This is a genomic window from Bacillus sp. J14TS2 (assembly GCF_018333015.1).
Taxonomy (GTDB): domain Bacteria; phylum Bacillota; class Bacilli; order Bacillales; family Bacillaceae_C; genus Lederbergia.
Window position 1 is genome coordinate 1 of the sequence record NZ_BORE01000025.1, and the last position, 50,330, is coordinate 50,330.

Here is a 50,330-nt window from a genome sequence, read left to right on the forward strand (position 1 = left end):
GATACACTGCCTCTAGCCGCTTTTTTATGTATCTACTTATAAATGATTTCAAAAAAGATGGATTTCGCATCAAAACTCGATGTGGAATCCATCTTTTTTTATTTTTGGCTAGTTATGTCCCAGCCTCGAACTTTAAAGCAGCTTAATCAACTAAAAAGGCAATTTTTCCGAACTGATTCGCTGATTCGATTCGCTTAAATCCTTGAGCAAACTGTTGCAGTGGATAGACTTGATCGATGACAGGTCTAATTTTATGTTTTTGGATAAATTGCAACATTTCGTTATATTCCTCAGCACTTCCCATTGTGGAACCTAATAGGTTAAATTGTCCATAGAAGAAATCACGGATATTTATTTGCACATCATCCCCTGCAGAGGCACCAAATGTTACGATCGTTCCTCCTGGACGTAGTTGTTTGAGTGACTTATTGAATGTCGCCGCACCAACACTTTCAATAACGAGGTCCACCTTTTCACCAGCAAGTGCTTGCTCCCAATCTTCCTGACTAGCGATTGCTTTGTCCGCCCCTAATTCTATCGCTTTCTCACGCTTTTCTTTTAAGCGTGATGTCACATATACTTCCGCTCCAACCGCTTTTGCAAATTGCAATAAAAACGTCGCCACGCCGCTTCCAATTCCTGGAACAAGAATTTTCATTTTTTGCCGTATCCGACCTCTAGTAAATAGCGCCCGATACGCTGTAAGGGCGGAAAGCGATAACACTCCTGCTTCTTCCCAAGTCAAATATACTGGTTTCTGTGCGACATTAACGGCTGGCACAATAATCTGTTCTGCAAACGTGCCATGGAAAGGAAACCCGACAATTTCAAAATTTTGTGGTGGTACCGCACTATTTTTCTCCCAGCCTAAACCGGGATTGATCATCACTTCGTCGCCAACCTTCACAGTTGAAACACCATCCCCAACAACATCCACAATTCCTGCGCCGTCTGAACCAATAATTAACGGAGGATCATTGGGCTGATGGCGATGAAGGACAAATAAATCACGATGATTAAGCCCAGCCGTTTTTAATTTTACTCTGACTTCTCCAGCCCCTGGCTTCTCCTCTTTCATTTCCTGATATGAAAGGCCTTCAAATCCCGGCTTTCCCTCATGCACAACTGCTTTCACGTATACTCACTCCATTTATACAAATATTTTTATTCCTATACCATCCATTCTTGTATCAGTGATTATAATCCTAACATCCTATTTAATTAGTGACGAATAATACGCCCAATGTATTAGGACCGCAATGAGATGAAATCGTGCATCCAGCCCGTGTCACTAGAATTTCTTTAAATTCCGCTACTTCTTTGATGGTCTCTTTTACCGTAGTAATATGTTCTGGAGAAATGCCAGAGTGAGTGATAAAAACCCGATCAAGCTTTATATCTGATCGCCCATTAAGTCTATCCATTGTGTAGCGTCTTAAGGTTTTTGCCATAGCTCCTCGATATTTTTTCCCTACATCCATGTTTCCGCTTGCAGGATTCACTTCAATACAAGGTTTTATATTTAGGAGATTAGCACTAAAAGCAGTAATAGCGGAGCATCTTCCTCCCTCATGTAAATAGGTAAGTTTATCAATTACAAAACTTGCCTCTACTTTCGACTTTAGATGATTCATCTCTTCAGATATTTCCACAGCAGTCCTCCCTTGAGCAATGCGATCAGCTGCTTCAATCACAAGCAGTCCCATTCCTGTGGAGAGATTGCCTGAATCAACGGGATAGATGCTTCCGAGCTCTTCTGCTGCAATACAAGCATTTTGATAGGATGAAGAAATGTCTGAACCCAAACTAATATGGATTACCTCATATCCTTGGTCTGTCCATTGTTTAAAATAATCGATATATTCCTGGGGATTAGGGGCTGATGTTTTTGGCAAGATACGTTCCCTTTCAAAGGTTTCATAAATATCGTCCGGGCTAATATTCACTCCATCCTCATATTGTTTGCCAGCTAAATTAATGTGAAGGGGTTGGCAATGAACGTCATATCGTTCTTTCAATCTATCATCCAAATCACAAGTACTATCTGCACTTAATATTATCTTCTTCAATATTTTCTACCTCACTTATCATGACAGCATAGTTTTGAAAAAAGAAGGGAGAGTTATCCCTTCTTTCTACTAATCAGTCTAGTTGTAGCAAAAGTAATGGCCAATGCGATTAAAGGAATGACAAGAGGTGAGAGTAAATCTACACTTCCAAACTCAACTTGAGAGTTAACAGGTGTCTGATCCCAAGATAGGTTGGGGGTGTACATAAATGTTAGTAACATACCTGATAATATTTGCAAGATGACCAGGAACAAACAGAAAATCCCTACAAACACTAACGATTTTTTCAAACTCATACCTCCTTTCACGACCATTCACCCCATTCATAAAGTCCTGCTGATTACTAATAAGTTTATCATATATCTGCTCTTAATAAAGCGATACCCCATCCACCACTAATTCAAATAGAATTGCCTACTTAATGAACATTACGCTTTTTAAAGGTTCCACCTTTAACTTCTGCAACATCATATACTGTAACAAAGGCATGTTTGTCAATTTCATAAATAATTTCTTTCATCTTACTATCTTCTAGCCGGTTGATAATACAAGTAATTTCTTTGAATTGCTCATTTGTATATCCACCCTCGACTACGTTATAGGTTGCGGATCGACCTAAACGATCTCGTATGGTTTCAACCATTAACTCAGGTTGGGTCGTGATTATTTTAAAGGTTTTAGACCCACTTAACCCTTCTTCAACAGTATGAATCACCTTAGAAGCAATAAAATAAGCAATCCCTGACATGAAAGCTCCCTTTAGACCAAAAACGGTAGAAACAATTATGAACACAAATAAATTCAAGAACAAGATCAAGTCACTGGTCCCAAATGGCAATTTTCGAGCAAGTAAGACAGCTAACATATCAATGCCATCCAATGCCCCACCATTTCTCAATGCTAACCCCATTCCAAAACCAATGATAATCCCACCAATTACCGTAACTAACAATGTATCCCCTTGAATAATTGTCGGTATATGGTGCATAAGACTAGTGCTAATAGCTAGGGAAGCAATGCCGATCACTGAATAAATTGCAAAGCTCCTACCAATTTGCTTATATCCTAAAAATATGAAGGGAAGATTTAGTATGGCAATAAGAAGCCCCAGTGGTAGTCCAATTAATTGTGAACCAACGATACTCAGACCTGTTACACCGCCGTCTGATACATTATTCGGAATTAAGATTGATTCTAGCCCATACGCTGTTATAAATGCGCCAATCATGACTGCTATTCCTCGCAATACTTTTTTGAGCCTAGTCGTTCCTTTTTTCTTCGCTATTGTATTCATTTCATTCCTCTTTTCAAATCGCTTAATTACATTTTTTTATTTTATTACCAAAAATAACAAAAACGCAAGTATAAAAACTTTGTTAATCTGAATGGTATTTATAGTTTTAGCTTAGAGAAAAGAATGTATTCTGAACAAGACCTTCCACTATTTTATAACTACTTTTGATACAATAGTGGAAAAGAAAGTCAGGGAATAGATTTCCTTTTTCTATACTCTATTTTTGATGGTCGACCCCCGAAATGAAGTTAATTCAAGAAAAAGAGGATGGCTGAACACGTCGCCAACCCTGTTTAGCTGGTTATTCAATTATATTTAGGAGCGGATTCAAATGGATTTAGGCACTCCAATTGCCACAGGCAATACAGCAAAAATCTATCTTTGTGAGAATAAAATTGTGAAAGTTTTTAAAGATTTTTTACCATCTACAGAAGCTTTATATGAAGCAAATAAGCAAAAATATGCTTATTCCTGTGGTCTTTCGGTTCCAAAAATAGTAGATGTCACCAAAATAAATGGTAAACAAGCTATCGTTATGGAATATGTGGAAGGTAAGACACTAGGTGAACGGCTATTTGAAAATGAGGATCGTGCTGAATATTTCATGAACCTCTCCGTTGATGTACAACAAAAAATCCATGCGACTATCACAGAGTCATTGGAACCTATGTCAGAAAAATTAATCCGCCAGATCAAAGCCTGTGATCTGTTGGATACATCTCATAAGTCCATGCTTATTAATAAATTAGCTACAATAAAATATGAGAGAAGACTTTGTCATGGAGATTTCCATTTATATAACTTAATTTACTTAAATGATGATGTAGTAATTATTGACTGGGTTGATTCCAGTGCTGGTGATATACGCGCTGACATCTGTCGGACGTATATCTTATACTCTCAAGCCTATCCAAGATTAGCTGAAATGTACCTGCATCTTTATTGTAGGAAAAGCGGGTTATCAAAAAATGAAATTTTCCAATGGGCCCCTATCATTGCAGGCGCAAGACTCTCAGAGAATGTGCCATCCGAAAATGCCAAACGTCTTTTAAAGATCGTATATCGCTACTGTCTCGTTTAATGTATATAGCTGAAACCTAGATGGCTATTGAATTTTTAATAAATCACTAATTTCCTTAAATGCTTTAGAGGTCTGAGCATGATTTAACCAATCAGAACTAACCATCTCTTCATTTGTTGTGAGTATTTCGACTATATCCATATCCTTGACAGCTGTATTTATAGGCATCCATGCTCCATTAACTCTTGCGGAAGACATTCTTTTTGCTAATTGAGGATTTAATGAAAAGGCAAAATCAATAATGGTAGAGCCTTCCGGTAATGAGATCACATCCATTTTAGGCGTATAAACTGTTATTTCTTTTTGAAAAAGTTCAAAAGAGATTAATCCTTCAAATTCAATCGGAGTAGTTGTGATTGCTTTTACTGTATCAATGGACTCGCCTAATAAATTTTTGCTTAAACCTCTGATCTCTTTCTTTGTTAAACTATTCTCTAACAAAGCAAATACGCCAGCATCACTTATGTTCCGGTCTTTCTCAGATTGAATAATAAAATTCACCTCGACATTATTGATATGCACTTTTGTATTTATTTGCCTTAAAAATGGTGATACCTCGATGGAGATATGATCGATCATTTGATGTATCAAGGGTTTATACAATTTATGAATGACTCCTAAAGCAGCATAACAGTCGATTGTTGAACTGGTCACCACCTTTATAAAAAACAAATTAGATAAATCATGTTCCTCTTGTAATAAGGAGTATGATTCATACAAAGGGACTTTCGTCCATTCGAGATCAACGATGAGTGCTCCTCCTTCTTTCTTTAGTTCTCTTGAGCAATTATTATATATCTTTACAAAAATGTTGGCGTAATTATTGATTAATGTTTGTGTGCTTTGACACATAGGTGGATCTAAATAACCAAAACCAATTTCCTCTAGCTCTTCTTGAAGTTTGTATAATCCCAATCTCTCAGCAAGGGGAGCGAAAAAGATTAAGGTTTCATTCGCATAAGGAACCTTCTTTTCAACCTTTTTTACAGCGAGTGTTCTCATATTATGCAATCGATCTGCAATTTTTACAGCTGCCACTCTGATGTCCTCTATAGAAGCAGAAAGCAATTTCTCTGTGTTGATTGCTTGATACTCCACCTTTTTAAACGTTCCTTTTTCTACCTTAGTCAAGCCATCTACGATGTTTGACACTTGTTTACCGAACTTTCGATCAATTTCAGGGATGGGTACAGGCGTATCTTCCACAACATCATGGAGTAAGGCTGAAATTAAAGTGATGATATCAGCATTATAGTCCAAAAGAATTTCACATACCGCGATCGGATGAGTGATATAAGGTTCACCCGTAGCCCTCTTTTGTCCATCATGTGCTTCTTCAGCAAAATCAAGTGCTACTTTTAAACGTTCCTTTTCTTCCTTTGAAAGATAATGACTCTTTTTCATTAATCCTTCTTTTACATCGTTCACCACGGTTTCCCCACCCTTTTTGAGTATTATAACACTCACGGAGAAATTTCCTATAACTATTTTTTATTTAATCGAAAGCCCTTACACTCAATTCACAAGGAATCATGGAAGAACGTTCAATATCTTTCCAGATGATAAGCAGGATACATTTATATTTAAGAATTATTTAATAAAGGATTTAGATTTTTATAAGATATTGTGTTTAATGTATAAGTTATAAGCATTTCAAATTGAAAAGAAAAGAGGTCAACTTACTATGTCAAATAGTAGTAATATAAAATTAAATTGGAAACTGATTGCTATCCTTTCTCTTATTGCACTTGTAAGACCGATAATGAGTATGACAGGAATATCCGATGCAATTGGGAAGCCTTTTGCAAGTTTAGGCGCGACTATTATTATTTCAATCGTTTGGATCATAACAATTATCATAAAGAGGGACCCCCACCCTATACAAACATTACTTTTTGTAGGAATTGGATACGGCATTTTCGCAATCATTCTTAGTAGTATCTTCTCACCGATTCTAACGGGACACTTACAAGGACCTTTAACTAATCCATTTGCGCTTGTCAGTGTTTTGGTAACAAATGCGATATGGGGCTTAATAGCGGGGGCAATTGCTATCGTCTTCTTAAAAACAGGGATGACAGACCGTTCAAATTGAACCAAGAATAGCAAAGACGAAAGAACCGAAGCTGATTCTTTCGTCTATTATTTTGGCACTACTTTCACATAACTAAAGGCTACGTTCTTGTATTTGCCGAATAACTTTATGCTTAAAATCTTCGAAAAGCTCACTCTTTGATTGCTGTTCTCCGTATTTTCTTACATTTAATGATTCTTCCTCTACTTCATTATCTCCTATCACGACCATGTACGGAATTTTTTGCATCTGCGCTTCTCTTATTTTATAACCTAGCTTTTCATGACGATCGTCGATTTTTACTTTCACGCCTAATTTTTTCAATTCCTTTTGAACTTTTAGGCAATAATCGAGATGAACTTGTGAAACAGGAATGATTTGCACCTGTACCGGAGCCAGCCATACCGGAAAAACCCCAGCAAAATGCTCAATCAAAATGCCAAAGAAGCGATCAATAGAACCAAAAATGGCACGATGTATGACAACAGGACGAACCTTTTCATTCTTCTCATTTATATAAGTAAGATCGAATTTTTCAGGCATTTGGAAATCCAGCTGAATAGTTCCACATTGATGACTACGTTTCAGTGCATCTCGAATATGAAAATCAATCTTTGGCCCATAAAATGCCCCATCCCCTTCATTTAATTGATAATCCACCTGAAGATGGTCGAGTACGTTACTCAATGCTTTTTCTGAAAAATCCCAAAGAGCATCGTCCCCCATTGAATCTTCTGGACGAGTCGAAAGTTCAACGGAATAGTCAAAGCCAAGTGTACGATATACTTGATCAATTAAATAAAAAACCTGCTTTATTTCGTTCTCAATTTGATCTTCCCGAACAAATATATGAGCATCATCTTGACAAAAAGTTCGAACTCTTAACAATCCATTCAATGCACCACTGTATTCATGGCGATGAACTTGCCCGAATTCTGCTAACCTAATGGGCAAATCTCGATAGGAGTATAAATTATTTTTGAAAATGAGCATATGTCCCGGACAATTCATCGGTTTTAAAGCAAAATTTACCTCGTCTACTTCAGAAAAATACATATTTTCATGATAATGATCCCAATGACCGGATTTTTCCCATAGCTGCTGATTCATCATAAAAGGTGTACGGACTTCTTCGTAATCTGCACTTCTTTGTACTTCTCTGGAGAATGTCTCTAATTCATTTCTGATAATTTGTCCTTTTGGTAGATAAAACGGCATTCCAGGAGCTTCCTCTGAAAACATAAACAATTCTAACTGCTTCCCCAATTTACGATGATCTCGTTGTTTCGCTTCTTCTAAAAAGCTCAAATGCTCTTGCAAATCTTTCTTGTTTTTAAAAGCAACGCCGTAGACTCTTTGCAGTACATCATTGTCACGATCCCCTCGCCAATAAGCCCCTGAAACTTTTGTTAATTGGACTGCTTTGATAAAACCTGTAGATGGTAAATGTGGCCCCCTGCATAAATCAATGAATTCTCCCTGTTTGTATAAAGTAATTTTTTCATTGTCGGGAAGGCCTTTTAATATTTCGATCTTATAAGGTTCATCTTTTTCTTCAAATATCCTTTTAGCTTCTTCGTAGGAAACTCCGATTCTTTGGATTGCAAGATTTTCCTTGATAATTTTCTCCATCTCTTTTTCAATGGCCTGTAAGTCATCTTCATTCAAGCTATGCTCGAGTCTCATATCATAGTAAAATCCATTTTCAATCACTGGGCCTATACTCAATTTCACATTGTCATATAATCTTTTGACTGCTTGCGCTAAAACATGTGCAGATGTATGACGTAATACATGTACTCCCTCTTCTGAGTCCAGTGTGATAATTGAAAGACTTGTGTCGTTGTTTAATTCATAGCTCAAATCAACAAGTTGGTGATCTATCTTCCCCACTACTGCTTTCTTTCTTAAACTCAAACTAATCGCTTCTGCAACATTCGCTACAGTTGTTCCTGCCGGAAATTCCTTTACCCTTCCATCTGGAAATTCGATGCTTACCATGCTTTTACTCATTGTTCTAACACTCCTTTATGATTTGTTAAATAAAAAAACACACTCTTCCCTGTAAAAGGGACGAATGTGCGATCCGTGGTTCCACCCAACTTCCCATAAGATCTACTATCGTCTTATGGCTCTGGTGCTGTAACATAGCATATACGGTATTGGATACTTTGGTTCCCCAATACGGCTCAAAGGTGGTAAGCTACTCAAATGCGTTAGGAAGATCTCAGCTTCTCTTCCCTCTCTGTAAACCGTTCTAAGTAACTCATATCCTTATCATTGTCAGTATCGATATTCTTTTTTAATATAAAAAAACACACTCTTCCCTGTAAAAGGGACGAATGTGCGATCCGTGATTCCACCCAATTTCCCATAAGATCGACTATCGACTTATGGCTCTGGTGCTGTAACGTCGCATATACGGTATTGGATACTTAGGTTCCCCAGTACGGCTCAAAGGTGGTAAGCTACTCGACTGCGTTAGGAAGTTTCAGCTTCTCTCCCCTCTCTGTAAACCGTTCTAAGTAACTCATATCCTTATCATTGTCAGTATCAATATTCTTTTTTTAGAGGATGTTCAAAAAGTCCGGTAAAAATGACACTCAAGATAAATGATCTTTGACCAAGTACCAATACGGACTGTGTCGAACGTCGAAGTCACCACAACACGCGCAAACTCGTTGGCTTGTTTCTACGCTCCCCGGAAGAGAAAAACACTTTTCCTTCGCGCAATGGGATGCTTACCTTGTGCTCATGTATGAAGAGCATCCATTCCGCTGCTCGAATACCAAGGGAAGGATCTTCCGTTAAAACCGCCCACGTCCTGTGGGCAACACGGAAGTCATTACATTCTGTACAAGTCCGCCTCGAACCTTCTACGTATAGGATATACTAGTGTCGGCGTTGCAGACAGGGCGTCAGCGCTCTTAGCCGACTTAGTCCTTTTTATCCTCCCTCTTGAACACGAATTTTAAATATAAAAAAACACACTCTTCCCAAAAAAGGGACGAATGTGTGATCCGTGGTTCCACCCAACTTCCCATAAGATCGGCTATCATCTTATGGCTCTGGTGCTGTAACGTCGCATATACGGTATTGGATACTTAAATTCCCCAATACGGCTCAAAGGTGGTAAGCTACTCGACTGCGTTAGGAAGTTTCAGCTTCTCTTCCCTCTCTGTAAACCGTTCTAAGTAACTCATATCCTTATCAAAGCTAATTTCATCATTGGATAAATGTTAATTTCTCCATATGTTACAATACCTTCATTCATTTTGCAATAGTCTGTATTCAGGGACCACTTTTTTTCCTACTTTTTTCATTCACTTAACAGTTTTTCGGTTTATGAATAACGAGTAAATCAGCACGATACTAAGCAACAAAGAAAAAGTGGAAAATACTAAAATAAATATAGAATTGGACAGATTAAATAGAAAACTGAAGAAAAAGAAGAAGGCTGTAATATATACATACCCCCATATAACCTTTTTTATTCTTGGATCTTGCTCCCGATCTTTCAACTGATATAATACTAAAACAATAACTAATACTAAATAACTCAATACACTTAAAATAAGCGTAAACAAGCCGTTCCCCATTAAGCTCCCCTCCTAAAAAATAATAAAGCTTCCTTTATGCCCCAGTGATTAGTAAGGATCAAAGACTAAATTCGCAACATCCTGTTGGCAGACTCAAACGCGACGTCCTGTCGCTTCGTCTGCACTAGTACGTCCTATACTTCGCTACGCCCATTGTGACCTACGTCTTGCAGGCCTGAACAAATCGGGCTTTTACTGACTGTTGATTCCCCAAGGTTTTTCCGCGCATTCTTGAAGTGGGGGGCCTTACAGCCAGTTAATGCGGGATAAACACATGCTTAGCTACGATAAGAGGCTATCGAGTTTTTCATATGCTGAACGAGCGCTAGGACCTCAGATTCCAATCCTTCCCACTTATCAACACACTCTCCACGATAGGCTTTTCTAGCTACGTCAAGTAAGGTCGCATGTTCTTTAGGCAATCGAGGTATTGCCCATTCTGCAGCTATATCTTTTGGAGAAATTTCACCAACATCCATAGTCAGCCACATTCGGGCTAAGGTTAAAATGACATTACGCTCATCACCCTTGATTCCCCCAATTAATTCTGGCAAAGACTCCTTAATCGCTCTACGAATATCTGTTATTGGAACAGGAGCAAGTACATATGAAGCCTCAGGACCAAAAAGGGAAACACTATTCTCTCTGACTTGCGCTAAAACAATCGTTAAATCAGGATCATAAGCCGGTTCCTGGATTTGTCCTTGTTCAAAGTCGTCTCTAAGCCATTCACCATAGATAAATTCATATTTAGGTGGATATTGCCATGGTACCACATCTCCCTGGTTGATCACTGTAAGTTCTAATGGTCTAACTGAATCTGTATTACCAATCCTTCCAGATATAAGCATTAGTCTATCTGTTAGTTTTTTTCGAGCTATGTCAGGCAAACGATGATTGACGATCACTAGGATATCTACATCACTGTTAATGCGCAATCCTCCCATTACTGCAGAACCAAATAAATAGACCGCGACTACCTCACTACCCAACAATTCCTCTACCATTTTTAATGCTTGAATCGCTTCTTTTGGTATTTTTTCGTTATTTAACTTGTTCACTACTTTAAACTCCTTTACTTTATTCTCTAATCAATGTTAGTAAAGAACTTCCTATCTTGAAATGGTCAATCAAAAAATCAGAAGAAGAAACAAAAACCTTCAGGCTGCCGACACTTACAATTCACTATATCTCACCGATCCTCTCAGCTGTTTTTATGGAAAGGAATAAACTTAGTGTCCCAATTAAACATAATATTGTTATGACAATCTCATAATTAAAATGGAAAATGGAGGAAAGATTTGGTATATTCATCGCGACTATTGCACAGATGATGGTTGAAACTGTTGCTCTTTTCCATATTGCAAAGAAAAAGAGAGGGATAAAACTAATGAGCACACTACTAAGTGATCCAGCAATCATACCGCTCAAGTAATTTACAATATTCGCTCCTGTTATCGAAAAATGAATAATCGGCCACACTTGGTTAAACAAATAAGTTGCCACACCTGTCAATAGAAAGGAGGCGATGTTCGTCACAAAGATGAAAAGTGCAATAAACAGTGCTTTTGCCAAAAATAGTTTTCTTCTGCTGATTGGGTATCCGAAGGAAAGTGTAATGGTTTTATTTTTATATTCATCTATGAAAACCTGACTGATTAGCGATGCTCCAAACAGAACTAATCCCCTTTGGATGGATTCGATCAATTGAAATAGAGAAGCAAAGTCCTGACCAAAATCAGCACTGATCATTTTTATAAAAAACACTGGTAAAAACATAAGAATAAACCAATAAATGACAACCTCTCCTAAAATGGATTTTTGCTTTAATTTCCCCCATTCCAGTTTTACTAGTTTACTCAATCGTGCCACCCCCATTAATTTGCTTATAAAAATAGTCTTCCAACGAATTCTTATGTTTTTGGATTTCTTCTATCTCTATCCCCTGTAAGACTAGCATCTTGGAAATAGCCTTTGGCGATTGTGCCCAATCATAGATTCGAATTTTATTATCTTGGATGATTTTCATATTGGAAATTTGTAGTTCACTTTCAAGTAAATAAACGGTTTTTTCGACATCTGTCGTTATAAGCTCAATATAATCGGTTTGTTGTTTTCGAATATCTGCTAAAGCGACCTCATTCAATAACTTACCATTGTTCACAACACCGATCCTGTCGACAACTTGTTCCATTTCACCTAAAATATGACTTGAAAGCAAAAAGGTAATCTCGTAATCTTTATTAAGCATAAGAATTAAATCACGAACATCCTTAATTCCAATAGGATCCAACCCATTGGTTGGTTCATCTAAAACAATGAGTTCAGGCTTCGTAATGATCGCTCTGGCAATGCCTAATCGCTGCTTCATTCCGAGTGAAAAACTCTTCACTTGCTTCTTTTCCATCCCCGTTAAATGAACCAAATCCAAAGCTTCCTTTATGGCTTTATGATCGTAAAATCCTAAATATTCACAATGCAGGTTTAGATTTTCACATGCTGTTAAATGCTCAAAAAATATTGGATATTCAATAATACTTCCGACCCGTTTTAAAACAGATTTTGACTTTTCTGTAAACGTGCTGCCAAATAATTCTATTTCTCCACTTGTGGGAATCATTAATCCAGTAAGCATTTTCATAATAGTTGTTTTTCCTACTCCATTTTGTCCAAGGAAACCATATATTTCTCCCTTTTTAATATGAAGATTGATATCAGAAACGAGTTCTCTACCATTAACTTTTTTTGTTAGCCCCCTCGTTCGAATGATGTCATGCATTTTTTTGCCTCCCTTGCTATCTACATTTATCATAAGGAACAGCTCTCTCATTTTTCTTTCTTATTCCTTACAAATTTCTTACATGCCTATTAATCGTTAAGGGAGGCCGAACTGGATATCTCCTCTTAATACATAATCCGTTTAAACACACAAGTAAAGACCGTCTTTTTATACGGTTTACTTTTTAACTGAATAGAACCCTTCATAGCCTCTGTCAATCGTTTTGTAATACTTAACCCAAGACCACTGCCTAAAAATTGTGGATTTCTCGCATCATCTAACGTATATAACCGATCAAATACTCGATCCTGATGTACCTCGGTTATTCCTTTTCCTTTGTCCCAAATATCGATTGCGATGTATTTTCTATCTTCTCGTAGTGTTAAACCAAACACCCCCCCATCACTCCCATACCGAATAGCGTTGGAGATTAAATTACTGAGTATGCGATTTAGCGCCTCTTCGTTCCCCAAAATATAATAACGTTCTTCAGGAATCTCAAGCTCCACCTGAAGGTCTTTTGCTTGCAACGATTCAAAAAATTCCAAAACATTTTTCCGACAAATTTCATTGATCGCTATTCTACTCAGAGGAATTGCATAATCATCCGCTTCTATTTTCACAAGATCAAAAAATTTATCCATTAAAGCTATTATACTTAGCGTTTTTTTATGAAGACGGACAATGATCTCACTCCGCTCTTTCTCAGTCATCTTATGATTTAGTTTTAATTTTTCTCCATAACCCAAAATAACGGTTAGCGGTGTTTTCATATCATGTGATATATTGGAGAGCATTTTTCGTAAACTCTCTTTTGATTTTGAATAATCTGCCCTTACTTTTTGGTTATAATCTAAAAGACGATTGATTTGAATCAGAAACAGTTGGATATTTTTTTCATCTGTTCGAATAAACACTTTCTCTGCTGACTCTCGACTCACAATATCAGCTAATGTTTCATTTATTTCATGAAGATTTTGATCCAATTTCCTTCGGGAAAGATATTGCCATCCATTAATAGTCACTGATATCACTACAACCATACTAAGAACAAGGACCATATACTATTCACCTAACTTATATCCGATTCCCCAAATCGTCTGAATATAATTTGGATTAGACGGATCGTCTTCAATTTTTTCCCGAAGTCTTCTGATATGTACATTAATCACATTTTCATTTCCATAATAGTCAGCTTCCCAAATAAAATGATAAATTTGTTCCTTTGTAAACACTCTACTTTGATTTTTCATAAAGAGCTTTAACGTATGGAACTCCTTTGATGTAAGCTGAACGGATTTATCCTTGATTTGTGCAGAAAAGGTATTAAGATCGAGCGACAGCTCCTTATATTGAAGGAGCGTAGTTTTTGGTTGAGTCTCTGTTGGAATATATTGCGTTGCCCTCCGAATAGCAGCATGTACCCTTGCGGTCAGTTCTATCATGGAAAAAGGCTTGCTTATATAATCGTCAGCTCCAAATCCGAGCCCTAATGCTTTATCAATGTCACTCCCTTTTGCTGAAATAATCAGAACAGGCATTAAGCTCGTTGTTCTTATCTGTTTTAAAAAGTCGATTCCGCTTAGTTTAGGAAGCATTAAATCGAGCAAGATTAAATCTATTTTATTCTTTCCAAGAAGAGCTAAAGCCTCTTCTCCGTCAAAGGCAGTCAATACTGTAAAATGTTCCTCTTCTAAATGACTGCTAACCAACTTACTTATCTCTAGGTCATCTTCTACAAGTAGAATATTCTGCAAGTTCTCACATCCGATCTTTACTTAATACCACTGGTCACTCTCGCATAATCCCCAAACAAAAGTACCAAAGAAAAAAACGAACTCCTAGGTGCATATCTACCTATTTCCTCCGCTAAGATAATGCATTGTTCTTCCTTGGAGCTTAATATGTCCCAGCCTCTTTCGAGATTCATATTATCAACATCTATATTTGTCCCTCCCCCATTAATCCTACTCCGTATAGGAAAAAAGAGAAGTTTTTGCCCCCATCACTCTTCCTGTGGCTCGATGCTTCTCCATAAGTAAAGAGTGGCATAGCTCAGATACGGTTCCCATTCTCGACTGTACTCCAACATTTCTTCTTTCGTTGGTTTATGCTCAAGAGTAAATAATTTTTTAATCGCATTTTGAATGCCGATATCAGCAATAGGAAAAAGGTTCGGTCTACCTAAAGCTGAAAGCAAAAAAGATTGAGCTGTCCATGGGCCAACACCGCGAATCTTCACCAATTCTTGCTTAATCTCTTCATCCGAAAGCTTGGCTAATTCTGATAAGTTGATTGTTTTGTTTGCCAGTTTCTGGGCCAAACCAATCACATATTCGGCTTTTCTCTGACTGAATTTTAAGGCTCTTAATTGTTCAGGTTCTAGTTGTGCGATCGTCTCGGGGGTTGGATAGAAAGGAACCCCATCAATTTGAAAACCAAATGTTTGCACAAATTCTGTTGTTAAGCGAATGGCAAATTTCATATGTATCTGTTGATGGATCATTGCTTTCACTAATGTTGTATAGGAAGCAAAGTCCAATGTAATCGGAGTTCCATGATGAACAATAAAAACGTCTTTTAAAGAGGTATTTAAAAAATGAGCATGGATATCCTTTAACGAAATATTCCATTGAAAGATCGTAAAAATTCTTTCTAACACTTTTTCTTTTGTTTTTTCTTGAAGTCCGCTTACGAGAAATACAGGTTGATCTGTTGTACCAATCGCTTGCACAGTAGCTACTTCAGGTTTCTCTCCATAAATCGGCACCCGGATCAATCTTTCCAGTCGATTCAATTGGTTCAAAGGATCAATTGCTAATCGGCTTAAAGCTAAATCAAAGTCGTAAGGACCAGTAATCTCAATTTTTTCTTTCCACATGTACAAAACCCCAACTAAAAATATTTTCTTTAGTATACCATATGTGAAAAGTCAATAAACCGCACCGTTAACTACAATGCTAAAAGGCCATCCAAATTATTGGATTGGCCTGTAAAGCTAGTCCTCACATTGTCAGGGCTGGGTTTTTAATTTGTTCTTTCATGACAAAATCGTCTAAGCTTTTGAAAGTGTAACCTTGCTTTTTTAAGTCTTGGATCACTTTTTCAAGAGCTTCTGCATTGTCCTTTGAAACGGTGTGAAGAAGTAGAACTGCTCCAGGATGAACTTGCGCTAAAATCTGGTCATGTGCATACTTCCAACCTTTTTGATGATCTACTTCCCAGTCTTTATAAGCAAGTGACCATAAAACATGGGTGTATCCCGCTTCTTGAGCTACTTTTAATGTACGCTCACTTAAAATCCCTCTTGGTGGACGCAGATATTGCATTCCTTTTTGCCCTGTGATTCGTTCGGTTTCTTTTTTTACTTTAGTTAGTTCTTGCTTAATCTTTGGTACACTCATTTGTGTTAAATCCGGATGGCTCCATGAGTGATTTCCGACTATATGTCCCTCGTTCACCATCCGTTTTGTGAGATCTGGGGCTGATCTTACATAATGACCTGTCACAAAAAAAGCAGCCGGCACTTTTTCTTTTTTCAATACATCGAGAATTTGCTTGGTGTATCCATTTTCATAGCCATTATCAAAGGTTAAATATAAGGTTTTATCATTAGGATTTCCTTTATAAAAAGCACCATACTTTTCAAGTACGGCTTCATATTCTTGCCCAGCATCTGCTTGTTCTCCATTCCTTGCTTTATTAAATCCCCAATGAATAGCTTTATTCGAAATGGCAGCTGCGGAACCCGTAAAGCCAAATAGCAAGAAGAAGATAAAGCAGATCTTTATTATTTTTTTCATCTTTTTCTCCTTTCCACCTTTTTCATAGCTTTTTCAATCTGTCCACATTCATGTATGACAAAAAGAACCATTTGATTAAGGTGTTGTTTGAAAGGTGAAATACAGATGATCTTGGATCGGCAGCCATGCGCCTATTTTTTGGGAGGTGACATTTTTCACAACGATTTCGTGTTTCATTCCACGTATGACCACATACACCTCTCCATATGTGACTTCTCCTTTTTCAACAATCGCGGGAACATAAGCATTTAAATGACCGATCTTTTTCGGATTTACATTATAGACCTGCTGTTGTTTCGTTCCCGCCCCCACCATTGTTTCTAAACTTAAAGGGAGCTTTGTTTTCTTTCTTGCTTTTAATAAGATCATGTTTTGCACATCATCTGCTTGTTCAACTTTCGAGGTTAATCCACCCTTTATTCGCTTTTGAACTTGTTGACCATAACTCATTTGCTGGTTTTCTGTCCCTGAACTATTGTCATACGTATTCGTATTCACTTTTTGATACTGCCAATTTGGAGTCGACTGCTCAGATTGATAATTCAGTGGAAAGGTTCCCATAAAAATAGTTGCTCGCATTCCTACGGCAAATGGAGATTTATTAATAGATGATTCATTCAGAATCTTAATTAAGTATGGATTTTCAATTGGTTCATCTGAGGATTCCAATAATTCTTTAGTGAATTCACTCGGCTTTAATTGAGGTAAATCTTCATTTTGATTTGGATTGGTATTTTCCTGTTCAATATTAATAACAGAAGAAGGTAATTCGATGGCATCTTTTTTGGACTGTTCTTTCGCTAATGTATAAGTGCTTGGGCCACTTAATAATAAGGAAAATGCCATTCCAAAAACTAAAAAGTATTTTAACATAAAGGCAAACCCCTTTCTATTTTAAAAAAGTATCATTGTTTGCCTTTATGTTTTTCAGAAAGTCTTTCATTTATCCATGATTATAATAAATAAAAACCTAAAGCCATGATTAAATAGGCGGCAACAAGGGTTGCCCCTTCGAACCAATTGGATTCTCCGTCATTGGATAATACAATATTAAGAAGAACAGCTGTCACCATGGCCACAATCTCTGGAATGGTAAAAACAAGTGGCATGGTTTCGGAGAAAAACAACGAAATCAATACCAAAATTGGTGCAACAAACATGGCAACTTGCAATGTGGAACCAACCGCAATTTCAACGGCGACATCCATTTTATTTTTAAAAGCCATTAAAACAGCAGAAGCATGTTCAGCTGCATTTCCAACAATTGCCACAATAATAACCCCAATAAAAAGTTCCGTCCAGCCAAATTGCTCTCCTACTGTTTCAAAAGTATGGACAAGCTTTTCAGAAATATACGCTACAACAAGAGTAGCCAAAGCTAAAATCAGGATCGCTTTTCCTTTACTCCATTCTGGTTCTTCCGACTCGATGTTGTCTTCCGCTTCCTTCGTATGATAGACACCGCGATGGGTGACAAGCTTAAATAATAAAGCAGCGATGTATAACAGTATCAAGATGATCGCAATCCCGACACTTAAAGTCATCGTTTTGGCTTCAGTTAAACTGCTACTAAATATTTCAGGTATCACAAAGGCTACGATGACAGCAAACATTAATAAACCTGAGTTATGTCTCGCATCAAACACATTGAATTTCTGCACTTTGAATTTCAGTCCACCAATAAAAAAGGATAGACCGCCAACAAGTAGCAAATTTCCAATCACTGAACCTGTTAAAGATGCAAGGACTACTCCTATTAGGCCTGCTTTTAATGAAAAGATCGAAATGATTAATTCAACGGCATTCCCAAACGTTGCATTCAATAACCCGCCGACTCTCGGTCCTACCACAAGCGTTAAGCTCTCAGTTGCTCTCCCCATAAAACTAGCAAGAGCAATGATGGTTAAACAATAAATAATGAACATAAAGACCGTTGGAAAATGAAGCAACGCTCCAATGACGGATAAAGGTATACCAATAATCAACATAATAAGAAATATTTTATTCATGATGCCAAATCCTCTCAATGAAAAAATTTTGTTCTCTTATTATGTCCATATCTATCCGTTTATTTCAGTTCACGATACTGAAAAGCTTCTCTATTGCGATGGGGGCTTGTGTTTAGTGATCATCCTCTGCTATTAAAGAGTTCAGTTCTCCCCCAACCATAATAATGATTGCGGAAAGATAGAACCATAACATCAAAACAATAATCGCTCCTAGGCTTCCATATGTAGATGTGTAGTTTCCAAATTCAGATACATAGTAGGAAAAACCGAAGGAAACAATAATCCAACCAAGGCTAGCGAATAGCGCCCCTGGTGCTGCTGTCTTGAATTTCACCTTTGTACTTGGTGCGAGTAAATAAATAATGAAAAAGACAAGGAATAAAATAATCGGGGTTAAGGTCCAACGAATAATGCCCCAAATCTCTAGAAATTCGTTCGAAAAGCCGAGGCTAGAAAACACAAACACTCCTAATTGTTTGCCAAAAACGGGGACCAATAACGCAAGCAAAAATACAAAAATCATTGCCAATGTCAATATAACAGCCAAACCTCTAGCTAAAATAAACGGTCTTCCCTCTTCCACATTATAAGCACGATTTAAAGAACGCATAAGACCATTCATTCCATTGGAGGCAGACCAGATCGTCCCAATAATCCCGATCGATAAAAGACCGCCACTTCGATTATCCATCACTTCATTCAGCGTACTACGAATCATATTAAACGTCTCTTCGGGTGCAAAGCCCTTGATCATATTAAACAGATCATCCTGACTCAATGGTGTATAAGGCAACAGGGTTGCCACAAAAATTAATAAAGGGAATAAAGATAACAAAAAGAAGTATGCCAGTTGTGCAGCCATCCCAGTTACATCATTATCCATAATTTTCACTATTAATCGTTTGATAAATTTTATAAATCTTTGGGAATCTTTGCGCATTTTAATTTTTCTCCGTCGCATTCCATTCACCTCCATTCTATCCATTGCTGTTATTTTACCTTTTTCAAGACAAACGAAACATCCTTTTCCTCCTTATTACTTTGTAATAGGGCATTTTAGTCCCTAAATAGGATTTCTGATATTTGACAATTTTTAAAAGAAGTGAAAAAATATGAACGATGGTACATCGGGGGAAGGAATGAAATCGAATGGATTTATCACAAAACACACCAGAAAACATTGAATATATGGTCAATCAAATTGCAACAAAAATTAAAATGGTTAATGCCAGTGCCATCCAATATACAGATATGGACATGGCAACATTTGAAGAATTGAGAGACATTTATGAAATGGTTTTAAGAAAAAACAATTTCAGTCCAGGAGAAATGCAAGCATTAGCCGAAGAATTAGGCAGACTACGGAAATAAGAACAAAAGCGCCTTGAACTAGGAAGAAAGGCTAAATTCGCGCCGTCCTGGCGCAACACCTTTCTGACCAACATCCTGTTGGCCTCCGACAAGCAAATGTTCCTGAACCTAGGAAGGGGCTTTTTCCCTTCATAGGTTCAGGGTTATTTGACCTCGAGGGGCTAGGCGCTGGAGCTGGATGTCGACCGCCACATAAGCTAGTTCCCCACAAACCAAGAATTTTACAATTTCCTAAAACCAGAAACAAAGTCTTCTTTTTTTAATGAAGAGACTGGAGTATAACTAAAATGCTAAGCTTCTAAAACGAACAATGCATTACCATTAGCAAAGTATATTACTAGAGCAAAGATACGTACTATACTAGTTCGTTTTTTCTTAGGTGAAAACACTTTATCTCAGCCTCTATCATTAATTGCTTACTTCAGATGCGTAATTGTCCTTGTATCTTGAAAAAATAGTAAGCAGCTTGTTCATATCTTTTTCAGATATCTGATTCATACAGGAAATTTGGAGCCAGTTCCTCTTTTGTAAATAGGTACTTTCATAATGAAGCTGGTAGCCGTTTAAAAAGAGATTGTCTCCGATCGTTCTTGCTTCCTCCTCTTTTGAGAATGCAATCGTCATAATTAGAGGGGCAGCATGTTCCCAAGGAGCTAATACACTCCCACCCATATCTTCAATTGCTTTTCTAATTTTCTCATACCGATACTTTATTCGATCATATACCTCGTTTGGCTGCTCATATTTTTTCAATGCTTGCGCTAGAGCCTCGACGAGATTTGATGATTGTGTATAAGGAACCCCATTTGCTGCCACATAGGAACCTAGATCTAAATAACGCGGCAGACAAAAGCTTGACTCAACTTCTTCTTGATGAAACACAAATGATAAGCCTGTATAACTTCCTAATGTTTTCCCGCTTACTCCTGAAGCAAAAGTGACTCCCTCTAAATTGAGTGGAACAGCCCCCAACGAACTAACGCAATCCAAACAAAGCTTTACGTTATGCTTCTGGCTGATTTCCTTTAAACGCTCAAGACTGTTTAATACTCCTGTAGATGTTTCACAATGGACGGCCCATACCCATTCGTATTGGTTCTCATGAACGAGTTGGGAGACCTGATCAAACGGAAATGGCTCTCCCCATTCTACTTGATACTGATCAAAGTCTAATTGCCATCGCTTCGCATGGTCCATAAGTCTTTTACCAAATTCCCCATTGTTTAAAATCAAACCTTTTCCATTCAACAAAGACAACTGTCCCGCAACCACATCATTTGCTAACGTTCCTGTCCCATGCAACACCTGGACAAAGTTGGCATTTGTCAATGTGGTCAGCTGTTTTTGGACATGAGTAAGTATGTGATCAAATTCTTTTGAGCGGTGTGAATACGGGCTGCTTGTGAATGCCAACTGTACTTCATCCGCAATCGTAGCAGGCCCGGGCATGAAATTGACCGGCTCTTTTAAAATTTTCCCAATATCTGATGCTTCAAAAATAGCTTTTGTTAAATACATTGGCTGAAAAGCTGCCTTTGCATCCCCAATTAAATGAGCGAAAGGTTGAAAGCCTAAATGCTTATATAGTTTCTGTTGTCTAGTGGTCCCAGAAATAATTGCCGCATCATAACCCATTTTCAAACAATAACGAATAAGCGACTGCGTTAATCCAACGAACACCCTTCCATTTCGATGGTCGGGATCTACGGCTAGAAGCCTGATTTCACAAAGATTCTCAGCCTGCACTGGAAGATGCTCTTCCACCTCTCCTATTTTTTGATCTAGTGAAAAAGGACGCTTATGTCTTACACAAATCATCCCAATCACTTGATCCTTTTTTAAAGCAATGATATAAGTGTTTTCATTGTGGAATCGATCACGCAATTGCTGTGTAGCATTTTCCCCATGTTGTGGAATTTCTTCTACAAATGTTTGATAATTTAATTTTTCTATTTGTACAAATTCTGCTGGATGATCAGCTATTTTAAAGAACAGGCTCATTAACGATTGTCCCCTTCTACCAAAATTTTTCCTCTATTTATCTCTTTTTTTGCAGATGTTCTTTTATCGTCTGCCGGTGGGCAAATAACACAAGTACAGAGATACAAGCACTCCATGCGACCTCTACTATTGGATATGGAACCAATAGCATGACGATCGGATACGATCCAACTGCTACCATACCTGCCATTGTAAAGCTTTTCAGCCAAAAATAAAAGCCAAGAAATACACAAATAAACAAAATGAATAAGAGCGGATGAAAGGTTAGAAATCCGCCAATAAAGGTGGACGCTCCTTTCCCTCCATTGAAACGGAATAGAATCGGAAAAATATGACCTCCCACAACAAACAATAAGGCCGCAAGCTGAACACTTGGGGAAAAGTCAAAATAGCGACTCACGAGTATCACGATTCCCCCTTTTCCGGCATCTCCAAGAAAAGTCAGCACAAATGCAGTTTTCCCAAAAACCCTGCCAGCATTTCTCGCTCCAACGTTCCCGCTTCCCTCTATATGAAGTTTTTTTCCGTAAAAGAATTTCGCGATAATTTGTCCCGTTAAGACATTCCCTAATAAGTAGGCAAATACAAATAATAATAATTCATTCATAAGCAGAGTCCGTTCTTTTTTTTCATCATACCACGAAATTCCAGTCGATCCTATCATAAGATTTAGATTTTTCACATGTCCGGTTGAAATTCATAATTTGTTTTTGCCAAAAAACAGCCTATTTAATATATAACAACGCTTGCGATCAAATCCACCCTTGATTTCCGCTGCTTGGACGTGCAGCCTAGCCATGCCGCCTGCGAGTTTCTCACGAAAAAAAAGATGCGAGAGCCAAAAAAGGCCTCGCATCTTTCTATCATCGTCAAGCTTACAGTAATTTTAGTGATTCACGGACGAATGCAGGAATATCGTCTGGTGTACGGCTTGTTACGAGTTGGTCTGAACAAACCACAACCTCTTTATCCTGGAAGTGAACACCGGCATTCTCAAGATCCACCTTGATTGACACATACCCTGTTGCGCCACGTCCATCAAGCGATTTCGCTGTAATTAATAGCTGTGGCCCATGGCAGATCGCAAATACAGGCTTTTTATCATCCATAAAGGCTTTCGCAAATGTAACAAAACGTTCATCTGCTCTTAGCTGATCAGGTGAAAAGCCTCCAGGTATAAATAAAGCATCAAAGTCGTCTGGGTTTACTTCATCAATCCCTTTATCGATTGTTACTTCTGCTTGTTTGTTTTTACCGTCTACTGTTTTACCTGCTTCCTTTTCAATTGTTATCACTTCATGTCCAGCTTCTTTAAAAGCGTCAGCCGGCTTTGTATATTCCGAGTCCTCAAACATATTCGTTATCACTGTTGCTATTTTCTTTCCCATTTCTACCAACTCCTTCAGAAAAGATAACTTCACTTGTATCATTCCCGAATCAACTAGATTCAAACGTATCCTTCTTTTTCACCTGTTTGTCATGATTTAAAAGGCGCAGATCTGCTAAAATAAATAGAAAGGAATACAAACATCATTTCTCGATCCGTCTTTTGATTTTGCGTTCTACTTTCTTAGAAAGAGTGAAGTTTATGAAAAAGGTTATATTGATATATACTAGCTCAACAGGGAGCACCGAAGCAATCGCTGAGGTGATCATCGAGGAGTTAAAACAGAATAATGAAATTGATTTCACGGTTAAAGATTCATTTGATGCCACCCCTGCTGAATTACAAGCATATGACGGTATTTTAATTGGAACCTATACTTGGGACGGCGGGGTAGTTCCAGATGAATTTATGGATTTTTATGAGGAACTCGATGGTGAAAATTTAACTGGTAAAGCAGCCGCTGTTTTTGGATCTGGTGATTCCTATTATACGAACACCTTTGGAGCAGCGCTCACACTCTTTTCACAGAAATTATCCGAATTAGGAGCTAATGTGATTCTTCCAAATTTCCTTATTGACCTATTTCCTGAGGATACAGATCTTGTCTCTGCTAAACAATTTGCCCAGCATTTTAGTCACTCTCTTTTAAAATAAAAAAAAGCATCGTATGGGTTAAATTGAATAACCGTCACACGATGCTTTTATATTACTAGCCAATTTCTAATCTGTTAGAAATTATCTTTATTCCTCTGATTTCGTTCTAGGTAGAATAAGTACTTCAACTCGTCTATTTTGGGCTCTCCCAACATCCGTACCATTATCTCCCACTGGTTGAAACTCGCCAAAGCCTTTAGCACTAAACCATCTAGGATCGAGCTCTTTATCATCCAAGAGAATCTTCATAAAATTAATTGCCCGCATCACGCTTAGCTCCCAATTCGACTCGAAGTTCGCATTGCGAATGGGAATATTGTCCGTATGACCACTAATAATTATATTACGTGGTGGATCCATTTCTAAAAACTTTGCCAACTCTCTTGCAGTCGTTTTATCTTTCTCTCGCACTTCAGCCTTTCCAGACTCAAACAAAACATTATCTCGAATTGTCAGTAACAAACCTTCCCCTGTTAACGAGGTAGCAAACTTATTATTAAACTCATTTTCTTTAATGTATGAATTGATTCTTGCTTGAATTTGTTCTAACTCTTTTTGCTCCTCTAAATCGAGAATGGGCTCTTGCTTTTGTTGCTCTATTTCCTGTTCGGATGCCGCTCCTGCATCCGTGCCATCTTTACTATGGTCATCATTTTCAACTGGGTTTTGATAGTCAATTGGTCCCGTCCCACCAAGAAAAATGCCATTAAATACTTGGGACATTTGTTGGAATTTCTGTGCATCCACACTACTTGTCGAGAACAAAACGATAAAGAGTGCCAAAAGCAATGTCATTAAATCGGAATACGGTAAAAGCCAAGATTCATTTACCTCTTGCTCTTCTTCCCTTTTTTTCCGTCTACGTCTAGACATTTTGCATCTCACCGCTTTCCTCTAATATTTCTCGCCGTTCAGAAGCAGGAAGATAAGAGGACAATTTTTGTTCAATAATACGTGGAGCTTCTCCCTCAAGAATCGATAAAATTCCCTCAACCATCATACCCTTTAAACGAATTTCTTCTTGAGATTTTCTTTTTAACTTGTTTGCAAATGGATGCCATAGTACATAGCCTGTGAAAATCCCCAGCATCGTCGCAATAAATGCGGCTGAAATCGCTCTTCCCAATTCCTCCGTATTGTCCATATTCCCCAATGCGGCAATCAATCCAATCACCGCTCCAAGTACGCCTAGAGTCGGGGCATATGTACCAGCTTGAGAGAAAATTTGCGCGCCTGATTGATGTCTTTCTTCCATTGCATCAATTTCTTCGTTCAAGACATCTCTTATGTAATCCGCATTTTGTCCGTCCACAGCTAAATTTAATCCGCTTCTCATAAAGGGATCCTTAACATCATCAAGCTTCGCTTCCAACGCTAGGAGTCCTTCTTTTCTTGCTAATTGAGCAAGTTCAGAGAATTCCATAATGACATCCTTTGGTTGGTAGTCTTTCTTTTCCTTAAAAATAACCGCTATTAATTTTGGCACTCGTTTAATTTCGGAAGTAGGGAATGCGATCACCACACTCGCCGCCGTGCCTACAATGATAATTAAAATGGCTGCTGGATTGAGCAGGGCCGCTAGGCTAACACCTTTCATAACCATCCCAACTCCAACAGCGAGAATTCCCATTATCAAACCAATAAGTGTTGTCTTATCCATCTGTTTCACCCTAAACTTTCATAAATGTCTTACTGTATATATCGACAACATTTTACATTATTGAATCTTTTTTCCATTTTATCCCGAATTAACTGGCAGTAAGACCCCCACTTCAAGAATTCGAGGTGAGAACGAGAATTGCAGTAAATCCCCGATTGGTTCAGGCCGGCACGACGCAGGTCACAAAGGCGTTGCAACGTATAGGATGTACTAGTGCAGACGAAGCGACAGGACGTCGCGTTTGAGTCTGCCAACAGGATGTTGCGAATTTAGCCTTTGATCCTTAAACACTCAGTAGGGGATGAAAAAACCCCCACTGAATGAAGTTTCACTTTATGTCTATGGATTATCTTAAAAATTTATCTTCTATTTGATCTTGATATTTTCTGAACACACTTGAATTGGTTTTCATCCGCTTTTTCGACATAAGGCGATTGTACTCCGCTAACTTCTGATTTAGCTCCTTTTTTAACTCATCTTTTTCCATCTTGTCTTCGGAATGACGAATTAAATCCTCTATTGACATGATCTCTTTCTTAACATTCATTTCATCAGGGGAAAAGCCAGCGTTTTTCATCATTCGATAGGCCATTTTCAGATCATCTGGAATCCCCTGCAATGAATCAGGTGGCAATGGTTTGCCAGCCCCAGGTAAATGGTCAAATGCTCCTTCTTCGTAAGCCTTACGAATTTTTTCCTCTGTCATTCGTTCAAAACGATCCATTTTCCACGCCTCCCTACCGATTCTTTACTCTAAGTATACCCTTTCACTTCATCAAAACGAAAGACAGATTATGGCGATTTTTTAAAAAGAGCATTACTCAAAAAGAAGCGTTCTTAAAGATCGAAAATCGCCAAAAAGGCTCCCTTACCGCAGGCATCGCTTCAGCCTCCTCGCTCACCGGGGTCTTCAGCTGATGGTATTCCTGCAGGTGTGTCACCGTTTTTGACGATTTTCTTAGTGTTCATTCACAAACAAAGAAGGAGGAAAATTCATTCATTTCTTTCGTTGTTGAAGACTTATTGGACAGCCTCTGCATATTTTTAAGCGGGCGTTGTTTCTTTCGTAATTTGCATTGCAGGACCAAAAAATTCAAAACGTATATTTCCTTTAGGTATTCCTAAATGTGCAAGCATGTTGACGACATTTTTTAAAAATGGAACTGGCCCACACACGTAACAAACTGTATTCTCGGCTATTTTATCTTGCAAAAACTCTTCCGTTATATAACCCGTGAAATGATGATCTCCATTTTGATCGATCGGTTTTTCATACCCATAATAATAAGCACCATTATTCAATTGTTCGACAAGATTTGCGGCTTCTTTGGCAAATGCATGAACTTCTTCAGTTCTCGCTGAGTGAATAAATGTGACCATTCGGACTGTATTGGTTTGTACTAAAGTATCAAGCATGCTCATCATTGGTGTAAGGCCAACTCCTCCACTTATGAGTGCAATGGGTGCTGTTTCTTCTTCCACTAAATGAAAATCACCTGCTGGTGCACTGACTTCAACTTGATCTCCTACCACAACATGATCATGGAGATAATTCGATACCTTTCCATTCGGCTCAAAGTCCTTTTCCTTTTTAACGGAAATTCTGAAATATTTTTTACTTGGGGCACTTGAAAGACTGTATTGGCGATTTAGCGTGTATTTCTCTCCGGGTATTTGAACTCGAACTGTAATATATTGTCCTGGTTTATAGGTTGGGACAGGTTTTTCATCAATTGGCTGAAGATAAAATGATGTGATCACTTCACTCTCTTGGACTTTATCGATTACCTTGAAGGACTTAAAATCCTTCCACCCTCCTGATTGCTTTTCAGCTTCTTCATATAGCTCTTCCTCTAATCCAATGAAAGCTTGTGCAATAACACCATAGGCTTCTCCCCATGCCTCGATCACTTCATCTGTAGCTGCTTCGCCAAGCACTTCTTTAATCGCTAATAATAGATGTTTTCCGACAATTGGATAATGTTCAGGTTTCACTCCCAAGCTTCTATGCTTAAAAGCAACCTGTTGAACAGCGGGTAGAATCATTTCAAGTTGATCAATATTCTTTGCTGCTGCATAGACCATATTAGCTAATGCCGTCTGTTGACGGCCTTGAGATTGGTTCGCATGATTAAATATATTTAATAGTTCTGGATGATGGGTGAACATGTTTTTATAGAATACCGAGGTAATGTTCACCCCTTGCGTTTCCAATACAGGAGCCGTTGATTTAACAATATCGATCGTTTTTTGTGAAAGTGTCATTTGAATACCCCTTTTAACATGTATTTTAAATATATGTTTACTGTATAATAATCTATTTTTTAAAGCAATATTTTAAATACATGTTTAAAAGAACTGTCACAAAACCGTCTTGAAATGTTCAATAATGAACAAAGGGACCCTCTCGCTTTTACCTAGAAGCTGAATCACTGTATAATACGTGATAGGTGATGATTATGAGATTAACGAATTATACAGACTATGCCTTACGCGTGTTAATTTATATAACGGCTAAAGAACAAGATCAACTTTCTACAATCTCTGAAATTGCAGAGGCTTACGATATATCAAAAAACCATTTAATGAAAGTCATTCATGAACTTGGAAAGCTAGGGATTATCACAACCATTCGAGGACGTGGAGGCGGGATTAAATTGGCTCTTCCTCCCGAAGACATTAATATCGGGGCACTTGTTCGAAAAACAGAAGACGATTTTAAACTAGTTCCTTGTTTTGAAAAAGGCAATCATTCTTGTGCAATCTCGCCGATCTGTGGTTTGAAACATGCACTAAACAAAGCTTTGCTGGCATATTTGCAAGTGTTGGATGAATATACTTTAGCAGATATTGTTGTGCAACCGGATCGCTATCGTACCCTGCTTGGAATCAACCAGCCCAAATCTTAATAAAAAGAGCTCCCACCACAAATCCTATGTGACTAATTTTGTTGTTTTCTTTTCATTTAGGGTTCTATAGGTCGTTCTATGCGATCGCTTTTACGTGTTCTTAAAGATTCCAAACTCTATGGAGCTTGCTATGTGACCAGTTTAATGTTTTTCTTTCGAGTGCAGGTATTTTAGTACTCAAATCCTAATGTAAGCTGCTAACATGAGTTGGATATATTTTCTTTCATTGCTAAAGTATAATAGAGATAGACTACATATTATAAAGGAGAATAATTATGCCAAATTTTCAAGAAAACCTAGAGAAATACGCAGCATTAGCTGTCCAGGTAGGAGTGAATGTTCAAAAAGGACAAACACTTGTAATCAATGCAGCAATTGAGACGGCAGAATTTATTCGTCTTGTTGTTAAAAAGGCTTATGAAACAGGTGCGAAAAACGTCATTGTAAACTGGAGTGATGATACAATTTCCAGATTGAAATATGATTTAGCTCCTGACGAAGCTTTCCAAGAATATCCAATGTGGCGGGCTAAAGAGGTTGAAGAACTTGCAGAAAAAGGGGCAGCTTTTATGTCCGTGGTCTCCTCTAGCCCAGATCTTTTAAAAGGGGTCGATTCCTCAAGAATTGCCAATTTCCAAAAGGCTGCAGGGAAAGCAATGGAGAAGTACCGCCAATATATTCAATCAGATAAAGTCAGTTGGACTGTAATTGCCGCTCCTTCCAAAGATTGGGCAGCAAAAGTCTTCTCTGATTCCGCTTCAGAGGAGCAGGTTCAACTGCTTTGGGAAGCGATTTTTAAAGCGACACGAGTAGATACAGTAGATCCTGTTACGGTATGGAAAAAGCATGATGAAACATTGCATGAAAAAGTTGACTATCTCAATCAGAAGCATTATAAGAAACTACATTATAAAGCACCTGGAACAGATTTAACGATTGAATTGCCTGAAAAGCATCTTTGGGCTGGTGCTGGCAGCTTGAATCAAAGCGGGCACGAATTTATGGCCAATATGCCGACAGAAGAAGTTTTTACAGTCCCACAAAAAGAAGGTGTGAACGGTTATATTTCTAGCACAAAACCGCTAAGCTTTGCCGGAAATATTATTGATGAGTTTACTGTCACTTTTGAAAATGGACGGATTATCGAGACAAAAGCAAAAGAAGGTGCAGATATTTTAAAACAATTAGTCGAAACCGATGAAGGTTCTCACTATCTTGGAGAAGTAGCCCTTGTCCCACACAGTTCTCCCATTTCTCAAGCGAACATCTTATTCTACAATACTCTATTTGATGAAAATGCCTCCAACCATTTAGCCATCGGGAGTGCGTACGCCTTTTGTATCGAAGGTGGGAAAGAAATGTCCCAAGAAGAACTGGCAGAAAACGGCCTAAATTCCAGTATTACACATGTCGACTTTATGGTAGGCTCCGCTGAAATGGACATAGATGGCATTACAACAGACGGGAAAGTTGAACCTGTATTCCGTAATGGGGAATGGGCATTTTAGTAATAACTGGCTTCTGAGAAGCTTTCAGAATGGGAGTTGTAGAATAAATGGAACAAGCTAAGAAAAAGCCGATGAAAGAAACATTGACAATTAAAACGAGCCACGTCTTCCCACCTGACGCCAATCATCTTGGAACTTTATTTGGGGGCAAATTAATGGCTTATATCGATGATGTCGCTTCTATCGCAGCAATTAAGTTAGCGAGAAGGCCTGTTGTAACGGCTTCAACGGATTCAGTTGACTTTATTAAACCGATTAAAATTGGGGATTCTGTGACCTTAGAAGCAATTGTCACATGGACGGGTTATAGCTCAATGGAGGTATTTGTAAAGGTAATTGCGGAACAATTACTTACCGGGGAAAAATCGGTTGCCGCTCTGTCATTTCTAACCTTTGTCGCATTAGGAGCAGATGGAAAACCTACCGCAACTCCCGAAGTTTATCCAGAAACAGACGAAGAAAAATGGCTTCATCAAACAGCAAGTCGCAGGGCGGCTCACCGGAAGTCCAGAAAGCAAGAGAGTAAAGATTTAGTCACCTTTTTCTCGAACAATTTCATATAAGTGCGTGTTCAAAAAGGAGGATAAAAAGGACCAAGTCGGCGACTACGCTGACGTCCTGTCAGCAACACCGACACTAGTACATCCTGGACGTCGAAAGTTTGAGGCGGCCCCTGATACATGAGCACAAGGAAAGCTTCCCAGAGTCTGCATCGCACGAGGGAAAAGTGGTATTCTTTTCCGAGGAGCGAAGAAACAAGCCAACGAGCTTCCACAGGAGGTGGTGACTTCGACGTTCGACACAGGACGTGTCGGTACTTAGTCGAAGATCCTTTATCTCGAAGTGTCATTTTTACCGGACTTTTTGAACATCCTCTATAAAAAAACTTCAACAAGTAGGAGTTTCTATCACTTCGTTACCAAATAAGCCCGACTAAAGAAGGAAGCTTTGTTATTAAAGAGCTTCCTTTTTTGTAACATTTTTACAGACGCGTTAAATTTTCTTAACAAGGAAACAAGCATATCTCTGCTTTTGCTTGTATTCTCTAGGTTTCTTTCTTCTTCCTTTGTAACATAACAAATTCTTCCAATTTCTCCCACCTGTTTTTCGGGAAATTATTCTTTATACTATATTTGGTGAACCTTTATAAACAACTGAAAAAGCATATACAAATTTAATGGATAAAGGATGAATGAATATGTTTGGGAATGCAGAAATTGGAATTGATCTTGGGACAGCGAATGTCCTTGTTTATACAAAAGATAAAGGGATTGTTTTAAATGAACCTTCTGTTGTAGCCATCAATACACAAACCAAACAAGTATTAGCGGTTGGAACAGAAGCAAAAAGTATGATTGGAAAAACACCAGGAAATATTGTAGCTGTCAGACCATTACAAGATGGAGTGATTGCTGATTTTGATATTACAAGTCAATTGTTAAAAGCCATTATTAAAAAGGCTGGAAAATCACTTGGTTTTTCATTAAGAAAACCGGATGTCGTTGTTTGTACTCCATCAGGAGCCACCTCTGTTGAACGGAGAGCGATTCAAGATGCAGTTCGATCTTGTGGTGCTAAAAATGTCCATTTAATTGAAGAACCAGTAGCAGCAGCGATTGGCGCAGGTCTTCCAGTAGAGGAGCCGATTGCCAATGTCATTGTTGATATAGGTGGTGGCACAACCGAAGTAGCGATTATTTCTTACGGTGGTGTTGTGACTTGCCATACGATTCGCGTTGGTGGAGATCTATTTGATGAGAGTATCATCCAACATATTCGGAAAAAGTACAATTTATTAATCGGTGAATTTTCAGCAGAAACAATCAAAATGGAAATTGGCTATGCATTGGTTGAACATGAGGAAAAAAACATGGATATCCGCGGAAGAGATTTAGTCACTGGCCTTCCAAAAACAGTCAATCTTAGTTCCTACGAAATTCAAGCAGCTTTAAAAGAATCATTGTTAAATATTTTAGAGGCGATACGTGCAACATTAGAAGAATCGCCTGCGGAACTAAGTGGTGATATTGTCGAGAGAGGGATTATTTTAACTGGTGGAGGCGCCTTATTAAACGGGATTCAAGAGTGGCTTGGGAAAGAAATTATCGTCCCTGTCCATCTTGCTCCACATCCATTGGAGTCTGTGGCCATTGGTACCGGACAGGCCCTGAAATTCATTCATAAATTAACACCTGCTCGAAAATAATAGAGACTTAGATTACTAGCATAAGAGTGAAATTTCCAGTTCTGATCTAGTCAAAAAACTCTTGGGAGGACATCCTCCCAAGAGTTTTATTTTTCTTCTTCGTTATTGACATCTTTATTTTCATCACTTTGATTGCTTTCACGCATTTCTTGGGTTAGTCCATCGATACTCTCACGAACATTCCCTTTACCAGACAGGTTTGTTAATAGTTCTTTTACATCAATCCCTGCGGATGCTTTTAAAGATTCTTGCATTGTTGACATAAGATTTGTCGCATAGCCTGTCACCTTATTGGCACCGCTGTTTTCGCCATTGGAACCAGTATCCACAACAGTGATCTTATCAATATTGCTAAGTGGTGCCGATACTTCTTTGGCATATTCAGGAAGCATCTTCAAGACCATATCGAGAATGGCTGCCTGACCAAATTGATCGAACGCTTCAGCCACTTTACGTTTAGCTTCCGCTTCAGCAACACCTTTAAGGCGAATAACCTCTGCTTCAGATTCCCCTTGTGCTCTTTGAGCATCTGCTTTCGCTTGACCATCCAAGCGCACGCGTTCAGCATCTGCCTTGGCAGTAGCTTCAACACGATATTGATGGGCATCCGCTTCGGTCATTTGCTTCAGCTTTTCAGCATTAGCAGCCTGTTCAACCGCATAACGATCCGCATCGGCTTTCTTTTTAACCTCGGAATCGTATTGACGCTCACGACGTAGAATTTCTTTTTCTTCCAGTTCAATTTGCTTTTGACGTTCAATAATTTTAATCTGCATTTCTTGTTCGGTTACTTCTTGCTTGGAGCGAGCCGTTTCAAGATCATATGCTTGGTCCGCACTGGCTCGTGCTTTATCTTGATCACGACGATATTCCGCCATTTTCATCTGATTTACTTTCTCGGCTTCGGCGATTTCAGTTGCTCGCTCTAACTCTGAACGTTTTGCATCTTTTGTTGCTTCCGCACGTTTAATTCGTGTTTCTTTATCGGCTTCCGCTGTTGCGATATCTGCATCACGTTTCACTTGCGCAATCCGCGGTTTCCCTAGAGATTCGAGATAGCCATTTTTATCACGAACTTCTTTAATAGTAAACGATACGATCACAAGTCCCATTTTCGCTAGATCTTGAGAAGCTACTCGTTGTACTTCTTGAGAAAACTTATCACGATTTTTGTAAATTTCTTCAACTGTCATGGAGCCAAGAATAGAGCGCAGATGCCCTTCCAACACTTCTTTGGCTTCATTTTCTCGATCTTCTTTTGATTTGCCAAGAAATTGTTCTGCTGCTGTTGCAATCTCACCAATCGATCCACCAATTTTAATAATTGCTGTTCCATCGGCCATAACTGGAACACCTTGTTCAGTGTATACTTCGGGGGTCGTTACCTCTAGCTTACTAGATAGTAAACTTAATGGTTCCGCTTGTTGGAACACAGGTAATACGAATGTACCCCCACCACGGATAATTTTAATTTTATTTCCTGATTCATCTGTGTGTACATTTTTTCCACCTAAATAACTTCCAGTTACGATTAGTGCTTCATCTGGTCCTGCAGTACGATATTTTGTAATAAAGATTCCAAGTAGGGCAATTAAAATAAATACCACAATCGCTATAACAACCCAAATTCCTATATTTAGATCTGCTGGCATGCATTTTCCTCCTTTTATTTAAAGCTTGGTTGATAAGGGACTACATATAATACACCATTTTTTACTTCAATTACTAACACTTCCGCTCCTTCTGCTATGTTGGTACTTTCATAGCTTGCTGCAGGCTTAGAGATCATCCCACTATAGCTTTCAATCACTACTTCTCCAAAGCCTTCAGTCGGAATCGAGACGATGATTTTTCCAACTCGACCTTCCAGCGACTTTTCCGTGTAGCTTAATGATTGTTCAGCTGATTTCATAGGGACTAACACAAACACATTGAGAAGTACGTCCAATAACAGCGATATAAAGGCAGCAATTACGATAATCATATAAGAATTTAATGAGGTCGCTTTTTCAAGAATAAACCCTCCTGCTGAAAAAAAGGTAATAAACGCTAAGATCAGAACAGGATTTAAAAAGGGAATGACCTCATCGGCACCATCAAAGATATCGCCAAAAAACAAATATAAAAGCGTTAAGACTCCAGAAGCAACAAGCAAAATAAGATAAATCGTTTCAATCGGATAACCAAATACTGTCATCGTCATCACTCTTTTCATATTGCTTTAGATGTTAACTTACGAATACACCACCTATCTATCTATTATGTACTAAGTTATACGGGTAAGTAAGTAAATTGGTTTCAAAATTTAATCTTTTTTTAAAAAAAATTTTCTTTTTCTAGATGCCCCCCTCTAATGATATGAATAAATAAACATTTTATGTATAGATAAGAGACATGAGGCTACATAGAATCGTTATCATGAGGCTGAGACAATAATGTTTTCACCAAAGAAAAAAACGAGCAAATATGGCGCATAATACATTGTTTGTCTTTGGTGATTAACATTTTATTTATGTCCCAACCACCGTTCTTTTTTGTATTACTCTTGAATAAGATGGGGTTCACTTTTATGTTGGCTTCTTCGTTCAATCCCTCTACACACTTTAACGCCTAAATATACAAATGGTGTATCAAGAATCGCGACAAAAAACTTAAAGACATACTGGGTCGCAATTAGGCCAAGCAAAGCTAGAAATGGCATGGTACCAAAAAAGGCAATCGTTACGAAAATGATCGTATCTGCTAGTTGCCCCACCATTGTGGAAACATTATTGCGAATCCATAGCTTCCCTTTGCCATGCCGTTGCTTTAAACGATGGAAAATCGTAACATCCAAATTTTGACTGACTAAAAAGGATAGCAAACTCGCAATGGTCACACGAAAACTTGCGGAGAAAATCGTCGCAAACTCGGGTTGATGCTCATAATAGGGAGCCGCTGGTAATTTTATTGTAATATAGATAAAAATCACAGCGGCAATTTGTGTAAAGAGTCCAGCCATAACCGTTTTTCGTGCTGCTTCCTTTCCGTACACTTCTGTAATCGTGTCTGTGATAGGATAGGTAAAAACATAAATAATCACAGCAGCTGGCAGAACAGCCCAACTACCGAGACTAAATAATTTTACCGCCAAAATATTGGATAAGATCAATAATCCAACATAGGCGCCATTCAAATATAAAAGCATCGTGCTCCCCCTAACGATTATCCACTTTTTCAGGGTACATATCATGATTCATTAGACGGTGCTCGGCCATTTGCTCATATTTTGTCCCTGGTTTACCAAAGTTACAATATGGATCAATGGATAATCCACCACGTGGAGTAAATTTCCCCCATACTTCCACATAACGTGGAGCTAATACTTTAATTAAATCGTCCATAATCGTATTAACACAATCCTCGTGAAAATCACCATGATTACGAAAACTAAATAAATAGAGTTTCAGCGATTTACTTTCGACAATCTTCTTATCAGGAATGTAGCTAATATAAATCGTTGCAAAGTCAGGTTGTCCCGTTTTCGGACATAGTGATGTAAATTCTGGACAGTTGAACTTGACAAAATAATCTCTTCCTGAATGTAAATTATCGATCGGTTCTAATACTTCTGGTGAGTATTGGTCCAGGTACTTTGTTTTTTGATTCCCTAATAACGATAAATCCTGTAATGTTTCTTCATCTCTTCCAGCCATAAAAAAGCCTCCTTTTTATGAAAAATGCAAGCCGCCGTATGGATAAACAGTCGTGGCCTGACGTCCTGAGTTCCATCACATGGCTCAAAAAAAGCCATATCGCGACGGATATGGCTTGAATTTCGATTCATCCATAGTTTTTTATAGAGGGTTAATCGCTATGAACCTCTCCCAATCAGGGCTATTTAATTCCTTCCCTATCTTACCGCCTTCTCTTGCTTTTCGTCAATACCAATTTTCTAGAATAAAGTTGCTAAAAATTTTTTCAAAATCGTTTATACTTTTTTTTTCAAATAAACTTCTATAAAATAGTGATAGAAAGGGTGAAGAAAATTGACATTACTATCAGAAATACTCGAATACAATCAACAATTTACAGAGGAAAAACTATATGAAAACTTTTCTACCACAAAGTTTCCAGATAAGAAAATGGTAATCTTTACTTGCATGGATACGCGACTTATTGAATTGCTTCATAAAGCAATGAATATGAAAAATGGGGATGCAAAAGTCGTTAAAAATGCTGGAGCGATTTTGACACATCCTTTTGGAAGTATTATGAGAAGTCTACTCGTTGCTGTCTATGAATTACAGGCGGAAGAAGTTTGTGTCATCGGCCACCACGATTGTGGCATGAGTGCTCTAGATTCCAAGAAAATGATTCATGATATGAAAGAACGTGGAATTACTCAAGAAACACTTGATATTGTTACACATTCGGGAATTGATTTAAATCAGTGGCTACAAGGGTTTGACAGTGTTGAAGAAAGTGTCACACATAGTGTGGATATGATCCGTAATCATCCTCTGATGGTCAAAGATGTTCCCATTCATGGACTTGTGATTGACCCAGAAACTGGAAAATTGGATGTCGTTGTGGATGGGTATGAACATACTAAATAACAAAAAGAGAAGACAAGGCTGAGACAAAAGTGTAAAAACAAACCGAACTACTAGGTGCTATACGCCGCCCGGAAACTTACTTCTCTTTCCGCTGGCGGCTGTAAGCTTCCCCAGGCCTACAGGATGTAGGTCACGAAGGCATTGCGGGGTATAAGGATGTACTAGAACATTGTGCTTTGAGCCTGCCGTCAGAACGACGTGAACTTAGCCTCTGATTCTCATTCGTACGTCGGCACTGACAGTCGGCGTTGGTCACAACAGGACGTGATCGTCATTAGCCGACCACCCGCTGGAGTCTACATCCGCTAAGGCAACCCATTGTTCGGAATTGAAGGTTAGCGTTTTAGTTATGTCCCAGCCTTGCCTTCAGATTATGATAAATCAGGCTCCAGAAAAGCTATTATATTCACGGACAATCCTGCTCTTTCTTGCTTTTATCTTGTTTCTTTTTCTTAGATTTATCAGTGGTTTCAGGTATTTCATAGTATTTCGCAGCATTGATATCACCGAACTCCGAGCCAAATTCCTCATTCGTTTTCCGAGCTTTTTTCTTATTCATCTGCTCTTCCCTTCTTTCCGTACTTCGAGTTACGATTTGCTCCTTTACTCGGGTCTTCTTCAGTCGCAAATTCAGCAGTAAAATCGGACTCTTCGATATTTTTAGTAGGTGTTTTCGCATATTTTTCTACAGCATTTCTTGTTGCTTTTCTTTTCACCATTGAGCATCCTCCTAAATATGTGTGCCTCTCGTCCCTTACTCTTCCCTATCGTCTATTTCCTTAATAGCACCACTATTTTCCAACTATTCATTGATAAAAAGCTGAAGAAATTTCAAACTTTGGGAAATAATAAACATCATTATATAAAGTTGAAGGTGATAGTATGGAGTTTCCAGTCATACATACAAATTTTTGGGATGGGGTTATCGCTGTACCGTTAATCGTACTGATTACACAATGCTTTAAGTTTTTTCCAATTCCCCGCCAATATTTTCCAACCATTGCGTCACTGCTTGGGTTCTCTATTTCCATTTTTTATAGTCATAGACATAACCTTTGGGCGGGATTTTTTATGGGTGGCTTTTATAGTGCAGCAGCTGTAGGTACGTATTCCTCTCTCAAAACATCATGGATAGCATTTAAAAATAGAAAAAACAAAAAGGCCCAGAGCTAAGGTATCCTCCATGAAATAGGTTTTACAAATGGAAAAAGTCATCATTTATAATGATGACTTTTTTAATACTTCACGAATATATTTGATAACTTGTTATTTTTCTTAAGATAAATTGCCGCGGTTGTATTCTTTCTTAAACCTAAACGACGTAAGCCCTACCTCTCATACATCCTTACGGCTCCGAAGCCGATCCAGTGTGAATAAGTCTTTACAAAAACATAGTAAGAACGCCAAATCATTTATTTCATCTATTTAAATATTTTCAAGTCCATTCGATAAGTAAAAATCAGTATACCACAAAAAACTCCTTTAATCAAGTCCTATTACTAATTGCTCTATTTCAGGATTGATTATTGTCTTTCTTTTCGGTTTCATCATCATTAGATAAACCTTGGGTTGCTTTTTTAAATTCTTTCAAGGTGCTACCCAGTGCCTTTCCTAGTTCAGGTAATTTACGGGGGCCGAAAATAAGTAGAGCAACAATAAGAATAATAACAAGACTACCGATTCCTGGTCTCACAAAAAGCATCTCCTTTTTTATTTATATCATACTCCTTTCCGGACAAATTTAAAAGTAAGAGCCCGAATAAGTCGACACAAACAATCCTAATGTAAATTTTATGTAAATGTTTCGTTAAGATTATGTCGTATATTGTCAAATTACGCTATTATAATATAGCTTGATTGATTATAAAGGGGAGAAAATAAAAAATGTTTAAGAAAAAAGAGGATCCATTTTTTATTCATTTAGCCAATATCTCGGCTAACCTAACGGAAAGCATGAATTATTTCATGGATTATAAGCTAACCAATCTAGAAGATCTGAAAATCTTCTCCGAAAAAATGAAGGATTATGAAAGTAAAGGAGATTCACTCGTTCATCAGGTTATCTTAGATTTAAATAATGTCTTCATTACCCCCATTGAAAGAGAAGATATTTTAGCGCTTGCTATGAATATGGATGATGTGCTAGATAGTCTAGAGCAAACAGCAGCCTTATTCGATATGTATTCTGTGACTACAGCGGATCCTTATATGCATCAATTTGTGGATGCTATCAAAAAATGCGTCATAGAAATTGAAGAAGCCATTGGGGTATTATCCCCAAAAACCCTTCCTCTAATTAGAAAACATGCGATAAATATTAAAGCATATGAATCTCAATGTGATGCGATATTACGTGAGTCTATTCAACATTTAATGCAGACTGAAAAAGACCCAATCCGAGTAATTCAGTATAAAGAAATTTATGAGGAGCTGGAGGAAGTAGCAGACTGTTGTGAGAATGTCGCTAATATTTTCGAAGCTATTATTATGAAAAATGCCTAAGGAGTAAATATATAACATGAATACATTCCTAATCGTAACGCTATTAATTGTCTTTTTTGCAGTCGTGTTCGACTTTATTAACGGTTTTCACGATACAGCTAATGCGATCGCCACTTCGGTTTCAACGAAAGCCTTGCAACCAAGACATGCCATACTATTAGCCTCTGTCATGAACTTCGTTGGTGCTATGACATTTACAGGAGTGGCCAAAACGATTACAAAGGATATTATCGATCCTTTTACATTAGAAAATGGGACAACCATCATCCTTGCCGCTCTATTAGCTGCAATCATTTGGAACTTAGTCACTTGGTATTATGGAATCCCAAGCAGTTCCTCTCATGCGTTGATTGGCGCCATTGCAGGTGCCGCCATTGCCTCCTCTGGCTTTCACTCGTTAAATTATAGTGGGTTTCTAAATATTATAAAAGCGTTGATTTTGTCCCCTCTTCTCGCCTTTGCCGTTGGTTTTATTGTTTATAGTATAGTCAAAGTAATTTTTAAAAACAGCAATTTGACGAAAACAAACAAAAACTTCAGGAGAGTACAGATTGCGACAGCTGCTTTGCAAGCATACTCTCATGGAACAAACGATGCTCAAAAAGCAATGGGGATTATTACGATGGCTTTAATTGTCAACAATTATCAACAATCAGATGATGTTCAATTATGGGTACAACTTATTTGTGCTTTCGCAATGGCTATGGGGACTGCATTAGGTGGATGGAAAATCATCAAAACCGTTGGTGGGAAAATTATGAAAATCCGCCCAGTCAGTGGAGTTGCTGCTGATCTAACAGGGGCTTCCGTTATTTTTGGTGCAACCGCTATTGGTCTACCAGTCAGTACAACCCATGTAATTTCTTCTTCCATTTTAGGAGTCGGTGCTTCACACCGATTGAAAGGAGTAAAATGGGGAACCGCTAAAACAATGCTCATTACATGGCTGATCACACTACCAATCTCAGCTATCCTTGCAGCCATCTGTTTTTTCATTCTTAATCTCTTTCTTTAATGGTATTTTTCCTTGCAAATGTAAAAACGATTCAAAGTAAATTTCCCGGAAAATAGTAAGTTTTAAAAAGTTGGTTTACTGAAGGGGCTATCCAGAAAGTCAGTGAAAACTGAGCTTTTCTGTGACACCCCTTCTTCTAGGCATGTAAAAGTTGGTGTGCGGTTTCCGGTTATCTTCCGTTCCGGGGCGCGCTTTCCGCGGGGCAAGGCTTGAGCTTCCTCAGTCGCTGTTGGGCTGCTCCCCTAATGTTGGACACTCCATCCAACATTAGGAGGTCTTGAAAATGTCCAAGTATAGTAATGAGTTTAAGCTACTAGTAGCCCAACGGTATGAAAATGAAATCATTAGTTATCGTGACCTGGCAAAGCAATCCGGCATTGACGAATCAGCAATCCGTTATTGGGTATTGTTATTTCGGCATCATGGAGACCAAGCGTTTGATTTTCCCTATACAAATTATCCGGCAGCCTTTAAACTAAGGGTAATTCAATTCATGAACGAAACGAATTATTCCATTCGAGAGGCATCAGCCCTTTTCCATATCCCGGATCCCAGTATGGTCCGTAGGTGGAGGAAAAAGTGGGAAACAGGCGGAGTAGATGCCCTTGAATCAAAAGAAAAGGGGCCATCTATTATGACATCTCGTAATCAAAAGAAACATACTTCCGCAGATCTTTCCAGCCAATCAAGAGAAGAGTTGGAAAAGGAACTTGAGTACCTTCGCATGGAGAACGCCTATTTAAAAAAGTTAAGAGCCTTAGTTCAGAAAGAGAAATCACCAACAAAGTCAAAGCGAAAGTAATATTCGAACTAAGGCACGCATTTCCGATGATCAAGATGATAAAGGTAGCCAACCTGGTAAGAAGCACCTATTACCATATTGTGAACAGCTGGAAACAGCCAGATCCCGACCGCAAGTGGAAAAGAAGGATCACGTTCATCTATCACCGACACAAGGGCCGCTATGGCTATCGCCGTATTACGGATGTCCTCAAGGAAAAAGGATACGAAATAAACAGAAAGAAAGTCCTGCGTCTCATGAGAGATTTAAGGCTCCAATGTATAGTCCGAATCAAAAAATATAAATCTTACAAAGGGGCATACGGAAAAGCAGCCCGCAATATTTTGAAACGTAACTTTAAGGCTGAAAAGCCCAATCAAAAATGGGTGACAGACGTAACGGAATTTAAATTATTGGGGGAGAAACTATATCTCTCCCCGGTATTAGACCTTTTTAACGGCGAAATCATTACCTATACCCTTCAAGCCAGACCCACGTTTGATTTAGTGGAAACGATGTTGGATCAAGCATTGAAATCCACTAAGAAAGGTGACAAGCTCTTGATCCACTCTGATCAGGGCTGGCATTACCGTATGCCTCAATATCGAAGAAAGCTGAAGGGAAATAAGATAAGACAGAGTATGTCCCGTAAAGGGAACTGTTATGACAATGCCGTTATAGAAAACTTTTTTGGAATACTTAAATATGAATTCCTGTATCTACAGGAGTTCGACAGCATAGAGCATTTCAAAATAGAATTGAAACAATACATGTATTACTACAACCATTTACGAATTAAATCAAAGTTAAATCGAAAAAGTCCAGTGGCTTATCGAGAGAACTTTACATTAACCGTATAGGAAATGAGTGTCCAATTTTATGGGTCCACTGCACTGTGCGCCTTGCGGGATCTCAAGGCCATGCTTGTCCCGCAGGAGTCGGCCCCTGCACTCCAAGCAACGGCCAGGCAGGCGGACGGAAATCGATGAGCTTTCCCAAGCGAATAAAGTGAAACTTCATTTAGTGAGGGTTTTTCATTCCCCACTGAACGTTAAGGATCAAAGGCTAAATTCGCAACATCCTGTTGGCAGACCCAAACGCAACGTCCTGTCGCTTCGTCTGTACTAGTACATCCTATACGTAGCTAAGCCCTTTGTGACTTGCGTCCTGCAGGCCCGAACCAATCGGGTATTTACTGGCAGTTGTCCCCCACTTACATTTCTCGTTTTTACCTCGAATTCTTGAAGCGGGGGGGCTTACTGCCAGTTAATTCGAGATAAATAGAAAAAATCGCTTCCTTTAGTAGAATGAAGTTACCACAACAACATCCAAAGGAACGATTTTTTTGTGCAATCCGATGACTGCTATTGAAGAGTATCCCATACAATCGGCTTTTCCGATAAAGTTGGAAGAGATAGCCTGTGAACGGTTGCTTCCTGTATTCCCCTACAACAACTGCTAGTCCTTCGGCATCCTGGCAATGGCCCACAACTTCCTGAAAGTGGCGGACCTTCTGTGAAGGCTGCCACAAGACAATCCTCCTTTATTTTAGAAACTTATTGGGCAGTCCCTTTTTATCTGTATACCAGTGCGACCTTCGACACTATTCTCCGCAGTAAGTTTTTTACGATTAACAAGATAATCTTATTTTCCAGACCAGCCATTTTTATGAATAAGAAGGATATTAGTGGAATATGTCGAAATATAATGGAGTGTTAATATTTGTTTGCTATGTCCTAATAACGGGCCGCTTTTAAATAAAGAGAGCTGGAGGGTGAAAATGGCACAAGTTCAAAAGGTTGAAACTTACAAGGGTAGAAATTCTTTTTTCGATGGGGGCCTACTACAATACATAGGTTGGATTATTCTTGGTACACTCGTAACTACTTGTACTTTGGGTATTTGTTATCCTTGGTCTATCACTATGATCTATGGATGGAAAATCAATCACACTGTTATTGAAGGTAAGAGAATGCAATTTCACGGTTCTGCCATTGGATTATTTGGCCATTGGATTAAATGGTGGTTCTTCACTATCATAACTCTTGGGATTTATGGCTTTTGGGTGTTCATTAAATTAGAAGATTGGAAAGCTCGTAATACGACATTTATTAATTAAGAAAAGTTCTGGAACAAATTGCCTTCTCATTCGTATCAGTACGATTTTTCGACCAAAAAATAGCAAGGGCAGCACATAACGCTGTAACCCTTGCTATCACTTACCTCTACATGACGGCCTCGGCAGGAATCGAACCTGCGGCACATGGTTTAGGAAACCAATGCTCTATCCTCTGAGCTACGAAGCCACAATTTCATCACTATTTTTCACGACTTATCCATTATAATACAAAGTTTCTTTGAATAAAAGCCCTAAATATTATATAATGAATTTGAACGAGTTTTTGACTCAGTTTAATATACAACTTATCAAGTTTAAGACGTTTACGTCTTCTATGTATATATAAAATAAGAGGGGGATTTCAAAATGCAATTTGGAATTTTAATTGGACTAGTCCTTGTTCTTGGTACAGTCGCTTCATTCTTGTCTTACTTTATTTCTAAAACTCTTAATTTTAATGATTCATCAAAAGTAGATGAAGTTCCTGACAAATATACACATACCAGCTAATTGCGATCATCACTTCTATTGTCATCCATACAGTAGAAGTGATTTTTTTATAGTTTTAGAATATTTTCAAAGGGTAATGGAATACTAATGGGTATGAAGAGTGTTACTTCTGTTCCAAATTTTGTGTAAAGAGGAGGAATAAGAATGGGTGTAGGAGTTGCCATTGGCATGATCGCTGTGATTATGTTAATTGCCCTTTTTCTCGTTTATTTCTTACGTGGTCCACTCAACTCAGAAGATGCTCACACAGTTGATCGTCCCCCAGATGACAAAGACTAATTTTTTTAGGGTCTGTTTAGAGAAGGCTGTTAAACTTTTTCCAGACAGACCCTTCGTTCTTAAAGTCTAGTAATCTATTTAGTTGAAACATGCAGATCCACAATCTGGTGATACAAGTGATAAAGTTGTTTGGTATAGGTGCCATTCTTTCCAGAAAAGATGTGCTCTTCACAATTTTGCACCGGAACTATTTCTTGGATCGAATTGGTCAAAAATACTTCTTCTGCCTTAATCAGATCTTCTTTTTGATAAAAACCTTCTTTCACACTTAAACCTACCTTGACTGCCAGTCCCAAAATAAACTCTCTGGTAATCCCTTTAAGGATTCCCGTTTCAACAGCAGGTGTGTGAAGGACATTGTCTTCAATCCAGAACAGATTTGAAGTCACTCCTTCCGCTAAAAAACCTTTCTCTGTCAGAAAAATCCCTTCTTTATTTGGATCAGCTCCTACTTCTCGTTTAGCGATCACATTATTCATAAAATGATGCGATTTTAAACGTGTGTCCATCTCCGGGGTATTCCTAGTTAATTTTAAAAATATGATCTCTTTTTCTCTTAATGGCTTGAATACCGGAAGTTCTTTTTGAAAAATGATAACGGTCGGCGATTCATATGCAGTTGTTTGAATACCTATCTGTCCAGGACCAGCGGAAACATTGAAACGAATATAGGAATCAGGCAAAGCATTTAACTCTGATAGCTTCTGAATCCACTCCAATACTTCGGCATACTTGAATTGTCTCGCTATTTGAAGTTGCCTCAATCCACTATTTAATCGATCTAAATGTTGCTCAAGTAAAAAAGGATGCCCTTTATATGTTCGCAAGGTTTCAAAAACTCCTAAGCCATATAAATAACCATGATCGAACGGGGAGATGCTTGCTTCTTCTTGCCGAATAAACTCACCATTGAAGTACATGTACATCATTATACAACTCCTGTCTGATAGGTTTGCAAGAAATTAAATAACAACTTCTTGCCTGCCTCTGTTGTAATCGACTCAGGATGAAATTGAATACCTTCCACTGCACATTTTGTATGGCGTATGCCCATAATCTCTTCACTTGCTGTCCAAGAAGTGATGCTTAAGCAATCTGGTAAACTTTCTTTTTCAACAATAAGAGAATGATATCTTGTCGCCTGAAAGGGACTCGGTACCTCGGTATAAATCGTCTTTTGATCATGGTATACTTCTGAGGTCTTTCCATGAAGCAGTTGCTTTGCTTTTACTATTTCCCCCCCAAAGGCTTGAGCTATTGCTTGATGTCCTAGACAAACTCCCAATATTGGAATCTTCCCTGAAAAATAACGGATTACTTCCAGGGAAATGCCAGCTTCATTTGGCGTACATGGACCAGGTGAAATCACAATATAATGAGGAGAGAGCTGTTCAATTTCATTTAGACTGATTTTATCATTTCTTTTGACAACAACCGATTCTCCTAATTCTCCTAAATATTGAACAAGGTTATAAGTAAATGAATCATAATTATCAATCATCAGAATCATCGAACGCTCTCCTTTTTCTCAGCTAATTCCATTGCTCTCCATAATGCCTCCGCTTTCTTCAGCGATTCTTTATACTCTGCTGCAGGATTCGAGTCAATCACAATTCCTGCTCCAGCTTGTACATGGGCCATCCCTTCCCGCACAAGCATCGTTCGAATAACAATATTTAAATGCAAATCTTCGTTAAAACCGATCCAACCAAGCGAACCTGTATAAATCCCTCGTTTGACTGGCTCCAGTTCTTCAATAATCTCCAATGTACGAATCTTCGGTGCTCCTGTAATCGTACCGCCCGGGAACATCGCTTCGACTAAATCACAAACTGTCTGCTCTTCTGCTAATTGGCCACTAACATGAGAAACAATATGCATCACATGGGAATATTTTTCCACTGTCATAAATTCATCGACATGAACGGAACCATATTCACAAACACGTCCAAGATCGTTTCTTTCCAAATCGACTAACATAATATGCTCCGCACGTTCCTTTTCATTCTCAATAAGCTCGTTGACTAATGCTTGGTCTTCATTGTCATCTTTTCCCCTTGGTCTTGTCCCAGCAATCGGTCTTGTACTCACATGTTGTCCATTTTTTTGAATTAGCAATTCAGGAGAACCGGAAATAATTTGGAAGTCAGGTGTATGGAGATACCCCATATATGGCGAAGGATTCAACTTTCTTAACTCCTTGTAAATGGCGATCGGTGAAATGCCAATTTGCCTAGATTGCCGAACAGCTAGATTCACCTGAAAAACATCACCCTCTCTAATATAGGCCTGAATCTTCTGCACAGCCTCTACAAACTCTGCCTCTGTAAAAGAAAACGAAGCATGCTCAGCAATCTCGAAATGTTCGAATGAATTTTCTTCTTCAAGTGCTTCGGTTAACCAGCTTTGTTTCAGCGTCGCTAACTTTTTTTCTGCTTCCTTTTGGTTTAATACCATCAACCATAAGCAGTTATCTTCATGATCATAGACCGCCCACTCATCAAATATTAGAAAATAAAGGATTGGGAGCTGCAAATCATCTTCTGCTAAACTAGGCAATTCTTCGATATACTGACAATAATCATAACTAATATAGCCAATTGCTCCACCTTGAAAATCTGGAAGTCCTGGCTCTGGGCAGAATGCAAAAGACTTCATCCACTTCTCAAGCTCTGCAAGGGGCTTTCCTTCTAAAATATTCGTATTTCCGGCTTGTTCAACCTCTAATAAATTTTCATTGCCCTGTATTTTAGCAAATGGATCGATCCCAGCTATACTATATCTACCAGCACGCCCACTCTCTAAAAGCACATGATGAGTTGAATCAGCTGTGAGAGACGTATATGTATTAAAAAAACGATCTATTGAATAAGGGATTTTTTCATATAAAAGGTTGGTTTGCTTCATACGCTATTCCGTCCCCTCATGAGTTCATCAATAAGTGTTCTTAACGATTGCCCTCCCATTGTTTCGATCCTGGCATCAAATTCTTGGAATTCAAGATCTTTTGTCACTGGGTTTGGAACAATAATACAATTCATTCCTGCTCTTTTCGCGGCTATGGAGCCATTAAGCGAATCTTCAAAGGCTATGGCTTCCTCTGGATTTACGCCCAATGCTTCGACCGCTTTTATATACAATTCAGGGTCTGGCTTAACTTTTTTGACATGATCTCTTGTTTGAATCGTCTCGAAAAAACCGAGTAATTCATGTTTCTTCAGAAAAGGCATAATCCAGCTTTCATTTGAACTCGTTGCTAAACCAATACGCAGATTTAACGCTCTTGCTTCCTCTAAAAATTCCTTCACTCCTTCTCGAAGGACGATTGTAGCCATTCTCTCTTTATGGAGCGCTAGAGCGGCAGTATTAATTGCTTCTATTTGTTCATTTCCCTTTAATTGCTCTACCATATATTGATAAAAGGCATCATCGTGTGTACCAATGATCTGTGCAAAGACTGGCAAAGGCAGCTCTACTTTATAATCAGCAAGTACTTCTTTATAACACTCATACCACACAGTTTCAGTATCTAATAGTAAACCATCAAAATCAAAAACCACTGCTTTTATCATTTATCTCTTTTCCCCTCTTTCAATTTTTGTGATGTTTCAACAAAATTCCCTTTATAAACACGATTTAACTTGATCGGCCGTTTAAGTTCTTTGCTGAACTTTTTCAGCTCCCTTTCTTGCCTTGGTGTAACAAATGAAACCACCGTTCCCGCATTCCCCATACGACCGGTTCTACCAGATCGATGAATGTATTGATCCAAGTCCTTCGGAAAATCATAATGGATCACATGAGTAAGTCCCTCTATATCAAGACCCCTTGCTGCAATATCTGTGGCCAGCAATAAAGTGATGTCTCCTTTACGCAAGGCGGTTAAGGCTAGCTCTCTTTCCCTTTTACTCAATTCACTATGAAGAAGGCCCACAGAGACATTCTCATATTTTAGCTTTTCATAAAGTACATTCATATTTCCACGATCACGGACAAACACAAGGGCTTTCACCTCATTCATAGCAGCAATTTTTTGCAATAATTTGGCTCGATCCCGCGGCTCGGCTAATAAGTACAAATGCTCGGTACGATATACAGCTTGCGATTGCACTTGACCAACCGTCATAAATTGCGGCTCTCTCCCAATCATCGCCTTAATCTGGTCAGATTCTTTAATACTAGTCGCAGAAAATAGTAATAATTGACGATCGTTCATGCTAGACTTCACAATCGTCCGGACTGTATTCAAATGCTCCTCATTTAAAAGCTGATCCCCTTCATCAAGGACGATCGATTTTACCTCATGCATTTTTAGTTTTTTTAGCTTAATTAGCTCTAAAATTCGTCCAGGTGAGCCGATTACGATTTGTGGGCGTGTTTTTAATTTCTCAATTTGCCGCTTAATATTGGCCCCGCCTACGAAAGAAGCCCCTCTGATATCCGTACCTTTCGTCCATTTCTGAACTTCTTGATATATTTGCATGACTAATTCCCGTGATGGAGCTAAGATAACCGTTTGGATGGATGAGTTTTCTTCATCAATCTTCTCGAGCAGCGGTAAGAGATATGCAAGTGTTTTCCCCGTTCCTGTAGGGGATTTTGCGATTATATCTTCTCCATCCATAATGGAAGAAATTACAGCCTCTTGTATTGACGTTGGTTCCGTAAAACTAGATTGGTCCCAGATTTTTTGTGTATTCGCATTGAAATTTGCTAAGAATGTTTTTTTCATCGAGTTAGTGCTCCTTTGTAATTTACAGGTTCATGAATCTTATCATACTACAAAATCCATAAAAAAAACTGCCATAGTTGGCAGCTTTTTTAATGTTTCAATTGATGAATACCATTCTCCAATCGTTCATCGACAATTTTGGCATCTTCAATATGTTCCAAAATAGTCTCATGGGCACTAGTAAACAGAGTACGCGCTTGGTCTAATTCTTCTTTGACCGAATCTGTGAGTTGCTTTTGCTCCTCAATCATTTTCTCCATCGCTCCGATATCTAATTGACTGTCTTGAATCACGTCCATCATTTCTTCTATATTTTGCGCAGCTTTTTCACTCATTTGGATGCCTTTTTCAATGAGCCCTGAACTCTTTTTTGTCGCTTGCAGTGCATTTTCAATTTCTTCTTGAAGCGCATTTGTCAGTGCTTGAATATTGGCTGTGCTGTCTGCTGTACTTTCAGCTAGTTTTCGTACTTCTTGAGCTACCACTGCAAAACCCTTTCCTGATTCCCCCGCTCTCGCTGCTTCAATTGAAGCGTTTAAAGCGAGTAGATTGGTTTGAGAAGCGATATCCTCGATCACATCGACAATCGATTGAATTTCTACTGATCTTTCACTAAGATGACTCATATTTTCCTCAGAAGATTCGATTTCCTTCCCCAACTCCTGAATAATTTGAGCCGTGTTTTTTACATCTTCAGCATTTTGTTGAGAACGCTCTACTTTCTTTTTTGAAAAGTTTTTTAAAGACATGCCTTTTTCATAAAGATTGCTTGATTTTTGCGCTGATTGTTCACTAATCTCATACACATTGCTAAATCTATTCTCGATTTGAGAGATAACCTCTTCCAATAGACTATGTTGAGAATTCACTTTTTCATGCTGTGAAATGGCAGCTTGTAATTCATTCCTTATATTCAAAAACCAATCTCGGTCTTCTTCTTCTTTAATTTCATAGGATTTTCTTAATTGTTCCATTTCTTCAAGTAATGTATTCACTTGTTGCTGATCTTTCTTCTTTGTCTTAAACATCGCTTTTCCCCCACATGACCTTTTAACTAAATCATAACATAATTACCTTTTTTTGTAACCTTTAGTTCGAAAGTTTCAATATCTTTTTTTACGGTAATAAATAGTCCTTATACTATGATTCAATCGAATATAGACAAATACAAAATATCAATATGTAAAGTCTCATTAAAAATAAAATAAAACTTTATACCTATTCTATAGTATCTATGAATTTAAAAAACAAGCCCCTAGGCAGGAGGCCACTGAAAATCTTATGATTTTTCAGTAAAACTAAAAATTTATAATGAAAAAGGCGACTCTATTTCATTTTTTGAAATGTAGAGACGCCTTTTTATGGATTTATGTATTCTATTTTGCTTATT

General features: G+C 38.3%; 53 protein-coding genes, 1 tRNA gene, 1 riboswitch and 1 other annotated feature. Of the genes, 16 read left to right on the top strand and 38 right to left on the bottom strand.

The window, feature by feature from the left end:
• Window positions 1-142 precede the first annotated feature (142 nt).
• The 4 genes from KI375_RS25035 to KI375_RS25050 form a co-directional block, all read right to left on the bottom strand.
• Window positions 143-1,135 (bottom strand): zinc-binding dehydrogenase, encoded by a 993-nt coding sequence (locus KI375_RS25035; RefSeq protein ID WP_212976104.1) that lies wholly within the window; start codon window positions 1,133-1,135, stop codon window positions 143-145.
• An 82-nt stretch (window positions 1,136-1,217) separates the two neighbouring features.
• Window positions 1,218-2,069 carry a DegV family protein gene (locus tag KI375_RS25040; protein WP_212976105.1) on the bottom strand — a complete coding sequence of 284 codons (852 nt, stop codon included), beginning with the start codon at window positions 2,067-2,069 and terminating at the stop codon, window positions 1,218-1,220.
• 53 nt (window positions 2,070-2,122) lie between these two features.
• Window positions 2,123-2,359, bottom strand: coding sequence for a hypothetical protein (locus KI375_RS25045; protein ID WP_212976106.1), 237 nt, complete (start codon window positions 2,357-2,359; stop codon window positions 2,123-2,125).
• Between the two features lie 128 nt (window positions 2,360-2,487).
• Complete coding sequence (locus KI375_RS25050) at window positions 2,488-3,363, bottom strand: YitT family protein (RefSeq protein WP_212976107.1); 876 nt, start codon at window positions 3,361-3,363, stop codon at window positions 2,488-2,490.
• Window positions 3,364-3,694: 331 nt separating this feature from the next.
• Here KI375_RS25050 and KI375_RS25055 point away from each other — a divergent pair, with 331 nt between their 5' ends.
• Window positions 3,695-4,444, top strand: a complete 750-nt coding sequence (locus tag KI375_RS25055; protein WP_212976108.1) for a phosphotransferase family protein — start codon at window positions 3,695-3,697, stop codon at window positions 4,442-4,444.
• 24 nt (window positions 4,445-4,468) lie between these two features.
• Here KI375_RS25055 and KI375_RS25060 read toward each other — a convergent pair whose 3' ends face one another.
• The gene (locus KI375_RS25060) at window positions 4,469-5,911 is read right to left on the bottom strand and encodes an HD domain-containing protein (protein ID WP_212976109.1); all 1,443 of its coding nucleotides are present in this window, start codon (window positions 5,909-5,911) and stop codon (window positions 4,469-4,471) included.
• A 217-nt stretch (window positions 5,912-6,128) separates the two neighbouring features.
• Here KI375_RS25060 and KI375_RS25065 point away from each other — a divergent pair, with 217 nt between their 5' ends.
• Window positions 6,129-6,539 (top strand): hypothetical protein, encoded by a 411-nt coding sequence (locus tag KI375_RS25065; RefSeq protein ID WP_212976110.1) that lies wholly within the window; start codon window positions 6,129-6,131, stop codon window positions 6,537-6,539.
• A gap of 72 nt (window positions 6,540-6,611) precedes the next feature.
• On the opposite strand, the gene thrS is transcribed toward KI375_RS25065, so the two are convergent.
• From thrS to KI375_RS25125, 12 genes are all read right to left on the bottom strand, one after another.
• On the bottom strand, window positions 6,612-8,531 hold the full coding sequence (thrS, locus tag KI375_RS25070; RefSeq protein ID WP_212976111.1) for a threonine--tRNA ligase: 1,920 nt from the start codon (window positions 8,529-8,531) through the stop codon (window positions 6,612-6,614).
• 987 nt (window positions 8,532-9,518) lie between these two features.
• Window positions 9,519-9,741 (bottom strand) — a binding site (T-box leader).
• 100 nt (window positions 9,742-9,841) lie between these two features.
• A complete protein-coding gene (locus tag KI375_RS25075) occupies window positions 9,842-10,117 on the bottom strand; it encodes a hypothetical protein (protein WP_212976112.1) in 276 nt (91 codons plus the stop codon).
• Between the two features lie 278 nt (window positions 10,118-10,395).
• Window positions 10,396-11,178, bottom strand: a complete 783-nt coding sequence (ant(9), locus tag KI375_RS25080; RefSeq protein ID WP_212976113.1) for an aminoglycoside nucleotidyltransferase ANT(9) — start codon at window positions 11,176-11,178, stop codon at window positions 10,396-10,398.
• 124 nt (window positions 11,179-11,302) lie between these two features.
• Entirely contained in the window at window positions 11,303-11,980 is a 678-nt protein-coding gene (locus tag KI375_RS25085) for an ABC transporter permease (protein WP_212976114.1), read from the bottom strand.
• Window positions 11,973-12,896 carry an ABC transporter ATP-binding protein gene (locus tag KI375_RS25090; RefSeq protein ID WP_212976115.1) on the bottom strand — a complete coding sequence of 308 codons (924 nt, stop codon included), beginning with the start codon at window positions 12,894-12,896 and terminating at the stop codon, window positions 11,973-11,975. The genes KI375_RS25085 and KI375_RS25090 overlap by 8 nt, the downstream gene beginning before the upstream one ends.
• A 125-nt stretch (window positions 12,897-13,021) precedes the next feature.
• The gene (locus KI375_RS25095; protein WP_212976116.1) at window positions 13,022-13,957 is read right to left on the bottom strand and encodes a sensor histidine kinase; all 936 of its coding nucleotides are present in this window, start codon (window positions 13,955-13,957) and stop codon (window positions 13,022-13,024) included.
• Window positions 13,958-13,960: 3 nt separating this feature from the next.
• Window positions 13,961-14,653 carry a response regulator transcription factor gene (locus KI375_RS25100; protein WP_212976117.1) on the bottom strand — a complete coding sequence of 231 codons (693 nt, stop codon included), beginning with the start codon at window positions 14,651-14,653 and terminating at the stop codon, window positions 13,961-13,963.
• 248 nt (window positions 14,654-14,901) lie between these two features.
• A complete protein-coding gene (locus KI375_RS25105; RefSeq protein WP_212976118.1) occupies window positions 14,902-15,777 on the bottom strand; it encodes a DNA-3-methyladenine glycosylase family protein in 876 nt (291 codons plus the stop codon).
• A 124-nt stretch (window positions 15,778-15,901) separates the two neighbouring features.
• The gene (gene pdaA / locus KI375_RS25110) at window positions 15,902-16,699 is read right to left on the bottom strand and encodes a delta-lactam-biosynthetic de-N-acetylase (RefSeq protein WP_212976119.1); all 798 of its coding nucleotides are present in this window, start codon (window positions 16,697-16,699) and stop codon (window positions 15,902-15,904) included.
• A gap of 75 nt (window positions 16,700-16,774) precedes the next feature.
• Window positions 16,775-17,572 carry a YfkD family protein gene (locus KI375_RS25115; protein ID WP_212976120.1) on the bottom strand — a complete coding sequence of 266 codons (798 nt, stop codon included), beginning with the start codon at window positions 17,570-17,572 and terminating at the stop codon, window positions 16,775-16,777.
• An 80-nt stretch (window positions 17,573-17,652) separates the two neighbouring features.
• Window positions 17,653-18,708, bottom strand: coding sequence for a calcium/proton exchanger (cax, locus tag KI375_RS25120; protein WP_212976121.1), 1,056 nt, complete (start codon window positions 18,706-18,708; stop codon window positions 17,653-17,655).
• Between the two features lie 112 nt (window positions 18,709-18,820).
• Window positions 18,821-19,669 carry a YihY/virulence factor BrkB family protein gene (locus KI375_RS25125; RefSeq protein ID WP_212976122.1) on the bottom strand — a complete coding sequence of 283 codons (849 nt, stop codon included), beginning with the start codon at window positions 19,667-19,669 and terminating at the stop codon, window positions 18,821-18,823.
• Between the two features lie 188 nt (window positions 19,670-19,857).
• Between KI375_RS25125 and KI375_RS25130 the strand changes: the two genes are divergently transcribed.
• Entirely contained in the window at window positions 19,858-20,079 is a 222-nt protein-coding gene (locus tag KI375_RS25130) for a DUF1128 domain-containing protein (protein ID WP_212976123.1), read from the top strand.
• Between the two features lie 408 nt (window positions 20,080-20,487).
• Here the strand turns inward: KI375_RS25130 and KI375_RS25135 are convergent, their stop codons facing one another.
• The 3 genes from KI375_RS25135 to KI375_RS25145 form a co-directional block, all read right to left on the bottom strand.
• A complete protein-coding gene (locus tag KI375_RS25135; RefSeq protein ID WP_212976124.1) occupies window positions 20,488-22,080 on the bottom strand; it encodes a GNAT family N-acetyltransferase in 1,593 nt (530 codons plus the stop codon).
• Window positions 22,081-22,117: 37 nt separating this feature from the next.
• Entirely contained in the window at window positions 22,118-22,687 is a 570-nt protein-coding gene (locus tag KI375_RS25140) for a glycerol-3-phosphate acyltransferase (protein WP_212976125.1), read from the bottom strand.
• A gap of 268 nt (window positions 22,688-22,955) precedes the next feature.
• The gene (locus tag KI375_RS25145) at window positions 22,956-23,468 is read right to left on the bottom strand and encodes a type 1 glutamine amidotransferase domain-containing protein (RefSeq protein WP_212976126.1); all 513 of its coding nucleotides are present in this window, start codon (window positions 23,466-23,468) and stop codon (window positions 22,956-22,958) included.
• Window positions 23,469-23,668: 200 nt separating this feature from the next.
• Between KI375_RS25145 and KI375_RS25150 the strand changes: the two genes are divergently transcribed.
• On the top strand, window positions 23,669-24,121 hold the full coding sequence (locus tag KI375_RS25150; RefSeq protein ID WP_212976127.1) for a flavodoxin domain-containing protein: 453 nt from the start codon (window positions 23,669-23,671) through the stop codon (window positions 24,119-24,121).
• Between the two features lie 87 nt (window positions 24,122-24,208).
• Here the strand turns inward: KI375_RS25150 and motB are convergent, their stop codons facing one another.
• The 4 genes from motB to hmpA form a co-directional block, all read right to left on the bottom strand.
• A complete protein-coding gene (gene motB, locus KI375_RS25155) occupies window positions 24,209-24,994 on the bottom strand; it encodes a flagellar motor protein MotB (RefSeq protein WP_212976128.1) in 786 nt (261 codons plus the stop codon).
• Window positions 24,987-25,781, bottom strand: coding sequence for a flagellar motor stator protein MotA (gene motA / locus KI375_RS25160; protein WP_212976129.1), 795 nt, complete (start codon window positions 25,779-25,781; stop codon window positions 24,987-24,989). Before motA ends, motB begins: the two co-directional genes overlap by 8 nt.
• 346 nt (window positions 25,782-26,127) lie before the next feature.
• Window positions 26,128-26,505: a DnaJ family domain-containing protein gene (locus KI375_RS25165; protein ID WP_207450553.1), complete on the bottom strand. Its 378-nt coding sequence runs from the start codon at window positions 26,503-26,505 to the stop codon at window positions 26,128-26,130.
• 320 nt (window positions 26,506-26,825) lie between these two features.
• A complete protein-coding gene (gene hmpA, locus KI375_RS25170; protein ID WP_212976130.1) occupies window positions 26,826-28,046 on the bottom strand; it encodes an NO-inducible flavohemoprotein in 1,221 nt (406 codons plus the stop codon).
• Between the two features lie 194 nt (window positions 28,047-28,240).
• Here hmpA and KI375_RS25175 point away from each other — a divergent pair, with 194 nt between their 5' ends.
• The 4 genes from KI375_RS25175 to mreBH all read left to right on the top strand — a co-directional run bounded on the left by KI375_RS25175 (window position 28,241) and on the right by mreBH (window position 32,404).
• Window positions 28,241-28,690, top strand: a complete 450-nt coding sequence (locus KI375_RS25175; protein WP_207450556.1) for an RrF2 family transcriptional regulator — start codon at window positions 28,241-28,243, stop codon at window positions 28,688-28,690.
• Window positions 28,691-28,965: 275 nt separating this feature from the next.
• Window positions 28,966-30,198 (top strand): aminopeptidase, encoded by a 1,233-nt coding sequence (locus tag KI375_RS25180; protein ID WP_212976131.1) that lies wholly within the window; start codon window positions 28,966-28,968, stop codon window positions 30,196-30,198.
• A gap of 47 nt (window positions 30,199-30,245) precedes the next feature.
• Window positions 30,246-30,761 carry an acyl-CoA thioesterase gene (locus tag KI375_RS25185; RefSeq protein WP_212976132.1) on the top strand — a complete coding sequence of 172 codons (516 nt, stop codon included), beginning with the start codon at window positions 30,246-30,248 and terminating at the stop codon, window positions 30,759-30,761.
• A gap of 635 nt (window positions 30,762-31,396) precedes the next feature.
• A complete protein-coding gene (gene mreBH / locus KI375_RS25190) occupies window positions 31,397-32,404 on the top strand; it encodes a rod-share determining protein MreBH (RefSeq protein WP_212976133.1) in 1,008 nt (335 codons plus the stop codon).
• An 86-nt stretch (window positions 32,405-32,490) separates the two neighbouring features.
• On the opposite strand, the gene KI375_RS25195 is transcribed toward mreBH, so the two are convergent.
• The 4 genes from KI375_RS25195 to queF all read right to left on the bottom strand — a co-directional run bounded on the left by KI375_RS25195 (window position 32,491) and on the right by queF (window position 36,099).
• The gene (locus KI375_RS25195; protein ID WP_212976134.1) at window positions 32,491-34,056 is read right to left on the bottom strand and encodes a flotillin lipid rafts scaffold protein FloT; all 1,566 of its coding nucleotides are present in this window, start codon (window positions 34,054-34,056) and stop codon (window positions 32,491-32,493) included.
• A gap of 14 nt (window positions 34,057-34,070) precedes the next feature.
• Window positions 34,071-34,601, bottom strand: a complete 531-nt coding sequence (locus KI375_RS25200) for an NfeD family protein (RefSeq protein WP_212976135.1) — start codon at window positions 34,599-34,601, stop codon at window positions 34,071-34,073.
• Between the two features lie 342 nt (window positions 34,602-34,943).
• Entirely contained in the window at window positions 34,944-35,591 is a 648-nt protein-coding gene (locus KI375_RS25205; protein WP_212976136.1) for a queuosine precursor transporter, read from the bottom strand.
• Between the two features lie 10 nt (window positions 35,592-35,601).
• Window positions 35,602-36,099 carry a preQ(1) synthase gene (gene queF, locus KI375_RS25210; protein WP_207450564.1) on the bottom strand — a complete coding sequence of 166 codons (498 nt, stop codon included), beginning with the start codon at window positions 36,097-36,099 and terminating at the stop codon, window positions 35,602-35,604.
• A 127-nt stretch (window positions 36,100-36,226) separates the two neighbouring features.
• Window positions 36,227-36,274, bottom strand: a riboswitch (PreQ1 riboswitch).
• A 158-nt stretch (window positions 36,275-36,432) separates the two neighbouring features.
• Here queF and KI375_RS25215 point away from each other — a divergent pair.
• Window positions 36,433-37,002: a beta-class carbonic anhydrase gene (locus tag KI375_RS25215; protein ID WP_212976137.1), complete on the top strand. Its 570-nt coding sequence runs from the start codon at window positions 36,433-36,435 to the stop codon at window positions 37,000-37,002.
• A 406-nt stretch (window positions 37,003-37,408) separates the two neighbouring features.
• On the opposite strand, the gene KI375_RS25220 is transcribed toward KI375_RS25215, so the two are convergent.
• A complete protein-coding gene (locus KI375_RS25220; protein ID WP_212976138.1) occupies window positions 37,409-37,561 on the bottom strand; it encodes a hypothetical protein in 153 nt (50 codons plus the stop codon).
• Window positions 37,554-37,721: a hypothetical protein gene (locus KI375_RS25225; protein ID WP_212976139.1), complete on the bottom strand. Its 168-nt coding sequence runs from the start codon at window positions 37,719-37,721 to the stop codon at window positions 37,554-37,556. The genes KI375_RS25220 and KI375_RS25225 overlap by 8 nt, the downstream gene beginning before the upstream one ends.
• Window positions 37,722-37,884: 163 nt before the next feature.
• Here KI375_RS25225 and KI375_RS27605 point away from each other — a divergent pair, with 163 nt between their 5' ends.
• Window positions 37,885-38,175, top strand: coding sequence for a hypothetical protein (locus KI375_RS27605; RefSeq protein WP_207450569.1), 291 nt, complete (start codon window positions 37,885-37,887; stop codon window positions 38,173-38,175).
• A gap of 340 nt (window positions 38,176-38,515) precedes the next feature.
• Here the strand turns inward: KI375_RS27605 and KI375_RS25230 are convergent, their stop codons facing one another.
• Window positions 38,516-38,695: a twin-arginine translocase TatA/TatE family subunit gene (locus KI375_RS25230; RefSeq protein ID WP_280528685.1), complete on the bottom strand. Its 180-nt coding sequence runs from the start codon at window positions 38,693-38,695 to the stop codon at window positions 38,516-38,518.
• Window positions 38,696-38,886: 191 nt separating this feature from the next.
• Between KI375_RS25230 and KI375_RS25235 the strand changes: the two genes are divergently transcribed.
• The 4 genes from KI375_RS25235 to KI375_RS25250 all read left to right on the top strand — a co-directional run bounded on the left by KI375_RS25235 (window position 38,887) and on the right by KI375_RS25250 (window position 43,419).
• Entirely contained in the window at window positions 38,887-39,504 is a 618-nt protein-coding gene (locus tag KI375_RS25235) for a DUF47 domain-containing protein (RefSeq protein WP_212976141.1), read from the top strand.
• Window positions 39,505-39,520: 16 nt separating this feature from the next.
• Window positions 39,521-40,519 carry an inorganic phosphate transporter gene (locus KI375_RS25240; RefSeq protein WP_212976142.1) on the top strand — a complete coding sequence of 333 codons (999 nt, stop codon included), beginning with the start codon at window positions 39,521-39,523 and terminating at the stop codon, window positions 40,517-40,519.
• A gap of 283 nt (window positions 40,520-40,802) precedes the next feature.
• Window positions 40,803-42,160 (top strand): IS3 family transposase gene (locus tag KI375_RS25245; RefSeq protein WP_244853067.1). Its coding sequence is split into 2 segments (ribosomal slippage): window positions 40,803-41,274 and window positions 41,274-42,160, totalling 1,359 coding nucleotides; the frame shifts between segments, so codons are not numbered across the junction.
• Window positions 42,161-43,080: 920 nt separating this feature from the next.
• The gene (locus KI375_RS25250; RefSeq protein ID WP_212976143.1) at window positions 43,081-43,419 is read left to right on the top strand and encodes a YjgN family protein; all 339 of its coding nucleotides are present in this window, start codon (window positions 43,081-43,083) and stop codon (window positions 43,417-43,419) included.
• Window positions 43,420-43,533: 114 nt separating this feature from the next.
• Here KI375_RS25250 and KI375_RS25255 read toward each other — a convergent pair.
• Window positions 43,534-43,606: transfer RNA gene (locus tag KI375_RS25255), tRNA-Arg, on the bottom strand.
• Between the two features lie 179 nt (window positions 43,607-43,785).
• Between KI375_RS25255 and KI375_RS25260 the strand changes: the two genes are divergently transcribed.
• Together KI375_RS25260 and KI375_RS27730 are read left to right on the top strand one after the other, a co-directional pair.
• Window positions 43,786-43,929 (top strand): hypothetical protein, encoded by a 144-nt coding sequence (locus tag KI375_RS25260; protein WP_212976144.1) that lies wholly within the window; start codon window positions 43,786-43,788, stop codon window positions 43,927-43,929.
• A 144-nt stretch (window positions 43,930-44,073) separates the two neighbouring features.
• Window positions 44,074-44,208 carry a hypothetical protein gene (locus KI375_RS27730; RefSeq protein ID WP_278253269.1) on the top strand — a complete coding sequence of 45 codons (135 nt, stop codon included), beginning with the start codon at window positions 44,074-44,076 and terminating at the stop codon, window positions 44,206-44,208.
• Window positions 44,209-44,282: 74 nt separating this feature from the next.
• Here the strand turns inward: KI375_RS27730 and pabC are convergent, their stop codons facing one another.
• From pabC to KI375_RS25290, 6 genes are all read right to left on the bottom strand, one after another.
• Window positions 44,283-45,134, bottom strand: a complete 852-nt coding sequence (pabC, locus tag KI375_RS25265; RefSeq protein WP_212976150.1) for an aminodeoxychorismate lyase — start codon at window positions 45,132-45,134, stop codon at window positions 44,283-44,285.
• A gap of 2 nt (window positions 45,135-45,136) precedes the next feature.
• On the bottom strand, window positions 45,137-45,718 hold the full coding sequence (gene pabA / locus KI375_RS25270) for an aminodeoxychorismate/anthranilate synthase component II (protein WP_212976145.1): 582 nt from the start codon (window positions 45,716-45,718) through the stop codon (window positions 45,137-45,139).
• On the bottom strand, window positions 45,715-47,115 hold the full coding sequence (gene pabB / locus KI375_RS25275) for an aminodeoxychorismate synthase component I (RefSeq protein ID WP_212976146.1): 1,401 nt from the start codon (window positions 47,113-47,115) through the stop codon (window positions 45,715-45,717). The genes pabA and pabB overlap by 4 nt, the downstream gene beginning before the upstream one ends.
• Complete coding sequence (locus tag KI375_RS25280; protein WP_212976147.1) at window positions 47,112-47,780, bottom strand: HAD family hydrolase; 669 nt, start codon at window positions 47,778-47,780, stop codon at window positions 47,112-47,114. Before KI375_RS25280 ends, pabB begins: the two co-directional genes overlap by 4 nt.
• On the bottom strand, window positions 47,777-48,940 hold the full coding sequence (locus tag KI375_RS25285; RefSeq protein ID WP_212976148.1) for a DEAD/DEAH box helicase: 1,164 nt from the start codon (window positions 48,938-48,940) through the stop codon (window positions 47,777-47,779). The genes KI375_RS25280 and KI375_RS25285 overlap by 4 nt, the downstream gene beginning before the upstream one ends.
• Window positions 48,941-49,029: 89 nt before the next feature.
• Window positions 49,030-49,968, bottom strand: a complete 939-nt coding sequence (locus KI375_RS25290; RefSeq protein ID WP_212976149.1) for a methyl-accepting chemotaxis protein — start codon at window positions 49,966-49,968, stop codon at window positions 49,030-49,032.
• Between the last annotated feature and the right edge of the window lie 362 nt (window positions 49,969-50,330).

Bases quoted from the DNA above. Each gene is read 5' to 3' on its own strand.
- pdaA (WP_212976119.1), bottom strand. From the start codon at position 16,699: ATGAAAAAAATAATAAAGATCTGCTTTATCTTCTTCTTGCTATTTGGC.
- KI375_RS25140 (WP_212976125.1), bottom strand. From the start codon at position 22,687: ATGAATGAATTATTATTATTTGTATTTGCCTACTTATTAGGGAATGTC.
- KI375_RS25135 (WP_212976124.1), bottom strand. From the start codon at position 22,080: ATGAGCCTGTTCTTTAAAATAGCTGATCATCCAGCAGAATTTGTACAA.
- KI375_RS27730 (WP_278253269.1), top strand. From the start codon at position 44,074: ATGGGTGTAGGAGTTGCCATTGGCATGATCGCTGTGATTATGTTAATT.
- KI375_RS25105 (WP_212976118.1), bottom strand. From the start codon at position 15,777: ATGTGGAAAGAAAAAATTGAGATTACTGGTCCTTACGACTTTGATTTA.
- KI375_RS25205 (WP_212976136.1), bottom strand. From the start codon at position 35,591: ATGCTTTTATATTTGAATGGCGCCTATGTTGGATTATTGATCTTATCC.
- KI375_RS27605 (WP_207450569.1), top strand. From the start codon at position 37,885: ATGGAGTTTCCAGTCATACATACAAATTTTTGGGATGGGGTTATCGCT.
- KI375_RS25130 (WP_212976123.1), top strand. From the start codon at position 19,858: ATGGATTTATCACAAAACACACCAGAAAACATTGAATATATGGTCAAT.
- KI375_RS25220 (WP_212976138.1), bottom strand. From the start codon at position 37,561: ATGAATAAGAAAAAAGCTCGGAAAACGAATGAGGAATTTGGCTCGGAG.
- KI375_RS25180 (WP_212976131.1), top strand. From the start codon at position 28,966: ATGCCAAATTTTCAAGAAAACCTAGAGAAATACGCAGCATTAGCTGTC.
- KI375_RS25225 (WP_212976139.1), bottom strand. From the start codon at position 37,721: ATGGTGAAAAGAAAAGCAACAAGAAATGCTGTAGAAAAATATGCGAAA.
- KI375_RS25090 (WP_212976115.1), bottom strand. From the start codon at position 12,896: ATGCATGACATCATTCGAACGAGGGGGCTAACAAAAAAAGTTAATGGT.
- pabC (WP_212976150.1), bottom strand. From the start codon at position 45,134: ATGTACATGTACTTCAATGGTGAGTTTATTCGGCAAGAAGAAGCAAGC.
- KI375_RS25050 (WP_212976107.1), bottom strand. From the start codon at position 3,363: ATGAATACAATAGCGAAGAAAAAAGGAACGACTAGGCTCAAAAAAGTA.
- pabA (WP_212976145.1), bottom strand. From the start codon at position 45,718: ATGATTCTGATGATTGATAATTATGATTCATTTACTTATAACCTTGTT.
- KI375_RS25055 (WP_212976108.1), top strand. From the start codon at position 3,695: ATGGATTTAGGCACTCCAATTGCCACAGGCAATACAGCAAAAATCTAT.
- KI375_RS25115 (WP_212976120.1), bottom strand. From the start codon at position 17,572: ATGTTAAAATACTTTTTAGTTTTTGGAATGGCATTTTCCTTATTATTA.
- pabB (WP_212976146.1), bottom strand. From the start codon at position 47,115: ATGAAGCAAACCAACCTTTTATATGAAAAAATCCCTTATTCAATAGAT.
- KI375_RS25145 (WP_212976126.1), bottom strand. From the start codon at position 23,468: ATGGGAAAGAAAATAGCAACAGTGATAACGAATATGTTTGAGGACTCG.
- KI375_RS25065 (WP_212976110.1), top strand. From the start codon at position 6,129: ATGTCAAATAGTAGTAATATAAAATTAAATTGGAAACTGATTGCTATC.
- KI375_RS25290 (WP_212976149.1), bottom strand. From the start codon at position 49,968: ATGTTTAAGACAAAGAAGAAAGATCAGCAACAAGTGAATACATTACTT.
- KI375_RS25075 (WP_212976112.1), bottom strand. From the start codon at position 10,117: ATGGGGAACGGCTTGTTTACGCTTATTTTAAGTGTATTGAGTTATTTA.
- motB (WP_212976128.1), bottom strand. From the start codon at position 24,994: ATGTCTAGACGTAGACGGAAAAAAAGGGAAGAAGAGCAAGAGGTAAAT.
- mreBH (WP_212976133.1), top strand. From the start codon at position 31,397: ATGTTTGGGAATGCAGAAATTGGAATTGATCTTGGGACAGCGAATGTC.
- KI375_RS25150 (WP_212976127.1), top strand. From the start codon at position 23,669: ATGAAAAAGGTTATATTGATATATACTAGCTCAACAGGGAGCACCGAA.
- queF (WP_207450564.1), bottom strand. From the start codon at position 36,099: ATGGCTGGAAGAGATGAAGAAACATTACAGGATTTATCGTTATTAGGG.
- KI375_RS25260 (WP_212976144.1), top strand. From the start codon at position 43,786: ATGCAATTTGGAATTTTAATTGGACTAGTCCTTGTTCTTGGTACAGTC.
- motA (WP_212976129.1), bottom strand. From the start codon at position 25,781: ATGGATAAGACAACACTTATTGGTTTGATAATGGGAATTCTCGCTGTT.
- KI375_RS25165 (WP_207450553.1), bottom strand. From the start codon at position 26,505: ATGGATCGTTTTGAACGAATGACAGAGGAAAAAATTCGTAAGGCTTAC.
- KI375_RS25175 (WP_207450556.1), top strand. From the start codon at position 28,241: ATGAGATTAACGAATTATACAGACTATGCCTTACGCGTGTTAATTTAT.
- KI375_RS25235 (WP_212976141.1), top strand. From the start codon at position 38,887: ATGTTTAAGAAAAAAGAGGATCCATTTTTTATTCATTTAGCCAATATC.
- KI375_RS25185 (WP_212976132.1), top strand. From the start codon at position 30,246: ATGGAACAAGCTAAGAAAAAGCCGATGAAAGAAACATTGACAATTAAA.
- KI375_RS25285 (WP_212976148.1), bottom strand. From the start codon at position 48,940: ATGAAAAAAACATTCTTAGCAAATTTCAATGCGAATACACAAAAAATC.
- KI375_RS25200 (WP_212976135.1), bottom strand. From the start codon at position 34,601: ATGACAGTATTTGGTTATCCGATTGAAACGATTTATCTTATTTTGCTT.
- KI375_RS25250 (WP_212976143.1), top strand. From the start codon at position 43,081: ATGGCACAAGTTCAAAAGGTTGAAACTTACAAGGGTAGAAATTCTTTT.
- thrS (WP_212976111.1), bottom strand. From the start codon at position 8,531: ATGAGTAAAAGCATGGTAAGCATCGAATTTCCAGATGGAAGGGTAAAG.
- KI375_RS25195 (WP_212976134.1), bottom strand. From the start codon at position 34,056: ATGCCAGCAGATCTAAATATAGGAATTTGGGTTGTTATAGCGATTGTG.
- KI375_RS25125 (WP_212976122.1), bottom strand. From the start codon at position 19,669: ATGCGACGGAGAAAAATTAAAATGCGCAAAGATTCCCAAAGATTTATA.
- KI375_RS25095 (WP_212976116.1), bottom strand. From the start codon at position 13,957: ATGGTCCTTGTTCTTAGTATGGTTGTAGTGATATCAGTGACTATTAAT.
- KI375_RS25280 (WP_212976147.1), bottom strand. From the start codon at position 47,780: ATGATAAAAGCAGTGGTTTTTGATTTTGATGGTTTACTATTAGATACT.
- cax (WP_212976121.1), bottom strand. From the start codon at position 18,708: ATGAATAAAATATTTCTTATTATGTTGATTATTGGTATACCTTTATCC.
- KI375_RS25240 (WP_212976142.1), top strand. From the start codon at position 39,521: ATGAATACATTCCTAATCGTAACGCTATTAATTGTCTTTTTTGCAGTC.
- hmpA (WP_212976130.1), bottom strand. From the start codon at position 28,046: ATGACACTTTCACAAAAAACGATCGATATTGTTAAATCAACGGCTCCT.